34 protein-coding genes and 1 pseudogene (2 of these 35 only partly in view) are annotated in these 57,671 nt (G+C 68.5%); 20 read left to right on the top strand and 15 right to left on the bottom strand.

Annotation, left to right across the window (positions count from 1 at the left end; translation table 11 throughout):
• From SFA35_RS26720 to SFA35_RS12080, 3 genes and pseudogenes are all read left to right on the top strand, one after another.
• Positions 1–9,237 (top strand): annotated as a pseudogene (locus SFA35_RS26720) (amino acid adenylation domain-containing protein) (its annotated part extends 903 nt beyond the left edge of the window); the annotation flags it as partial.
• Positions 9,229–16,365, top strand: coding sequence for an amino acid adenylation domain-containing protein (locus SFA35_RS26725; protein ID WP_414058543.1), 7,137 nt, complete (start codon positions 9,229–9,231; stop codon positions 16,363–16,365). The pseudogene SFA35_RS26720 and the gene SFA35_RS26725, both read left to right, overlap by 9 nt.
• Entirely contained in the window at positions 16,349–17,293 is a 945-nt protein-coding gene (locus SFA35_RS12080) for an alpha/beta hydrolase (RefSeq protein WP_320578630.1), read from the top strand. Before SFA35_RS26725 ends, SFA35_RS12080 begins: the two co-directional genes overlap by 17 nt.
• A gap of 134 nt (positions 17,294–17,427) precedes the next feature.
• Here SFA35_RS12080 and SFA35_RS12085 read toward each other — a convergent pair whose 3' ends face one another.
• From SFA35_RS12085 to SFA35_RS12105, 5 genes are all read right to left on the bottom strand, one after another.
• A complete protein-coding gene (locus SFA35_RS12085) occupies positions 17,428–19,644 on the bottom strand; it encodes a TonB-dependent siderophore receptor (RefSeq protein ID WP_320578632.1) in 2,217 nt (738 codons plus the stop codon).
• Positions 19,645–19,744: 100 nt separating this feature from the next.
• Entirely contained in the window at positions 19,745–20,494 is a 750-nt protein-coding gene (gene fhuF, locus SFA35_RS12090; RefSeq protein WP_320578634.1) for a siderophore-iron reductase FhuF, read from the bottom strand.
• Positions 20,491–22,506: a Fe(3+)-hydroxamate ABC transporter permease FhuB gene (gene fhuB, locus SFA35_RS12095; RefSeq protein ID WP_320578636.1), complete on the bottom strand. Its 2,016-nt coding sequence runs from the start codon at positions 22,504–22,506 to the stop codon at positions 20,491–20,493. The genes fhuF and fhuB overlap by 4 nt, the downstream gene beginning before the upstream one ends.
• Positions 22,499–23,398, bottom strand: a complete 900-nt coding sequence (locus SFA35_RS12100; RefSeq protein WP_320578638.1) for an ABC transporter substrate-binding protein — start codon at positions 23,396–23,398, stop codon at positions 22,499–22,501. The genes fhuB and SFA35_RS12100 overlap by 8 nt, the downstream gene beginning before the upstream one ends.
• Positions 23,395–25,044, bottom strand: coding sequence for a cyclic peptide export ABC transporter (locus SFA35_RS12105; protein ID WP_320578640.1), 1,650 nt, complete (start codon positions 25,042–25,044; stop codon positions 23,395–23,397). The genes SFA35_RS12100 and SFA35_RS12105 overlap by 4 nt, the downstream gene beginning before the upstream one ends.
• A gap of 284 nt (positions 25,045–25,328) precedes the next feature.
• Here SFA35_RS12105 and SFA35_RS12110 point away from each other — a divergent pair, with 284 nt between their 5' ends.
• Both SFA35_RS12110 and SFA35_RS12115 read left to right on the top strand, forming a co-directional pair.
• Entirely contained in the window at positions 25,329–26,666 is a 1,338-nt protein-coding gene (locus SFA35_RS12110) for a lysine N(6)-hydroxylase/L-ornithine N(5)-oxygenase family protein (protein WP_320578641.1), read from the top strand.
• A gap of 11 nt (positions 26,667–26,677) precedes the next feature.
• Positions 26,678–27,943, top strand: coding sequence for a lipase family protein (locus SFA35_RS12115; protein WP_320578643.1), 1,266 nt, complete (start codon positions 26,678–26,680; stop codon positions 27,941–27,943).
• Positions 27,944–28,006: 63 nt separating this feature from the next.
• Here the strand turns inward: SFA35_RS12115 and SFA35_RS12120 are convergent, their stop codons facing one another.
• From SFA35_RS12120 to SFA35_RS12135, 4 genes are all read right to left on the bottom strand, one after another.
• Complete coding sequence (locus tag SFA35_RS12120) at positions 28,007–28,774, bottom strand: ATP-binding cassette domain-containing protein (RefSeq protein WP_320578646.1); 768 nt, start codon at positions 28,772–28,774, stop codon at positions 28,007–28,009.
• Positions 28,775–29,014: 240 nt separating this feature from the next.
• Positions 29,015–29,944, bottom strand: coding sequence for a VOC family protein (locus tag SFA35_RS12125; protein WP_320578648.1), 930 nt, complete (start codon positions 29,942–29,944; stop codon positions 29,015–29,017).
• A 49-nt stretch (positions 29,945–29,993) separates the two neighbouring features.
• On the bottom strand, positions 29,994–31,151 hold the full coding sequence (locus tag SFA35_RS12130) for an alpha/beta hydrolase family protein (RefSeq protein ID WP_320578650.1): 1,158 nt from the start codon (positions 31,149–31,151) through the stop codon (positions 29,994–29,996).
• Between the two features lie 198 nt (positions 31,152–31,349).
• Positions 31,350–32,273 carry a LysR family transcriptional regulator gene (locus SFA35_RS12135; protein ID WP_320578652.1) on the bottom strand — a complete coding sequence of 308 codons (924 nt, stop codon included), beginning with the start codon at positions 32,271–32,273 and terminating at the stop codon, positions 31,350–31,352.
• A gap of 144 nt (positions 32,274–32,417) precedes the next feature.
• On the opposite strand from SFA35_RS12135, the gene SFA35_RS12140 reads away from it, so the two are divergent.
• From SFA35_RS12140 to SFA35_RS12200, 13 genes are all read left to right on the top strand, one after another.
• The gene (locus tag SFA35_RS12140) at positions 32,418–33,542 is read left to right on the top strand and encodes an FAD-dependent oxidoreductase (protein ID WP_320578654.1); all 1,125 of its coding nucleotides are present in this window, start codon (positions 32,418–32,420) and stop codon (positions 33,540–33,542) included.
• 1 nt (position 33,543) lies between these two features.
• Positions 33,544–33,921 (top strand): Rieske (2Fe-2S) protein, encoded by a 378-nt coding sequence (locus SFA35_RS12145; RefSeq protein ID WP_320578657.1) that lies wholly within the window; start codon positions 33,544–33,546, stop codon positions 33,919–33,921.
• 18 nt (positions 33,922–33,939) lie between these two features.
• Positions 33,940–35,337 (top strand): amidohydrolase family protein, encoded by a 1,398-nt coding sequence (locus SFA35_RS12150; protein WP_320578658.1) that lies wholly within the window; start codon positions 33,940–33,942, stop codon positions 35,335–35,337.
• Positions 35,338–35,347: 10 nt separating this feature from the next.
• Entirely contained in the window at positions 35,348–35,785 is a 438-nt protein-coding gene (locus tag SFA35_RS12155) for a GlcG/HbpS family heme-binding protein (RefSeq protein ID WP_320578660.1), read from the top strand.
• A 184-nt stretch (positions 35,786–35,969) separates the two neighbouring features.
• Positions 35,970–37,655: a DUF1302 domain-containing protein gene (locus SFA35_RS12160; RefSeq protein WP_320578662.1), complete on the top strand. Its 1,686-nt coding sequence runs from the start codon at positions 35,970–35,972 to the stop codon at positions 37,653–37,655.
• Positions 37,656–37,672: 17 nt separating this feature from the next.
• The gene (locus SFA35_RS12165; RefSeq protein WP_320578664.1) at positions 37,673–39,064 is read left to right on the top strand and encodes a DUF1329 domain-containing protein; all 1,392 of its coding nucleotides are present in this window, start codon (positions 37,673–37,675) and stop codon (positions 39,062–39,064) included.
• 1 nt (position 39,065) lies between these two features.
• A complete protein-coding gene (locus SFA35_RS12170; RefSeq protein WP_320578666.1) occupies positions 39,066–40,112 on the top strand; it encodes a WD40/YVTN/BNR-like repeat-containing protein in 1,047 nt (348 codons plus the stop codon).
• Between the two features lie 4 nt (positions 40,113–40,116).
• Entirely contained in the window at positions 40,117–42,597 is a 2,481-nt protein-coding gene (locus SFA35_RS12175; RefSeq protein ID WP_320578668.1) for an efflux RND transporter permease subunit, read from the top strand.
• The gene (locus tag SFA35_RS12180) at positions 42,587–43,780 is read left to right on the top strand and encodes an MFS transporter (RefSeq protein WP_320578669.1); all 1,194 of its coding nucleotides are present in this window, start codon (positions 42,587–42,589) and stop codon (positions 43,778–43,780) included. Before SFA35_RS12175 ends, SFA35_RS12180 begins: the two co-directional genes overlap by 11 nt.
• A 13-nt stretch (positions 43,781–43,793) precedes the next feature.
• A complete protein-coding gene (locus SFA35_RS12185) occupies positions 43,794–44,357 on the top strand; it encodes a cupin domain-containing protein (RefSeq protein WP_320578672.1) in 564 nt (187 codons plus the stop codon).
• The gene (locus SFA35_RS12190) at positions 44,354–45,331 is read left to right on the top strand and encodes a fumarylacetoacetate hydrolase family protein (protein WP_320578674.1); all 978 of its coding nucleotides are present in this window, start codon (positions 44,354–44,356) and stop codon (positions 45,329–45,331) included. The genes SFA35_RS12185 and SFA35_RS12190 overlap by 4 nt, the downstream gene beginning before the upstream one ends.
• Positions 45,332–45,340: 9 nt before the next feature.
• Positions 45,341–46,300, top strand: a complete 960-nt coding sequence (locus SFA35_RS12195; RefSeq protein ID WP_320578676.1) for an NAD-dependent epimerase/dehydratase family protein — start codon at positions 45,341–45,343, stop codon at positions 46,298–46,300.
• On the top strand, positions 46,291–47,082 hold the full coding sequence (locus SFA35_RS12200) for a cyclase family protein (protein ID WP_414058517.1): 792 nt from the start codon (positions 46,291–46,293) through the stop codon (positions 47,080–47,082). Before SFA35_RS12195 ends, SFA35_RS12200 begins: the two co-directional genes overlap by 10 nt.
• Here the strand turns inward: SFA35_RS12200 and SFA35_RS12205 are convergent.
• From SFA35_RS12205 to SFA35_RS12225, 5 genes are all read right to left on the bottom strand, one after another.
• Positions 47,072–48,166 (bottom strand): M14 family metallopeptidase, encoded by a 1,095-nt coding sequence (locus SFA35_RS12205; protein WP_320578680.1) that lies wholly within the window; start codon positions 48,164–48,166, stop codon positions 47,072–47,074. The genes SFA35_RS12200 and SFA35_RS12205 overlap by 11 nt on opposite strands.
• Before the next feature lie 99 nt (positions 48,167–48,265).
• Positions 48,266–49,552 (bottom strand): MFS transporter, encoded by a 1,287-nt coding sequence (locus tag SFA35_RS12210; RefSeq protein WP_320578682.1) that lies wholly within the window; start codon positions 49,550–49,552, stop codon positions 48,266–48,268.
• Positions 49,553–49,662: 110 nt separating this feature from the next.
• Positions 49,663–50,568, bottom strand: a complete 906-nt coding sequence (locus SFA35_RS12215; RefSeq protein ID WP_320578684.1) for a LysR family transcriptional regulator — start codon at positions 50,566–50,568, stop codon at positions 49,663–49,665.
• 80 nt (positions 50,569–50,648) lie between these two features.
• Complete coding sequence (locus SFA35_RS12220) at positions 50,649–52,010, bottom strand: DUF1329 domain-containing protein (RefSeq protein WP_320578686.1); 1,362 nt, start codon at positions 52,008–52,010, stop codon at positions 50,649–50,651.
• 86 nt (positions 52,011–52,096) lie between these two features.
• A complete protein-coding gene (locus SFA35_RS12225; protein ID WP_320578688.1) occupies positions 52,097–53,926 on the bottom strand; it encodes a DUF1302 domain-containing protein in 1,830 nt (609 codons plus the stop codon).
• Between the two features lie 353 nt (positions 53,927–54,279).
• Here SFA35_RS12225 and SFA35_RS12230 point away from each other — a divergent pair, with 353 nt between their 5' ends.
• Positions 54,280–55,239 carry a WD40/YVTN/BNR-like repeat-containing protein gene (locus SFA35_RS12230; RefSeq protein WP_320578690.1) on the top strand — a complete coding sequence of 320 codons (960 nt, stop codon included), beginning with the start codon at positions 54,280–54,282 and terminating at the stop codon, positions 55,237–55,239.
• A complete protein-coding gene (locus tag SFA35_RS12235; protein WP_320578691.1) occupies positions 55,236–57,596 on the top strand; it encodes an efflux RND transporter permease subunit in 2,361 nt (786 codons plus the stop codon). The genes SFA35_RS12230 and SFA35_RS12235 overlap by 4 nt, the downstream gene beginning before the upstream one ends.
• 13 nt (positions 57,597–57,609) lie before the next feature.
• Here SFA35_RS12235 and SFA35_RS12240 read toward each other — a convergent pair whose 3' ends face one another.
• On the bottom strand, positions 57,610–57,671 hold the end of the coding sequence (locus SFA35_RS12240; RefSeq protein ID WP_320578693.1) for a type II toxin-antitoxin system YhaV family toxin. It continues 397 nt past the right edge of the window; the window shows 62 of its 459 coding nt (coding positions 398–459); its start codon lies off the right edge, out of view; the stop codon is at positions 57,610–57,612.

Consider the following 57,671-nt stretch of genomic DNA (forward strand, 5'->3'; position numbering starts at 1 on the left):
CTGCAGGCCCAGGCCCATCAGGACTTGCCGTTCGAGCAGTTGCTCGACGGCCTGGGCCTGGAGCGTAGCCTGAGCTACAACCCGCTGTTCCAGGTCATGTTCAATCACCAGCGCCGCGACCTGCGTGCCTTTGATTCGTTGGCGGGCCTGAGCGTCGAACCCCTGCCGCTGGAGAGCCCCTGGGCCAAGTTCGACCTGGGCCTGGACACCCTGGAGGACGCGCAGGGTGGCCTGAGCGCGACCTTCAGCTACGCCACCGACCTGTTCGACCGTGCCCGCATCGAGCAGTGGCGCCAGCACTTCGAGACGCTGCTGGCCGGCATCGTCGCCAACCCGCAGCAAGCCTTGGGCGAGCTGCCGTTGCTCGGCGCTCAGGAGCAGGCGCAGTTGGCGGCCTGGAACCGGCTGGCCCCCGCTGCCCCGCGCGAACCGATGCACACCTGGCTGGAGCGAGTGGCGGCCGAGCAGGGCGACCGCGAGGCGCTGCGCTGCGGCGAGCAGGTCCTCAGCTTTGCCGAGCTGGAGCGCCAGGCCAATCAGCTGGCGCATCATCTGCTGGGCGAAGGCGTCGGCCCGGAAGTGCGGGTGGCTGTGGCGCTGCCGCGCAGCCCGCAGCTGATCGTCGCGCTGCTGGCGGTGCTCAAGGCCGGCGGCGCCTATGTGCCGCTGGACGCGACCTATCCACGCGAACGCCTGGCCTATCTGCTGGACGATTCCGGGGTGGCCTTGCTGCTGACCCACCGCTCGCTGCTCGACAGTCTGCCGGTGCCCAACCATGTGCAGGCGCTGTGCCTGGATGCGCTGGACCTCAACGCCCAGCCGGCCGTGGCGCCGGTGGTGCCGGTGCAGGCGCAGAACCTGGCCTACGTCATCTACACCTCCGGCTCCACTGGCCAGCCCAAGGGCGTGGCCGTGGCCCACGGCCCGCTGAGCATGCACATCGCCGCCATCGGCCAGCGCTACGAGATGAGCGCCGCCGATTGCGAGCTGCACTTCATGTCCTTCGCCTTCGACGGCGCCCACGAGCGCTGGCTGACGGCGCTGGCCCACGGCGGGCGCCTGCTGCTGCGTGACGATCAGCTCTGGACCCCCGAGCAGACCTACCAGGCCATGCACGCCCACGGCGTCACCGTGGCGGCTTTCCCGCCGGTGTACCTGCAGCAGCTGGCCGAGCACGCCGAACGCGAGGGCAATCCGCCGGCCATGCGCATTTACTGCTTCGGCGGTGACGCGGTGCCGGAGGCCAGTTACACGCGGGCGCACCAGGCCCTGCGGCCGCAGTACATCATCAACGGCTACGGCCCGACCGAGACGGTGGTCACGCCGCTGATCTGGAAGGCCGACGCCGCGACGCCGACCGGCGCCCCCTACGCGCCGATCGGCAGCCGTATCGGCCAACGCAGCGCCTGGGTGCTGGACGCCGACCTGAACCCGGTGCCGGTGGGGGTGGCTGGCGAGCTGTACCTGGGCGGGGAAGGGCTGGCGCGGGGTTATCTGAACCGCGCCGGGCTGACCGCCGAGCGCTTCGTCGCCGACCCGTTCGACGCCGCTGGCGGCCGGCTGTATCGCACCGGCGACCTGGTGCGCCAGCGCGCCGACGGCACCCTGGACTACCTGGGCCGGCTTGACCATCAGGTGAAGATTCGGGGTTTTCGCATCGAGCTGGGCGAGATCGAAGCGCGCCTGCAGGCCGAGCCCGAGGTGCGCGAGGCGGTGGTGGTGGCCCGCGAAGGGGCCAGTGGCAAGCGCCTGGTGGCCTATGTGGTCGCCCATCAAGCCGATGCGCAGTTGTGTGAAACCTTGAAGGCACGCCTGCAGGCCAGCCTGCCGGACTACATGGTGCCGGCCCAGTGGCTGCTGCTCGAGCGCCTGCCGGTCACGGCCAACGGCAAGCTGGACCGGCAGAACCTGCCGCAGCCCGAGGCGGTGCAGAGCCAGCGGGCCTACGTGGAGCCGCGCAGCGAAGTGGAGCGGGCCCTGGCCGCCATCTGGCAAGCGGTGCTGAAGGTCGAGCAGGTCGGCCTGCACGATAACTTCTTCGAGCTGGGCGGTGATTCGATCATCGCCATTCAGGTAGTCAGTCGCGCCCGCGCCGCCGGCCTGAGCCTGACCCCCAAGGACCTGTTCCAGCACCAGAGCCTGCAAAGCCTGGCGAGCGCTGCGGGCGAGGCCCGCCCGAGCCTGATCGTCCAGGCCCCGGCTGAGGGGCCGTGCCGGTTGACGCCGATTCAGCAGTGGTTCTTCGAAACCCACGGCCTGCAGCCGCACTGGAACCAGTCGGTGCTGCTGCAGACCGACGGCAGCCTGCAGCCGGCGCACCTGAGCCAGGCCCTCGACGCCTTGCTGCAAGCCCACGATGCCCTGCGCCTGTGCTTTGCCAGCGACGGCAGCGCGCGCTACGCCGCTGCGCGCCCGCTGCCACTGTGGCAACGCCAGGCCGCCGACGCCGAGCAGCTGCTGGCCCATTGCGAGGAGGCTCAACGCAGCCTCGATCCCCAGGCCGGCCCGCTGTTGCGCGCGCTGCTGGTGGCGATGGCCGACGGCACTCAGCGGTTGCTGCTGGTGGTGCACCACCTGGTCATGGACGGCGTGTCCTGGCGCATCCTGCTGGACGACCTCCAACAAGCCTGCGCGCAGTGCGCGGCCGGGCAGACACCGACCTTGGCGGCCCGCACCAGCGCCTTGAGCGCCTGGACCGAGCGCCTGCAAGCCCATGCTCGGCAACCGCACCTGCTCGCCGAAGCGGCGTTCTGGCAGCGCCAGACCCGCACCCGCGAACTGCCGTGCCCGCGTCCGCAAGGGGTATGCATCCAGGCCCAGGCCAGGCGCGTGGTGACCCGCCTGGACCGCGAGCTGACCCGGCGCCTGCTGCAGGACGCCCCGGCGGCCTACCGCACGCAGATCAACGACCTGTTGCTGACCGCCCTGGCGCGCGTGTTGTGCCGCTGGAGCGGCGAGCCCAGCGCGCTGATCCAGCTCGAAGGTCATGGTCGCGAGGCGCTGTTCGACGACATCGACCTGTCGCGCACCCTCGGCTGGTTCACCAGCGCCTACCCGCTGCAGCTGACCCCGGCCGATGACCTCGGTGATTCGATCAAGGCCATCAAGGAGCAGCTACGCGCGGTGCCGCACAAGGGCATCGGCTACGGCCTGCTGCGCTACCTGGGTGACGCTGCGACCCGGGCGCTGCTCGCCGAGCTGCCGGCACCCCAGGTCACCTTCAACTACCTCGGCCAGTTCGACGCCAGCTTTGCCGCCGACGGCGCGATCCGCCCGGCCAGCGAGGCCCGTGGCGCCGAGCAGAGCGCCGACTCGGCGTTGGGCAACTGGCTGTGCATCAACGGCCAGGTCTATGCCGGCGCCTTGAGCCTGGACTGGAGCTTCAGCGCGGCGATGTTCGATGAAGCCGACATGCAGGCCCTGGCCGACGCCTACGGCACGGAATTGAGCGCGCTGGTGGCCCACTGCGCAGCCCCCGAGGCAGGCGCGCTGACCCCCAGCGACGCGCCCTTGACGGGCCTCGACCAGGCGGCGCTGGACGCCCTGCAACTGCCCGTCCGGCAGGTCGAGGCGGTGTACCCGCTGGCCCCGCTGCAGCAGGGCCTGCTGTTTCATGCCCTGTATGCGCCGCACAGCGCTGCCTACGTCAACCAGCTGCGGGTGGACATCGAGGGGCTTGACGTCGACGCCTTCCGCCAGGCCTGGCAGGGCGCGCTGCTGGCCCACGACAGCCTGCGCGCCAGCTTTCTCTGGGACGGCCTGGCCGAGCCGCTGCAAGTCATCGCGCGCCAGCCGCAACTGCCCATGACACTGCTCGACTGGCGTGCACAGGTTGATCCGCAGCAAGCGCTGCAGGCCCTGGCCGAGCGCGAACAGGCCGAGGGCTTCGATCTGGCCCGGGCGCCGCTGCTGCGCCTGACCCTGATACGCCTTGACGCCACGCGCTACCACCTGATTTTCACCTGCCACCACATCCTGCTGGACGGCTGGAGCACCTCGCAGCTGTTCGCCGAGGTGCTGCAGCGCTACGCGGGCCAGACCCCACCGGCGGCCGGGCGCTTCGGCGACTACCTGGCCTGGCTGGGCGGCCGCGATGGGCGCCAGGCCGAGGCGTTCTGGCGCGGGCAACTGCGCCCGCTGACGGCGCCGACCCGCCTGGCTGGCGTGCCATCGTCCGCCGTAGGCCACGGCGAATCGCGTTTGCGCCTGGACCACGCCCAGACCACGCGCCTGCAAGGGTTCGCCCGGGCCCGCAAGGTCACCCTCAACACCCTGGTGCAGGCGGCGTGGCTGCTGCTGTTGCAGCGCCACAGCGGCCAGCAGGCGGTGGCCCTGGGCGTTACTGTGTCCGGGCGGCCGGCGGAGCTGGCCGGGGTGGAGCGTCAGTTGGGCTTGTTCATCAACTCGCTGCCGGTGATCGTCGCGCCGCCGCCGAGCCTGGCGCTGGGCGAACTGTTGCAAGGCCTGCAGGCGCAGAACCTGGCCCTGCGCGAATTCCAGTACACGCCGCTGGCGGACATCCAGCGCTGGGCGGGCCACGCCGGCGAGGCGCTGTTCGACACCCTGCTGGTGTTCGAGAACTACCCGGTGGCCGAGCAGCTGCAGGGTCACTCGGCACTGTCGATGCCCCGCTTCGGAAAGGTCACGGTGCAGGAGCAGACGCACTATCCGCTGACCCTGAGCGTACTGGCGGGCGCAACGATCGACATCGAATTGGCCTACCGGCGCAGCCACTTCAGCGCCGCCCAGGTCGAGCAGTTGAGCCAGCAGCTGGCCGCTCTGCTCGACGCCATGCAGCAGCGGCCCGAGGCGCCGCTGGGTGAGTTCGCCCTGCTGGGTGCAGCCCAACAGCTGGCGCAGTTGAACCCGCAGCCGGCCCTGTTCAACTATCAAGGCAACATTTGCACCCTGATCGAAGCCCAGGCCGCCCGCCGGCCCGAGGCCCTGGCGCTGGCCTGCGGCGCCGAGCAGGTCAGCTACGGGCAGATGAACGAGCGCGCCAACCGCCTCGCGCACAAGCTGCGTGAGCTAGGCGCCGGCCCCGAGGTGCGGGTCGGCCTGGCCATCCGCCGCTCGGTGGACATGGCCATCGCCCTGCTCGCGGTGCTCAAGAGCGGCGCCGCCTACGTGCCGCTGGACCCAAGCTACCCGGCCCAGCGCCTGGCCTACATGGCCGAGGACAGCCGCATCGCGCTGCTGCTCAGCGACGGCCTGCAACTGGACGTGCCGACCCTGGCGCTGCCGCCCTCGGCCGAGTGGTTCGCCGACAGGCCGGCCGGCAATCCTGCGGTGGCCCTGGCGCCGCACAACCTGGCCTACGTGATCTACACCTCGGGTTCGACCGGCCAGCCCAAGGGCGTGCTGATCGACCACCTGGCCCTGGCCGATTTCTGCGCGCTGGCGGTGGACTATTGCGCCCTGAGCGAACAGGACCGGGTGCTGCAGTTTGCTACCTACAGCTTCGACGGCTTCGTCGAGCAGCTGTACCCGGCGCTGTGCGTCGGCGCCGGCGTGGTGATCCGCGACGGCGAGCTGTGGGACAGCGAGCGGCTGTACCGCGAAATCCTCGAACAGGGCATCAGCGTGGCCGACTTGCCCGCCGCCTACTGGCACGTGTTCGTGCAGGACTGCCTGCAGGCCGGGCCACGGGACTACGGGCCGCTGCGCCAGGTGCATGCCGGTGGCGAAGCCATGTCCGTGGAGGGCGTGCGGCTGTGGGCCCAGGCGGGCCTGGGGCAGGTGCGCCTGCTCAACACCTATGGCCCGACCGAAGCGACCGTGGTCTCCACGGTGTATGACTGCGCCGCCGGGGCGGGCGACAGCGTGCCGATCGGCGCGGCCCTGGCCGGGCGCCGCTGCCTGGTACTGGACGCCGAGCTGAACGCGGTGCCGCCGGGGGTGGCCGGCGAGCTGTGCATTGGCGGCCTCGGCCTGGCGCGCGGTTACCACGGGCGCCCGGGGCTCAGTGCCGAGCGCTTTATCGCTGACCCGAGCACCCACGAAGGCGGCCGGCTGTACCGCACCGGCGACCTGGTGCGCTACCGCGCCGACGGCGTCCTGGAGTACCTGGGGCGCATTGATCATCAGCTGAAGATCCGCGGCTTTCGCGTGGAGATCGGCGAGATCGAGGCGCACCTGCTGGCCAGCGGGCGCCTGCGCGAGGTGGTGGTGGTGGCTGTGGGCGAGGCCGGCCGGCAGTCGCTGGTGGCCTATCTGGTGGCCAATGCTCCGCAGGCCGAGCCTGATGAGCTGCGTCAGGTGCTACTGGCCGAGATCGGCGCGGCATTGCCCGACTACATGATTCCGACGCACTGGGTGGTGCTCGACGCCTTGCCGCTCAACCCCAACGGCAAGGTCGACCGCCAGGCCCTGCCGGCGCCGAACCTGCAGCGTGCCGCTGGCGTGGCCCCACGCACGGCGCTGGAGCAGGCGCTGGTGGACATCTGGCAGCCGTTGCTGCGGGTCGAGACGGTGGGGGTCACCGACAACTTCTTCGAGCTAGGCGGCGACTCGATCATCTCTCTGCAGGTGGTCAGCCGCGCGCGCCACGCCGGCATCCTGCTGACCCCCAGGGACCTGTTCCAGAACCCCACGGTGGAACGCCTGGCCCGGGTGGTGCAGCAGGTCGAGGCCGCCGTCGCCGACCATGCCAGGGTCAGCGGCGGCTGCGCCTTGACGCCGATCCAGCAGTGGTTCTTCGACGCGCCCATTGCCCATCGCGACCACTGGAACCAGGCGCTGCTGCTGCAAAGCCGCACACCGCTTGAGCCGCGCCTGCTGGCGGCGGCGCTGGAAGCGCTGGTGCAGCACCATGACGCCTTGCGCCTGAGCTTTGCCGAGGACGGCGCGGCCTGGCACCGCGATGAGCCCGGCGAGCTGTTGCATCAGGCCCAGGCGGCCGATGGCGCCGCCGTGGAACGCCTCTGCGCTGCGGCGCACACCGCGCTGAACCTGCGCCATGGCCCGCTGCTGCGCGCCACCCTGATCGACCTGGCCGACGGCAGCCAGCGCCTGCATCTGGTCATTCACCACCTGGTGGTCGACGGTGTGTCCTGGCGGCTGCTGCTCGAAGACCTGCAATTGGCCTACGAGCAGCAGCAACGCGGCGCGGCCATCCGCCTGCCGGGCAAGTCCAGCTCATACCAGGCCTGGGCCGAGCGCCTGGTGCAGCTGGCGCAGGAGCCGGCGCAGCACGCCGAGCTGGCGTTCTGGCAGGGGCATCTGGCGGCTGCCGAGGCGACCCTGCCCGGGGCCGACAGCCGCGCCAGCCTGGCCGGGAAGCAGGCCGCGCAGGCGTTCACCCGGCTGGATGCCGAGAGCACCCGGCGCCTGCTGCAAGAGGCGCCGGCGGCCTACCGCACCCAGGTCAACGACCTGTTGCTGACGGCCCTGGGCCGCGTGCTGTGCCGCTGGAGCGGTGCTCAAGCCTGCCTGGTCAACCTGGAAGGGCACGGCCGTGAACAATTGTTCGACGACCTCGACCTGTCGCGCAGCGTCGGCTGGTTCACCAGCCAGTACCCGGTGTGCCTGAGCCCGCTGGGCGAACCCGGCGCGGCGATCAAGGCGGTCAAGGAGCAGCTGCGCGCGGTGCCGCGCAAGGGCGTGGGCTATGGCCTGCTGCGCTACCTGGCGCCGCCGGCGGTGCGGGAGGCGATGGCCGCGCTGCCGCCGGCGCGCGTCACCTTCAACTACCTCGGGCAGTTCGACGCCGGCTTCGCCGACGCGCTGCTCGGCCCGGCAGCCGAACACAGCGGCCCGAGCCAGAGTGCCGAGGCGCCGCTGGACAACTGGCTGAGCCTCAACGGCCAGGTGTACCAGGAGCAACTGAGCATCAGCTGGACCTACAGCCGTCAGATGTTCGGCGCCAGCGACATCGAGGCGCTGGCCAGCGCCTTCGCCGACGAGCTGCGGGCGTTGATCGAGCATTGCCGCAGCCCTCTGGTCGCGCGCCTGACCCCCAGCGACGTGGCCTTGGTGCGCATCGACCAGGCGCGTCTGGACAGCCTTGGCGCACCAGGCCTGGACGACCTTTACCCGTTGGCGCCGATGCAGCAGGGCATGCTGTTCCACAGCCTCTATGCCAGCGACAGCCAGGCCTACGTCGACCAGCTGCGGGTGGACATCGACGGCCTCGACCTGGCGCGCTTTCGCGCGGCCTGGCAGGCCAGCCTGCAGGCCCACGACGTGCTGCGCGCCGGCTTCGTCTGGGATGCCGACCAGCCGTTGCAGGCGATCCATCGCCGGCTCGAAGTGCCAATGCAGGTGCTGCACGGGCCCCTGGACCTCGACGCCCTGGCGGCAGCCGAGCATGCCCGCGGCTTCGACCTGGCGCGGCCACCGCTGCTGCGCCTGACCCTGGTGCCCACAGCGGGCGACCGTCATCACCTGATCTACACCAGCCACCATATCCTGCTCGACGGCTGGAGTACGTCGCGCCTGTTCGCCGAGGTCATGCAGCGCTACAGCGGGCAGACGCCGCCGGCGGCCGGGCGTTTCGGCGACTACCTGGCCTGGCTGGCGCAGCGCGATGCCGCCGCCAGCCAGCGCTTCTGGAGCGAACAGCTGCGCCCGCTGGCGGCGCCCACGCGCCTGGCCAGCGCCTTGCCCCGTGGTGCCTGGCCGCCGCTGGACGGCCACGGCGAGCATGCGCAGGCGCTCGACGCCGCCCTCAGCCGGCGCTTGAGCCAGGCGGCCAAGGCCGCCAACCTGACCCTCAACACCGTGGTCCAGGCGGCCTGGCTGTTGCTGCTGCAACGCTGCACCGGGCAACCTGTGGTGGCCATGGGCACCACGGTGTCCGGGCGCCCGGCAGACCTGCCCGGGGTGGAAAGCCAGTTGGGCCTGTTCATCAACAGCCTGCCGGTGATCGCCGAGCCGCGCCCCGAGCTGAGCTGCCGCCAATGGCTGCAGCAGGTGCAGGACCGCAACCTGGGCCTGCGCGAGTTCGAATACACGCCGCTGGCCGACATCCAGCGCTGGGCCGGCCAGGCCGGCGAGGCGTTGTTCGACACCCTGCTGGTGTTCGAAAACTACCCGGTGGCTGCGCAGCTGCAACAGGCAGCCGGGCAGGGGCTGCGCTTCGGCGCGGTGCGCGTCGAAGAGAAAACCCATTACCCCTTGACCCTCAGCGTGCTGGTGGGCGAGTGCATCCACCTGGAGTTCGGCTACCTGCAGCAGCATTTTGCCGCGCCGACCATCGAGTGGCTGGCCAGCCAATTGCAGCGCCTGATGACCCACCTGCTCGAACAGCCTCATGCGCTGCTGGGCGAGCTGGCCCTGCTTGGCGCGGTCGAGCAGCTGAAGCAGCTCAACCCGCAGCCGGCCCTGTTCAACTATCAAGGCAACATTTGCACCCTGATCGAAGCCCAGGCCGCACGCCGGCCCGAGGCCCTGGCGCTGGCTTGCGGCGCCGAGCAGGTCAGCTACGGGCAGATGAACGAGCGCGCCAACCGCCTCGCGCACAAGCTGCGTGAGCTAGGCGCCGGCCCCGAGGTGCGGGTCGGCCTGGCCATCCGCCGCTCGGTGGACATGGCCATCGCCCTGCTTGCGGTGCTCAAGAGCGGCGCCGCCTACGTGCCGCTGGACCCGAGCTACCCGGCCCAGCGCCTGGCCTACATGGCCGAAGACAGCCGCATCGCGCTGCTGCTCAGCGACGGCCTGCAACTGGACGTGCCGACCCTGGCGCTGCCACCCTCGGCCGAGTGGTTCGCCGACAGGCCGGCCGGCAATCCTGGGGTGGCCCTGGCGCCGCACAACCTGGCTTACGTGATCTACACCTCGGGTTCGACCGGCCAGCCCAAGGGCGTGCTGATCGACCACCTGGCCCTGGCCGATTTCTGCGCGCTGGCGGTGGACTATTGCGCCCTGAGCGAACAGGACCGGGTGCTGCAGTTTGCCACCTACAGTTTTGACGGCTTCGTCGAGCAGCTGTACCCGGCGCTGTGCGTCGGCGCCGGCGTGGTGATCCGCGACGGCGAGCTGTGGGACAGCGAGCGGCTGTACCGCGAAATCCTCGAACAGGGCATCAACGTGGCCGACCTGCCCGCCGCCTACTGGCACGTGTTCGTGCAGGACTGCCTGCAGGCCGGGCCACGGGACTACGGGTCGTTGCGCCAGGTGCATGCCGGTGGCGAAGCCATGTCCGTGGAGGGCGTGCGGCTGTGGGCCCAGGCGGGCCTGGGGCAGGTGCGCCTGCTCAACACCTATGGCCCGACCGAAGCGACCGTGGTCTCCACGGTGTATGACTGCGCCGCCGGGGCGGGCGACAGCGTGCCGATCGGCGCGGCCCTGGCCGGGCGCCGCTGCCTGGTGCTGGACGGTCAGCTGAACCCGGTGCCGCCGGGGGTGGCCGGGGAGCTGTGCGTCGGCGGCCTCGGCCTGGCGCGCGGTTACCACGGGCGCCCGGGGCTCAGTGCCGAGCGCTTCATCGCAGACCCGAGCAGCCGCGAGGGCGGCCGGCTGTACCGCACCGGCGACCTGGTGCGCTACCGCGCCGACGGTGTGCTGGAATACCTTGGGCGCATCGATCATCAGCTGAAGATCCGCGGCTTTCGCGTGGAGATCGGCGAGATCGAGGCGCAGATCCTCGCCCAGAGCCAGGTGCGCGAAACCCTGGTCATGGCTCGCGAAGAAGGCCAGGTTCGCCTGCTGGTGGCCTACCTGGTACCCGCCGTGGCCGGCGCTGACCCGCTGGCGCTGCGCAACGCCGTGCAGAGCCATCTGCAACAGGAACTGCCGGACTACATGGTGCCCAGTCACCTGGTGGTGCTCGACGCCTTGCCGCTCAACCCCAACGGCAAGGTCGACCGCCAGGCCCTGCCGGCGCCGAGCCTGCAGCGTGCCGCTGGCGTGGCCCCGCGCACGGCGCTGGAGCAGACGCTGGTGGACATCTGGCAGCCGTTGCTGCGAGTCGAAGCGGTGGGCGTCACCGACAATTTCTTCGAGCTGGGCGGCGACTCGATCATCTCCCTGCAGGTGGTCAGCCGCGCGCGCCGCGCCGGCATCCTGCTGACGCCCAAGGACCTGTTCCAGCACCAGACCGTGGAGAAACTCGCCCGCGTCGCCGGCGCTGTGCCGAGCCTTGGCGCGGATCAGGGGCCGGTCACGGGCGGCTGCCGGCTGACGCCGATCCAGCGCTGGTTCTTCGAGGAGCCGATCGCCAACCGCGACCACTGGAACCAGGCGCTGCTGCTGCACGCCCGGGCGCCATTGCAGGCGGCGTGGCTCGAGCGCGCGTTGCAGGCAATCGTCGAGCAGCATGATGCCTTGCGCCTGAGCTTTGCCGAAGGCGCCGAGGCGCGCCACCTGGCCCAGGTGCCCAGCGGTTTTGCACAGGCCCAGGCGGCCGATGCCCAGGCCTTGGCGCGAATCTGTGCCCAGGCCCAGGCCAGCCTCAACCTGGCCAAGGGCGAGCTGCTGCGTGCCACCCTGGTCGACATGGCCGACGGCAGCCAGCGGCTGCACCTGGTGATTCACCACCTGGTGGTGGACGGTGTGTCGTGGCGGATCCTGCTTGACGACCTGCAGTTGGCCTACGAGCAACAGCAGCGCGGCGAGGCGCTGCGCCTGCCGGCCAAGTCCACGTCGTATCAGGCGTGGGCCGAGCAGCTGCACGAATATGCCCGCAGCCCGGCGCTGGCGGCCGAGTTCGATTACTGGCAACAGCAACTGGCGCAGACTTCAGTCGACCTGCCATGCGATGGCGACGGCGAGGCAGCCGTGGTTGTGGTCCAAACCCGGCTCGACGCCGCGCTGACCGAACGTCTGCTCAAGCAGGCGCCGGCGGCCTATCGCACCCAGGTCAACGAGTTGCTGCTGACGGCCCTGGCGCGGGTATTGTGCGCCTGGACTGCCACTCCAACGGCGCTGGTGCAACTGGAAGGCCACGGCCGCGAAGACCTCGGCGCGGGCCTGGACCTGTCGCGCAGCGTCGGCTGGTTCACCAGCCTGTATCCGCTGCAGCTGACGCCTGGCGCGGGCCTCGACGGAGCGATCAAGGCGGTCAAGGAACAGCTGCGCCGCGTGCCTGGCAAAGGCCTGGGCTACGGCGTGCTGCGCTACCTCGGCGCGCCTGAGCGACAAGCCGCCATGGCCGCCCTGGCGCAGCCTCGGGTCACCTTCAATTACCTTGGCCAGCTCGATGCCAGCGCCGATGCCCAGGCCCTGCTGCGCCTGGCCGACGAGAGCGCCGGCGCGAGCCAAGGCGCCGATGCGCCGCTGGGCAACTGGCTGAACATCGACGGCCAGGTGCAGGGCGGCCAGCTGGGCATGACCTGGGTGTTCGACCGCCAGCGCTTCCAGCCCTCCACCATCGAGGGGCTGGCCGCAGCATTCAACCAGCAGTTGCAGGCGATCGTCGAGCACTGCGCCAGCGCCAGCGGCTGCACCCCCTCGGACTTCCCGCTGGCCGGTCTCGACCAGCTCCAGCTCGACGCGCTGCTGGCGGACCAGGCCGCGGTCGAAGACATCTACCCACTGTCGCCCATGCAGCAAGGCATGTTGTTCCATGCCCTGGACACGCCGCAGTCGGGGCAATACGTCAACCAGCTCAGCGTCGCGGTCAGCGGCCTGGACCCGCAACGGTTGCGCGCGGCCTGGCAGGCAGCAGTGGACCGCCACGCGATCCTGCGCAGTTGCTTCGTCTGGCAGGGCGAGGCGCCCTTGCAGCTGGTGGTGCGCCAGCTGGCGGCGGCGGTGCAGGTCATCGATGGCCGGCACTGGAGTGCCAGCCAGCTGCAAGGCTTCGAACGCGAGCAGCGTGAGGAGGGCTTTGACCTGGGCCGCCTGCCGCTGCAGCGGGTGATGCTGGTGCAACGTGGCGCGCAGGACTGGCAGTTGATCTGGACCAGCCACCACATCCTGCTCGACGGCTGGAGCAGCGCGCGCCTGCTCGGCGAGGTGCTCGGCGCCTATGAGCAGCCGCAGGCCTTGCCGGCAGCGCCGAGCTACCGCGACTACATCAGCTGGCTGGGACGTCAGGACGACGCCGCCGACGAGCGCTTCTGGCGCGAGCGCCTGGCGCAGCTGCAAGCCCCGACGCTGCTGGCCGAGGTCATCCCCAGCCGCGACCCGCAGCCTGGCCACGGCGCCGTGCACACCCGCCTGAGCGAGGCGCAGACAGCGCAGTTGCAAGCCTTTGCCCAGGCCCAGCGCATCACCATGAACACCCTGGTGCAAGGTGCCTGGCTGCTGTTGTTACAACGCTACAGTGGGCAGGACAGCGTCGCCTTCGGCAGCACCGTGGCCGGGCGCCCGGCGGACCTGGCGCAGGCCGAGGACATGCTCGGCCTGTTCATCAACACCCTGCCGGTGATCCAGCGCCCCCAGGCGCAGGCTGCGGTGGGTCCATGGCTGCGCGAAGTGCAGGAGGCCAACCTGGCCCTGCGCGAGCACGAGCACACGCCGCTGTACCGCGTGCAGCGCTGGGCCGGGCAGAGCGGCCAGGCCTTGTTCGACTCGATCATCGTGTTCGAGAACTACCCCCTGGGCGAGGCGCTGGACCGCGCCGGCGAAGGCTCGCTGCGTTTCGGCGCCAGCGAGTCGGTGGACGTCACCTCGTTTGCCATGGACCTGGCCGTGTCCGTCGGCCGCTGCCTGGAAATCGAATACCTGTACCGTCGCGATTGCCTGGACGGCGCTGCATGCGAGACCTTGCGCGGGCATTTCGAAACCTTGCTGCTGGCGATGGCCGCCGACCCGTTCCGGGCCCTGGGCGACCTGCCGATGCTCGGCGCCGAAGAACAGCAGCGCCTGCAACAATGCAACCAGCTGGCCCCGGCTGCCCCGCGCGAACCGATGCACAGCTGGCTGGCGCGGGTGGCGGCCGAGCAGGGCGACCGCGAGGCGCTGCGCTGCGGCGAGCAGGTCCTCAGCTTTGCCGCGCTGGAGCGCCAGGCCAATCAGCTGGCGCATCATCTGCTGGGCGAAGGCGTCGGTCCGGAAGTGCGGGTGGCGGTGGCGCTGCCGCGCAGCCCGCAGCTGATCGTCGCGCTGCTGGCGGTGCTCAAGGCCGGCGGCGCCTATGTGCCGCTGGACGCGACCTATCCGCGCGAACGCCTGGCCTATCTGTTGGACGATTCCGGGGTGGCCTTGCTGCTGACCCACAGCTCGCTGCTCGACAGTCTGCCGGTGCCCAACCATGTGCAGGCGCTGTGCCTGGATGCGCTGGACCTCAACGCCCAGCCGGCCGTGGCGCCGGTGGTGCCGGTGCAGGCGCAGAACCTGGCCTACGTCATCTACACCTCCGGCTCCACCGGCCAGCCCAAGGGCGTGGCCGTGGCCCACGGCCCGCTGAGCATGCACATCGCCGCCATCGGCCAGCGCTACGAGATGAGCGCCGCCGATTGCGAGCTGCACTTCATGTCCTTCGCCTTCGACGGCGCCCACGAGCGCTGGCTGACGGCGCTGGCCCACGGCGGGCGCCTGCTGCTGCGTGACGATCAGCTCTGGACCCCCGAGCAGACCTACCAGGCCATGCATGCCCACGGCGTCACCGTGGCGGCGTTCCCGCCGGTGTACCTGCAGCAGCTGGCCGAGCACGCCGAACGCGAGGGCAACCCGCCGGCGATGCGCATCTACTGCTTCGGCGGCGATGCGGTGCCGGAGGCCAGTTACACGCGGGCGCACCAGGCCCTGCGGCCGCAGTACATCATCAACGGCTATGGCCCGACCGAGACCGTGGTCACGCCGCTGATCTGGAAGGCCGACGCCGCGACGCCGACCGGCGCTCCCTACGCGCCGATCGGCAGCCGTATCGGCCAGCGCAGCGCCTGGGTGCTGGACGCCGACCTGAACCCGGTGCCGGTGGGGGTGGCTGGCGAGCTGTACCTGGGCGGGGAAGGGCTGGCGCGAGGTTATCTGAACCGCGCCGGGCTGACCGCCGAGCGCTTCGTCGCCGACCCGTTCGACGCCGCTGGCGGCCGGCTGTATCGCACCGGCGACCTGGTGCGCCAGCGCGCCGACGGCACCCTGGACTACCTGGGCCGGCTTGACCATCAGGTGAAGATCCGGGGTTTTCGCATCGAGCTGGGCGAGATCGAAGCGCGCCTGCAGGCCGAGCCCGAGGTGCGCGAGGCGGTGGTGGTGGCCCGCGAAGGGGCCAGTGGCAAGCGCCTGGTGGCCTATGTCGTTGCCCATCAAGCCGATGCGGACTTGTGTGAAACCTTGAAGGCACGCCTGCAGGCCAGCCTGCCGGACTACATGGTGCCGGCCCAGTGGCTGCGGCTCGAGCGCCTGCCGGTCACGGCCAACGGCAAGCTGGACCGGCAGAACCTGCCGCAGCCCGAGGCAGTGCAGAGCCAGCGGGCCTACGTGGAGCCGCGCAGCGAAGTGGAGCGGGCCCTGGCCGCCATCTGGCAGGCGGTGCTCAAGGTCGAGCAGGTCGGCCTGCACGATAACTTCTTCGAGCTGGGCGGTGATTCGATCCTCAGCCTGCAAGTGGTGGGCAAGGCCCGCGCCCTGAAGAAGCTGGGCCTGAACCTGAAGTTGCGCGACCTGATCCAGCGGCCGACCATCGCCGAGCTGACCGGCACCGCGCCGACCTCGCCGCGCTCGTCGCTGCTGGCCCTGAACTCCGAGGTGGCCCAGGTGGCGCCGCTGTTCTGCGTGCACGCGGGCTACGGCACGGTGTTCGACTATGAACCGTTGGCGCGCCGCCTGGACGGGCAGCGGCAGGTCATTGCCATCCAGGCGCGCAAGCTGCTGGACCCCAGCTGGGATGATCAGTCGTTGCCGGCCATGGCCGCCGACTACGTGCGGATGATCCGGGCTCGCCAGCCCGAAGGGCCTTACCACTTGCTCGGCTGGTCGCTGGGCAGCACCCTGGCGACGCTGATGGCTGCGGCGCTGGAGCAGGACGGCGAGGAAGTGGCGTTTCTCGGCCTGGCCGACCCCTTCGTGCCGGCGCCCTGGGTGCGTGAAGCGCCGCTGCCGGACTGGCGCGCAGACCTCGCCGGCTTTGCCAGCGTGCTGTTGCCGGAGGGCCCGGCCTTGCCGGCGCTGCCGCCGACTGAAAGCGCCGCCAACGTACTCGCCGCGCTGCACGCCGCGTTGGTGGCCGGCGGCTCGAACGCCGAGGGCCGCTATGCCGCATTGGGCGCCGAAGAGATGGCCCAGGTGTTTGCCGTGGCCCGTCAACTCAAGCGCCTGTCCCGCGAGCTGGACCGCTGCCCGGCGGTGCAGGCGGCTGCGACCTGCTGGTGGGTCGCCGAGCGCGACGATGACCGCGACCTGCTCGCCGAGCAATTGCAGCAACCCGGCCTGCGCGGCTGCCTGCTGCCGGGCGGCCACTTCGATGTGCCGCACGCGGCCAAGTTTCTCGACACCCTTGAACACGCCCTGGAGTTGTGCAATGCCGTTGAACCCTGAAATCGCCGCTTACCTGCAACTGGTCGAGGCCGGCCGTGAGCAGCGCACGCCCATGCACCAGATGACCGCCGAGCAGGCGCGGGCCGAATTTGATCGCTCGGCCGCCCAGTTCACGCTCGAGGGCGCGCCGCTGGCGCGGGTGGAAAGCCACTGGATCAGCGCTCGCGACGGCGCGCAGCTGCAAGCGCGGCTGTACAGCGCCCAGGTCGGCGCGACCGGGCAGCCGGCGTTGCTGTACCTGCATGGCGGCGGTTACGTAGTGGGCAGCCTCGATTCCCACGACAGCCTGTGCCGCGGCCTGGCCGAAGCGGGCGGCTACGCGGTGCTCGCCGTGGCCTACCGCCGTGCCCCCGAGCAGCGCTTTCCGGTGGCCTGCAACGATGCCCTCGACGCCTGGCACTGGCTCACCCGCCAAGCCCCGGCCCTGGGCCTGGACCCCCAGCGCCTGGCCGTCGGCGGCGACAGTGTCGGCGCCAGCCTGGCCACGGTGCTCGCCCGCGAACTGGCACTGGCCCAGGCGCCATTGCAACCGCGGCTGCAGGTGTTGATCTACCCGGTCACCGACGCCACTGCACAGACCCCGTCATTGCAGCGCTACGCCGAAGGCCACCTGCTGGAAAGCGCCACCCTGGAGTGGTTCTACCAGCAGTACGCCCGCCAGCCAGCAGACCGCCACGACCCACGTTTTTCACCGCTGCTGGGCGCCGTCCCGGCCAACAGTGCGCCCGCCCTGGTGCTGCTGGCCGAGTGCGACCCGCTGCACGACGAAGGCCTGGCCTACGTCGCGCACCTGCGCGAGGCGGGGGTGGCGGTGCAACTGCATGACTATGAAGGCATGACCCATGACTTCATGCGCATGGGGTTGATCGTGGAAGAGGCCGATGACGCGCTGCAGGTGATCGGCGAGGCGCTGGCGACGGTTTTCTAGGTTCATGCCACCGGCCTTGCGGCCTCTCGGGGGCTGCGCCCCCTCCCACATCGGGTTGCGGTGGCGGTTTCAGCGCCCATGAAAAAGCCCGAGCCGGGGTCACCGGCTCGGGCTTTTTCATGGGCAGGGCTCGATCAGAAATCGTAGCCCAGGGTGGCGATCACGTTGCGGCGGTTGCCGTAGAACACCGAGTCCTCGTAGAAGCCAGGTTCGAAGTAGTGCTTGTCGAACAGGTTGGTGGCGGTCACCGAGAGCTTGGTGCCGGTCAGGCCCAGCTTGCCCAGGTCGTAGCGAACGGTCGCGTCGGTGAGGAAGTACTGCGGGGTGGTCAGGGTGTTCTGCTGGTTCTGCGAGGAGCCGATGTAACGCTCGCCGGCGCCGATGCCCAGGCCGTCCAGCGGGCCGTTACGGAAGCTGTAGTCGAGCCACAGGGCCGCAGTGTTGCGCGGGATGTCGCGCGGGGTGTTGCCCTGGTAGGTGTTGTCCTTGGTGATCTGGGCGTGGGTGTAGGCGTAGGAGGCGATCACGTTGAGGTTTTCGTTGAGGCTGGCCTTGCCTTCCAGTTCCAGGCCCTTGGACTCGACCTCGCCGGTCTGCACCGAATAGCCGGTGTTCACCGGGTCGACGGTGGTGACGTTGCGCTGGGTCAGGTCGAATGCCGACAGGGTGACCGAGGCGTTGTAGCCCTCTGGCTGATATTTCACGCCCACTTCGTACTGCTTGCCGGTGGTGGGCTTGAACAGCTTGTTGTTGATGTCGGTGTCGGGGTTGGGCTGGAACGAGGTGCTGTAGCTGGCGTACGGGGTGATGCCGTTGTCGAACAGGTAGGCCAGGCCGATGCGGCCGGTGAACTTGTGGTCGTTCTGGGTACCGCTGGTCGCACTGACCGCGTCTTCTTCGTGGTCGCGGGCATAGTCCTGGCGGCCGCCGATGGTCAGCGCCCAGCGGTCGAGCTTCATCTGGTCCTGCACGTAGACGCCAACCTGCTGCATCTTCGAGTCGGTGTCGCGTTGCAGCGTGTCGAACCACACCGGGGCGCCGCCGTGCACCGGGTCGTACAGGTCGATGTTGTTGAAGGCGTCTTCAGGGTCGCCATTGCGCCGGGTTTCCTCGGCTTTGTAGTGCGAGTAGTCGATGCCGGTGATCAGGGTGTGACGGATCGCGCCGGTGTTGAAGCTGCCCTGGATGTTGTTGTCCATCAGGAATGTGTTGCTGCTCTTGGGCCGGTATTGCAGGCCGATGTCCTGGGTGCGGCCGTCGTCGTTGAGCACCACGTCCGGGCCGCTGGAAAGAAAGCCCACCACCGAGTGCATGTAGCGCAGGTTCTGCTGGAATTTCCAGCCGTTGTCGAATTCATGCTCGTAGATAGAGCCGATCGAGGTGGTCTCGACGTGGTAGTAACTGCCCAGCCAGCCCAGGTTGGTGTCGGAATTGATGTGCCCGTAGGGGCTGCTCTTGACCGTGCCTATGGCAGGAAAGCTCTGCTCCGAGCCGCCGGTGACGGTCTTGTTGTAGGACGCCAGCACGGTGAGGCTGTCGCTGTCGGTGGGTTTCCAGGTGATCGACGGGGCGATGTAGGTGCGATCGTCCGGCGAGTGGCTGACCTGGGTGCCGCTGTCGCGGCGCAGCATGACGATACGGCCGGTGAGGCTGCCGTCGTCGGTGAGGCGGTCGTTGAGGTCGATGCCGTACTGCTGGCGGCCGTAGCTGCCGACCTGGTATTCGATGTGGTGGATCGGCTCGTCCTGGGGACGCTTGCTGGTCATGTTGACCACGCCGCCCGGGGCCATCTGCCCGTAGAGCACCGAGGCCGGGCCCTTGACCACGTCGATGCGCTCCAGGCCGAAGGTTTCGAAGTTGGTGTCGTACTGGTTGAAGCCGGTGCGCAGGCCGTCCTGGTAGATGCCGAACAGGTTGAAGGCCCGAAAGCCGCGCAGGAAGATGTCCGGCGCGCCCTGGCCACCGGCGTAGTCGATGGCGCGGATGCCGGGGGTGTAGGCCACGGCGCTGTTGAAGTCCTGGACGCCGCGCTGGTCCATCTCGTCGCGGGTGATCACCGAGATGGTCTGCGGGATTTCGTTGATCGGGGTGTCGGTCTTGGTGCCGGTGGTGGTGCGCTTGGCAACGTAGCCCTTGACCGGGCCGTCGCCGGTCTCGACTTCGCGGTCGGCGTTGATCTCGATGTTGTCGAGGGTCAGGCCGGCATCGGCGGTCTTGCCGTCGGTGCTGGCGGCGGCCATGACCAGCCCGGGCGAGCCGGCAAGCACCAGGCCGACGCCGGCCACTTGCATCGGGCGGCGCAGGCGCTGGGCCAGAATCGAAAGGGTAGAGGGAAAAGCCGAGACCGCCATAACCGTTTATCCTTAACAGAGGTAGTAGTGCGAGTGATTCGCAATTGTAATTGTATTGTCGGGAACTTACCGAGGAATTATTTCCTCTGATACAAATTTTTCACCTGCGCCTCGGGGCCTTGAGCAGGGGACAGTCCACGCAATGCGGTAACGGCTCCAGGCAATAGCGCAGGCAGCACACCCGGCGCCAGCCTTGGCCGTCCAGCTGCTGGGGGAACTGGTAGGCACGTTGCACGGGGTTGAGCCAGCCATCGGGGTAGGCGGGCTGGCTAAACAGTTGCAAGGCTTGCTGCAGGCTGGCCAATGGCAGCCCGAGGCGCTCGGCCAGAAGGCGCATCGCCCAGGCCAGGTAGGCCGCAACGTTGCCCCACAAGGCTCGCGCCGAGAGCCGGGCATGGCGCGCCAGCTGCTCGACGAAGGGCTGCAGGTTGCCGTGCAGCAGCGCCTGGCAGCGGCCGTAGAGGTCGCTGCCGGCGGGTAGCCGTTGGCTGGCTGCGCCGAGCAGCAGGGTAGAGACGCTGCCGTCTTCATCCAGCCGCAGGGCGACGTTGTCCAGCGCCAGCGGCAGCTGCCGGTCGAGCAGCAGGCAGGCCAGCAGCGCGCCGGGCAACAGGGCTTCCAGATAGCTCTTGGACCAGTGCGAGAGCAGGGCGCGACGGTCGGCGCCGGGGTACTCGCGGGCATGGCCGGCGACGATGGTATCCAGGGTCGCCGGGGCCCACAGCTGCTGGCCACGGATGGCCGCCTGGCCCTGATCGAGGGCCAGCGATTGCAGTGGCGCCAGCTGCGCCGCCGCGAAGCGTCGGTCGAGTTCGGCGAGGACTGCCGCCGTCGACGCGCCGCCGCTCACGCCGCGTTCCTGCGCAGCAGCCACATGAAATACGGGCAGCCGATGGCCGTGGCGACCAGCCCGGCCGGGATCTGGAAGGGGTAGATCAGGTTGCGCCCCAGCCAGTCGGCCAGCACCATCAACAGCGCGCCGATCAGTACCGCGCCGGCCAACTGGGGTCCGGGTCGGCGCAAGCCGAGCAGGCGCGCCATGTGCGGCGCCATCAGACCGACGAAGCTCAAAGGCCCGACCACCAGGGTGGCGGCCGCGCTGAGCAGGGCGATCAACAGCAGCAGTGCAGTGCGCGCCGGCCGCACCGCCAGCCCCAGCGCCTGGGCCTGGGGGGCGCCCAGCTGGAGCAGGCCCAGCCAGCGCAGCGACAGCGGCAGACACGCCAGCAGCACGGCCATGCTCGCCAGGGCGAACAGCGCCTCGTGGCCGGAGACCTGATAGGTCGAGCCCGCCAGCCAGGCCAGCAGCCCGCCCATGCGCGGATCACCCACGGCCATCAGCACCGCCACCAGCACGCCGAACAGCGTGCTCAGGGCGATCCCGGCGAGGATCAGGCGTTCGGCTGCCAGCGCCGAGCGCCGCTCCAGGGCCAGCAAGCCGAGCAGCACCGCCATGGCCCCCAGGGCGCCGGCCAGCAGTTGCTCGCTGCGGGTCGCGGCGCTGACGACAAAGGCCAGCACCACCACGCCGAAGGCGGCTCCGGAGCTGACGCCGATGATTTCCGGGCTGGCCATGGGGTTGTGGGTCAGGCGCTGGACCAGGCAGCCGGCGCCCGCCAGCATGGCGCCGGCGGCCAGCGCGGCAGCGATGCGCGGCGCGCGCAGGGCCTGCAGGGAAGCCTCGAGGCTCACATGCCAGCCGTCGGGCCCCTGGCCCAGTGTCAGCGCGCCGAGCACGGCCAGCAGCAGGGCCAGCAGGCAGCCGAGCAGCAACAGGTTGCCCTGCAGGGCACTGAGCGCATGCTTGAGGCCCGCGGGTGCAGCGTTGGGGCCGCCGGGACGCAGGCGCGGCAGCAGCCAGACCAGCAGCGGCACGCCGAGCAGGGCGGTGGCGGTGCCGGTGGGCACCTCGTGGTAGCCGGCGGGAATGCGCACCACCAGGCTGTCGGCCAGCCACAGCAGGGCGGCGCCGAGCAGCGTGGCCCAGAGCATGCGGGGCACGAAGCGCCGCGCGCCCATCAGCCGCGCCAGGTTGGGCGCGGCCAGGCCGATGAAGCCGATCACCCCGACGCTGGCCACGGTGATCGCCGCCAGGCCGACGCAGAGCACCAGCGCCACCGCGCGCAGTGCGCCCGGCGAGCCGCCAAGGCTGCGGGCGTTGTCGTCGTTGAGTTCGAACAGGCTCAGCGCCCGCGACAGCGGGCGGATCAGCGCGACGAAGATCAGCAGCGCGGGTAACAGCAGCAGCACTGCCGACCAGTCGTTCTGGCCCAGGTTGCCGCTGCTCCACATGAACATGCCGCGCAAGAAGCTGTGGTTGAACAGGATCAGCACGTTGGCGAAGGCGTCGCAGCACAGGCTCACCACCAGCCCCGCGAGGATCAACGCCAGGGGCGAGAAGCCGCGCCCGGCGGCCAGGCCGAACACCAGCCCGGCCGCCAGCAGCGCGCCGATCAGCGCCGGCCAGACCGGACCGTGCAACATCAGCGCCGGCGCATGGAGCGTGGCGGCGGTCACCGCCAATTGCGCGCCGGCGCTAATGCCCAGGGTGGTCGGCTCGGCCAGCGGGTTGCGCAGGACCTGCTGCAGCACGCAGCCGACCAGGCCCAGCGCCGCGCCACAGAGCAGCGCCACCGCCAGGCGTGGCAGCGAGCTGTAATGCACGATCAGCTGGCGCATGTCGTGGGTATCGGGGGCCCAGAGCGTGGCCCCCAGGGGCGCGCCGCCCAGCTGCTGGCGCAGCGTGGCCAGGCTCAGCAGCAACGCCAGCAGGGCGAGCAGGCCGACCACCCAGGCCACCAGCGGCACCCGCAGGCGGTCGCGTTGCCCAGGATAGCGGTCGCTCAAGGGACGTTCAGCCATGCTCGGCCTGCATCAGGTGGGATGACAGAAGCTCGGCGAAGCTCACCGCCGAAGGCATGGCGCCGTAGAACAGCACTTCCGGCAGCTTGATCGCCTGCTGCCGGCGTACGCTGGGCAGGTTGCGCCACAGCGGGTTGTCGGCCAGGCGCTGCTCCAGCCCGGGGGTGGCATTGAAGTACACCAGGCGCGCCTCGGGTTGCTCGGCCAGCTGTTCGAAGCCGATGGTGGCAAAGCCCCAGCCATTGGTCTGGCCCACCCAGGCATTGCGCTGCCCCAGGCGTTGCAACACGTCATCGAACAGGCTGTTGCGGCCAAAGACCATGGCCCGGCGCTCGTCGATCACGCTGATGACCTGCAGAGCGGCCGGCGCAAGCGCCAGGCAGCGCTGGCGGGCCTCGGCCAGGCTCGCCCAGGCGTGCGCCAGGTAGCGCTGCGCCGCCTCGCTGCGGCCGATGCGGTGGGCCACTGCGAGGGTCAGGCGCGCGACCTGCTCGCAGGGGCTGCCCTGGTCATCGGTCTCGAACACCTCGCTGGCGGCGATGCTCGCCAGCCGGTCCTGCAGCACCGCCTGGTCGCTGCCGAGCAGGATCAGCTCGGGCTGCAGCTCCTGCAGCAATTCAAGATTGGGCTCCGAGCGCAGGCCCAGTTCCAGCACGCTGGCGGGCAGTTGCGGTTCGCGCACGCTGCTGCGGTACAGCGCGTTCTCCGCCGTCGCCGCCGGGGTCAGGCCGAGCGCCAGCAGGGTCTGCACCAGGCCCCAGTCCAGCGCCGCCACCTGGCTCAGCGGGGCCTGGGCGGCGCTGGCCTGGGCGCGCGGCAACAGCAGCAGGGCGGCCAGGCCGATCAGGCAACGGCGCCGCACCTGGCACACCTGCCCGGGCGCTCGGTTCATGCCGGCGCGAACTCGCTGACCCGTTGCCCGGCCGCCAGGCGCAGCAGCTGGTCGGCGCAGTCGAAATAGCGATCGTCGTGGGAGATGACGATGATGGTCTTGCCCAGCGCCTTGAGGCTGGGCAGCAGGTCGGCGTAGAAGATGCCGCGAAAGGTCGGGTCCTGGTCGGCGGCCCACTCGTCGAACACCAGCACCGGGCGGCCTTCGGTCCAGGCCTGCAGCAGCGCCAGGCGCTTGCGTTGGCCGGTAGAGAGGTCGGTGGTGGAAAAGTTGTTGTCCTTGAGGCTGACCTTGTGGCCAATCTCCAGGCGCTCGAGGTACTGGACCGCGTCCTCGGGCACGCTGTCGCCGTCCTGGATCAGGTCATCGAACAGGAAATAGTCGGAAAAGATGGTGGTGAACAGCTGCCGGTAGTCATCGCGGTTCTGCGCGCTCACCGGCTCGCCGTTGAGCAGCACCTGCCCTTGTTGCGGCTCGTACAGGCCCAGCAACAGCTTGATCAGGGTGGTCTTGCCACAGCCGTTCTCGCCGACGATGAAGAGAATTTCGCCCGGGCGGATGCTCAGGTCCAGGGGGCCGACGGCGAAGGGTGGGTTGCCGTCCACGGCCGGGTAGGCGTAGCGCACCCCGCGCAGCTCCAGCGAATGCAGCGGCGCCGGGGGCTGCTTGGGTTCATCGTCAAGCAGATGGGGTTCGGGCGAGGCGAACTGGGCGGACAGCTCGGCGATCCGGCGGAACGCCACCTGGGCTCGGCTGACCACCGGCAGGTTGCCGATCACGCTTTCCAGCGGCCCTTTCATGTACAGCAGCACCAAAATGAAGCCGCTCAAGGTGGCCTTGTCGGTGCTCGGCCACAGGCTCTGGAAGAACAGCGCAACGCCGATGACGATGAAGAACAGGGTCGAGCCGAAGCCCTTGGCGATGACGAACAGGTTGATCGAGCTGATCTGGATGGCGCAGATGCGCTCGATGGTGGCCTGCATCTTGCGGTTGTACAGGCGCAGCCGGCGCGGGCGGTTGATGCGCAGTTCCTTGGCGCCTTCGGCGATGGCGCGGTAATGCTTCTGCAGTTCGTCCTCGTGCTCGCGGGCGTCGAAGAAACCGTTGATGCCACGGTTGCGCGCCAGGTACTGGATGATGCTGCCGATAATGATGGCCACCGCCGTGGTGAGGAACATGGTCCATGACAGCCACGCCATGTAGCCCAGGCAGCCGAAGGTCACGCTCAGCGAGACCGCCAGGGGCGAGAAAGCGAAGGCGAAGTCGCTGATGGTGTCCACGTCATGGGTCAGCACCGGGATCAGGCGGTGGCTGCGGTAGCGCTCCAGCTGCTCGATGGGCGCTGAAAGAATCCGCGTGCCGAGGTCCTTGCGCAGGCGCGCGATGACGTGCTGGCCGACATGGTTGGTGCCGATGTCGGAGAGGATCGAGCCCAGCAGCGCCAGGGCGCACAGCGCGGCGAACGCCAGCAGCAGGGTGCGCGAGGTGTCCCCGTCAGCGTGCAGGCTGTGGTTGATGGTGGCCAGCAGCGCGGTGATGCCCAGCCCCCCGAGCACGCCCAGCACGATCGACACGCAGAGGATCAGGCGAAAGGGCCGCAGCAACTGCAACAGCGCGCCGAGCGAGCTTCTTGGTGGAGTCTGCATCAATCATTCCTTCACTGGACAAGAGCGTACGAGGCGGCCCGCGCGGTTTGCAGGCGCTGCGTCGTGTGTCCTTGTAAACGACTGGCGTGGCAACGGATTTAGTCGCGGCGCCGCTGGGTTGCAATGGTAACGAGAATTTCTAGTATTCGCATTATTTACCCTTCAGCGCTAAATCTGCCTCACTGCGTCTCGTCACCCTTGTGAATTTGGCCATGAACCTGGACTGCCAAGGGAGCGGGTCGGCCAAACCCCTTAATGGCTTGTTACATCAAGAGGTGTGCGAGATGACACAACCGATGAGCGTCGCTTCGGCGGCATATGACCTGCTGGGCATCGGCTTCGGCCCGTCCAACCTGGCCTTGGCGATAGCCCTGGAAGAGTTCGGCCAGCAGCGTGGCCAGCCGCTGCGCTCATTGTTCATCGACCGCCAGGCCGACTACCGCTGGCACGGCAACACCCTGGTGGCGCAGAGCGAATTGCAGATTTCCTTCCTCAAGGACCTGGTGACCCTGCGCAACCCCACCAGCCCCTTCAGCTTCGTCAATTACCTGCAATCCCAAGGCCGCCTGGCCGACTTCATCAACCTGGGTACCTTCTATCCCTGCCGCATGGAGTACAACGACTACCTGCGCTGGGTGGCCGGGCATTTCAAAGAGCAGAGCCGCTACGGCGAGCAGGTGTTGCGCGTCGAGCCGGTGCTCAACGGCGGGCGACCGATCGAGCGCCTGCAGGTCATCTCGCGCGACGCCGAGGGCCGTGAACATGCACGCCAGACCCACGCGCTGGCCTTGAGCACGGGCGGCACGCCAAAGATCCCGGCGGTGTTCCAGGGCCTGCGTGACCACCCGCGGGTGTTCCACCATGCCCAATACCTGCAGAGCATGGCCGGCCTGCCGTGTGGCCAGGGCCAGGCGATGCGCATCGCCGTGGTCGGCGGCGGGCAGAGCGCCGCCGAGGCGTTCATCGACCTCAATGACAGCTACCCCTCGGCCCAGGTCGACCTGATCCTGCGCGCGGCGGTGCTCAAGCCGGCCGACGACAGCCCGTTCGTCAACGAGATTTTTTCGCCGGAGTACACCGACCTGGTGTTCAACCAGCCCGAGGCCGAGCGCGACCGGCTGATCAACGAGTACCACAACACCAACTATTCGGTGGTGGACCTGGACCTGATCGAACGCATCTACGGCATCTTCTACCGCCAGAAGGTCTCACGGCAGATGCGCCACGGCTTCCTGTGCCGCCGGCGCATCGAGGCCGCCCGCGCCGACAATGGCCAGATCGAGCTGCGCCTGAACGACAACGCCACCGGCGCCGTCGAGAGCCATCGCTACGACGCGGTGATCCTCGCCACCGGCTACGAGCGCTCCTCGCACAAGCAATTGCTCGAGCCCCTGAGCGAGTACCTCGGCGACTTCGTTGCCGGGCGCGATTACCGCCTGGCCGCCGACCCGCGGTTGCAGGCGCCGATCTTCCTCCAGGGTTTCTGCCAGGCCAGCCACGGTTTGAGTGATACCCTGTTGTCGGTGCTCCCGGCCCGCGCCGGCGAGATCGCCGAAGCCTTGTTCCAGTTGCCGCAGACCCGCCGCGCCAAGTCCCTCGCCGCCGTGGCCGTGGGCGTCTGATGGGAGCGTGCATGTCTGATCGAAGGTGTTTTCGCGGCGTCAGGTGGTCGCTGACCTGGCTGTTCTGCCTGCTGCCCGCCTGGGCTCAGGCGGCGCAGCCGGGCGAGGTGATCGACAGCCAGGTGTTGAAAACCTTCAGTGCGCAGGCCATGAACGCAGGCCTGGGTGACCAGCGCAGCTACATCGGTGCGGCGCGCTGCGATGTGCAACTGGTGGACCTGACCTACGCCACCCGCGGGGTGCATGGCGAGCCGGCGACGGCCTCGGCCATGCTGCTGTTGCCCGAGGGCGAACACTGCGCCGGGCCATACCCCTTGCTCGGCTGGGCACGCGGCACCGATACCCAGCGCAGTTCGGAGCAGGCCCAGGCACTGCTGGCCAGCGGCGACAGCGCCTTGCTGGCGTTCTTCGCCGCCCAGGGCTACGCCGTGGTGGCCACGGACTATCTGGGGCTGGGACGCTCGGATTATCGCTTTCATCCCTACCTGCACGCCGACTCCGAAGCCAGCGCGATCATCGATTCGATGCGCGCGGCCCGGCACCTGAGTGCAACCCTTGGCCATCCGTTGTCGGGCAAGGTGCTGCTGGCCGGTTATTCCCAGGGCGGGCATGCGGCGATGGCGGCGCAGCGGGCGATGGAGCGCGACGACGCCGGCGAATTCGACCTGGTCGCCAGCGCGCCGATGTCCGGGCCCTATGCCCTGTCGCAGACCTTCCGCGACAGCTGGTCCGGGACCACCGCGGCCGGCGCCAATGCCCTGGCACCGTACCTGCTGGCCTACGCGCTGGCGGGCATGCAGGGGGTGTACGGCGACATCTACCAGCACCCCGACCAGGTGTTCCGCCCGCCCTGGGCCGCGTTGCTGGACAGCGATTTCCCTGGCCCGGCCAATCTCTTCGACCTGCTCCATCGCCAGGCCTTGCCGGCGGTCACGCAGATCGAGCAACTGCGCCAACCGGCCTTCACCCGGGCGTTTATCGACGACCCGCAGAACCCGTTCCGCCAGGCCCTGGCGCGCAACGACCTGCTGGACTGGACGCCACGCACGCCGACCCTGCTGTGCGGTTCGCAACGCGACGGCGTGGTGGCCTACGCCAACAGCCAGGCCGCCGCAGCCGCATTCACCGCGCGGCATGCCCCGGTCAAGCTGCTGGATGTCAGCGCCCAGATCCCGGCCGACGTCGACGGCGTGCACGTGCACACCAGCGCGACCGCCTACCTGTGCCTGGGCGCGGTGCGCACGCAGCTGTTCGAACCGGCGCTGGGATTGCGCTGATTGCGAGCAGTGCGGGCGGGGCACAGGCCGGTTTGATCTTGGTAGGAAACCCCAGATCGCAGTCTAGAAATGAAAACTCAGCGGGCTGCCATCCACCGGATGCGGCAGTACGCCCATGGCGATGCCGTAGATGGCTTGCAGGGTAGGGCTGTCGATGATCTCGGCCGGGGCGCCCTGGGTCAGCAGGCGGCCGCTGTGCAGCGCCACCAGATGATCGCAATAACGGCCGGCCATGTTGATCTCGTGCAGCACCACGATCACCCCCAGCCCCAACTCATGACTGAGCTGGCGCACCAGCGCGAGCACCTCGACCTGGTGGGCGATGTCCAGTGCCGAAGTCGGCTCGTCGAGCAGCAGGTAGCGACTGTTCTGCGCCAGCAGCATGGCCAGCCAGACGCGCTGGCGCTCGCCGCCGGACAACTCGTCGACCCGCTGCCCGGCATAGCCGGACGTGGCGGTCAGCTCCAGGGCGCGATCGACCTGGGCGTGGTCCTCGCGGCCGAAGCGGCCAAAGGCCCCGTGCCAAGGATAGCGCCCCAGCCCCACCAGTTCGCGTACGGTCAGCTCGTCGGCCGGCGGCGGGTTCTGCGGCAGGTAGGCGACCTGGCGGGCAAAGTCCCGCGCACTCCAGCGCTGCAGCGGTACGCCGTCCAGGTGCAGCTGGCCGCTGCTGGGGGCGTGCTGGCGCGCCAGCAGCTTGATCAATGTCGACTTGCCCGACCCGTTGTGGCCGATCAGGCCGGTGATGCGCCCGTGCTGCAGTTGCAGGTCCAGGGGCTGCAGGAGCTGGCGTTCGGCAACGCTGAAGGTCACGGCTTGAAGGTCGAACATAGGCATCCGGATTGAGCGGGGGATGGGCGATCCTAATGCTTATGATTCTTATTGTCACCTCTCGGGGCGTTGCCCTCCCACAGGGCAGGCCTGCGCCCCTGTATCGGCGATCTTTACCTGACATTACACATCCTTGACAGTGAGGCCGGGCGCACGAGGCGGCATGGCCCGGTAGAGCGCGAGGGCAAATGCCAGGGGCCGGCACAGCGCCCCTGAGCCTTGCGGTCTGACGCCTGCGCCTTACTCCGGCTTGCCCCCCGGCATCCATTTCTCCCGGTGCTCAAACAGAAAATACTGCGAGGTATCGGCCGTCGACGGCGCCACTCGTGGCGCCCAGCTGTCGTCGTGCAGGTCCATGTCGGCGTCGTACTCCACGTGGCAGCCCAGCGGGCTGTTGAAGTACCAGAACCAGTTGGAACCCAGCTGGTGGCGGCCCGGGCCCCAGAACGACTCATAGCCCTTTTCGACGAAGCGGGTGCCGGCGAGCATCACTTCGGTCGGCCCGGCCATGTGGAAGGTGAAGTGCTCGATGCCCTTCATGAACGGCGGGGTCTGGATGAAGAACAGGGTGTGGTGGTCCAGGGTGCCGGCCGGGCGCAGGAACGGGCCGGTGCCGATGAAGCGGTCGGTGCAGACGAAGCCCAGTCGGGTGTAGAAGGCCTCGGCGCGGTCGGCGTCGGGGACGAAGTACACCACGTGGGACAGGCTGCGGGGCAGGGCCGCCATCTCGTGGCTGGCACCCAGGCTGTTGACCCGCCGTTGCACGCTGGAGCCCGGCGCGTTGCTGATTTCGCCGGGCAGCGCCAGTGGCCGGCGCTGGCTGATGCGAAAGCCCAGGGCAAAGCCCATGTCGTCGACGGCATGCAGCACGCCATCGTCACTGCGCGTGACCTCGCGGTCCTTGCGCAACTCGTCTTCGATGGCGCGCAGCGTGGCTTCGTCGGCCACGCCGTAGACGGTTTCGCGCAGGCTGCTGGCGGTGTCCATGGCGGCGGGCAGGTGGGCGTCGTCGCGGCGGCGGATCAGCACGCCGGTGCCATCCAGCGCTTCCAGGTAGCCGCCCTGGGCGCCAACGTCGAGCGGCTTGAGGCCGTAGTCGATCAGGTACTGCACGCAGGCGGCAACGTCGTCGACGCCGAATACCAGGTATTCCGGTCCGATAATGTTCATGTTGAGGTTCTCGTGGAAGGCGTTCGGGTGAAGGGGCTGTGAACGGCATTCAGGCCGTGCGGCCGCCCAGGGTTTCAGCGACCCAGTCGGCGATGTAGTGCCCGGCGTTGATGCTGTTGTCGAAGCTGGAGTGCTGCACGCCGCCCTCGCGCGCGGTGAAGATCTTCAGCTCGCGCTGCGGGCTGTTGACCAGCTGCTCGTAGGTGCGCTCGGCCCACTTGAGCGGAATCTGGCTGTCCTGCTCGCCGTGGGTCACCAGGAAGGGCACCTTGATGCGGTCGAGGATGCCGTCCAGATGCACCTGCTCGGCCAGGGTCATGAACCCCTCGATGTCCTTGGCGCCCCAGACCCAGCACACGTGCTTCCAGTAGTGCGGCACCGGCAGGTTGCCTTCGTTGGCCAGCCGGCGCTTCTGCACGTCGCGCCAGTCGTGGTTGGCGCCCCACACCACGCCGCAGGCGAAACGCGGCTCGAAAGCCACCGCGCGCGGGCAGTAGTAGCCACCCAGGGACACACCTTCCAGGCCGATGCGGCGCGGGTCGATGTCGTCACGCTGCTCCAGCCAGTCGACCACGGGGCTGGCCCAGTGCTCGCTGTCGTGGCGGGCGGTGAGGTTGTGCAGGCGCAGCGCCTCGCCGGTGCCCGGCTGGTCGATGACCAGCGACGCCACGCCGCGCCGCGCCAGCCAGGCCGGCAGGCCGACGCGGTATTTCATCTCCTTGGTGGAGTCCAGTCCGTTGACCTGGACCAGGATCGGCGCCCGACCCTGCACGCCTTCGGCGCGGGTGTAGAGGCCCGACAGCACGGTGCCCTCATAGGGGATTTCGACCCGCTCGCAGTTCTCGCCCGAGAGCCGCAGGCCGCGGGCGAAGGTGCCGAGAAAGCGCTGGTAGAGCGCCTCGCGTGCCGGGGCGCCGTGGGCCTGGAGGCGCTCGCAGGTGATGTAGTACGTGGCGGCGCGGTTGTATTTTTCGCCCGCCGAGAGCAAGCGGCCGCGTGCTTCGTCTTCCTCGGCCAGGCCGCAGAGCTTGTCGGCCATTTGCGACCAGGTTTCGCGAAAGGCCTGGGTGCCGGCGGCATCCGGATGGCGGGCGCTTTCCTGCAGAGGCGCGCACATCTCCTCGATTTCGCCGATGCGCGCGCCCATCTCGATGGCGAGGTCCACGGAGAGGTTCCAGACGTAATTGGTGGGGAAGTAGCGGAACATGATTGTTATTGTCCTTTTGACGATTGCGGGGCGCGGCACAGCCGGCACCCACCTGTGGGCCAGCAGGCCGCTCGGTGTGCCACGGGCCGAAACTCGCACGCCGGCCGCAGATCGACAAATTGCAAGTACCGATGCCAGCCATCGCGGTTCGCGATGGCTGGGCGGTGAGGCAGCGCGCTGATGGCGCTGCACGGGGCGTCAGGCCAGGGCGGGGTTGCTGAAGGTCTGCACGGTTTCCAGCAGCTTGGCGCGCAGCCAGATCAGCATCGCATCGCCATCCAGGCTGCGGTGCCAGGCCATGTATTCGCGCATCACCGGCAACTTCACCGGCGGCGCCAGCAGGCGCAGCGGCAGCAGTTGCGCGTAGAGCGCGGCCAGGCGGCTGTGCATCGTGGCAATGCGCTCGGTGCCGATCAGCAGGTGCGGGATGGTGTTGAAGTCGTGGGTGATCACCTCCAGCCGCCGCTGGCAGCCGTACTGGTGCATGAACCACTGTTCGATGGCAGGGGTGCGGCTGCGGCCGAAAGCAGCCGCCACATGCCCCAGCTGCAGGTAGTTCTCCAGGGTGAAGGGCTCGCTGACGCTGCTGTTGCCTTGCCACACCACGCACACGTGCTGCTCCTCGAACAACAGCTGCGAAGGATGCTCGGTGTTGATGTGCTGCTCAGGGGCGATCATCAGGTCGATCTCGCCGCGCATGAGCATCTCGACAGCGGTTTCCCCGGGGCTCATCAGTTCGAAGGTGACGTTCGCCGCTTCCGCGCCAATGCGGTGGATGACCTCGGCGAACAGCACGTTGATCAGGTAATCCGAGGCCATGATGCGAAAGTGGCGCTTGCTGGTCGCGACGTCGAACACCGGCTTGGCGGCGATCGAGGTCTGGATCTTGAGCAGCACTTCGCGCACCGGGATCTGCAGGTCCTTGCCCAGCAGGGTGGGGGTCATGCTGCGCCCGACCTGGACCAGCAATTCGTCTTCGAAGTAGGTGCGCAGCCGGCGCAGGATGCCGCTCAGGGCGGACTGGGTCATGTGCAGGCGCACGGCGGCGCGGGTGATGTTCTGCTCTTCGAGCAGCACATCGAGAGCCACCAGCAGGTTGAGATCCAGATGGTTGAAGCGCATGAGGTCGGGCTCTTTGTTGTATTTATTTTTGAAATACTTTCCATGGCAACTCCCGATTAGTCAACGCCAGCGTTCCTGCCTATTGTCGGCCCCAGCTGCAACCTGTGAACGACGGCAACGACAACAAAAACAAGGGAACGCCTCATGAGCGAAGTCAACAAGGTGCTGGTGGTGGGCGGTGGCATCGGCGGGTTGTGCGCCGCCATTGCCCTGCGACGCGAGGGTGTGGCGGTGGACCTGGTGGAGATCAAGTCCGACTGGACGGTGTACGGCGTCGGCATCATCCAGCAGAGCAATGTGGTGCGCGAAATGGCCCGCCTGGGCGTGCTCGACCGCTACCTGGATGCCGCCTACAGCTTCGAGGACGTAGGCATCTACGACCTCGAAGGCAACCCTTTGGCGCGCATCCCCGGCCAGCGCCTGGCCGGTCCGCAGTACCCGGCCAACGTCGGTATCTCGCGCCTGGCGCTGCACCAGGTGCTGAGCGGCAGCGCCATCGAACTGGGTGCGCAGATTCGCCTGGGGCTGACCGTCGAGAGCCTGGAGCAGGACGACGAGGGCGTCGACGTCCTGTTCAGCGATGCCAGCCGCGGGCGCTACGACCTGGTGGTGGGTGCCGACGGCGTCTATTCGAAGATCCGCAGCCTGCTGTTCGGCGACAAGTATCGGCCGCGCTTCACCGGCCAGGCGGTGTGGCGCTACAACTTCCCGCGCGACCCGTCCATCGACCACCTGGCCAGCTACATGGGGCCTGCCGGCAATGCCGGGCTGGTGCCGCTCTCCGACACGCTCATGTACATGTTCTCCACCTCCCACGAGCCGGACAACCCCTGGTACCCGCCCGAGCAGCTGGCGCCGTTGATGCGCCAACGCATCGCCAACATCGGCGGCCTGGTCGGCAGCCTGCGCGAGCAGATCACCGACAGCCGCCAGGTGGTCTACAAGCCCATGGAAGTGGTGTTCGTCGACGAGCCCTGGTTCAAGGGCCGGGTCCTGCTCATCGGCGACGCTGCCCACGCGACCACGCCGCACCTGGGGCAGGGCGCCGGCATGGCCATCGAAGACGCGCTGGTGCTGAGCATGGAGCTGGTGGCCGGCGGCAGCCTGGAACAGAAGCTCGGCCGTTTCATGCAGCGACGCTTCGAGCGCTGCAAGTTCATCAGCGAAAAGTCGGTGCTGGCGGGCGATCGGGAAATGGCCCGTGACGCCAGCTTCGATCGCATCGGCCTGACCCGGCAGATGCTGCACCTCACCGCCGAGCCCATTTGACGTGAGCCGCCAGCCGCGCCCGGGCGCGCTGTACCTGTGCCCCGCCGACAGCCTGGACGAGGGCCGCGCGCGCGGCTTCGACCCGTACGGCGAGGGCCGCGACACCGTACTGGTGGCGCGCTGGCAGGGCCGCCTGCACGCCTGGCTCAACCGCTGCCCGCACCTGGACGTCGCCATGCAATACCGCAAGGACCGCTTCATGTCTGGCGATGGCCAGCACATCGTCTGCTTCGCCCACGGGGCGCTGTTCCGGCCCGACTCCGGGCTCTGCGTGCTCGGCCCGTGCCTGGGCCAGTCGCTGCAGGGCCGCGAGCTGGTGATCGACGACGACAGCGCGGTGTGGCTGGTGAACGTCCCGCAAGCGGCCTGCACCCTATAACTGAGAGAGGATCGCGCCATGTCACGCACCCAATCCCTACAGACCCATGCCCCACGTATGCATGTCAACTGCAACACCCTGTTCACCGGCCTGGAGGACAGCACCCGGCAGGGCCAGCGCCTGGTGATCGAGAACGGCGTCTTCACCTACGTCGGCCCGCAGGCGAGCGCGCCGCTACCGGCCGCCGAGGATCAAGTGATCGACGCCAGCGCGCATTTCGTCATGCCAGGGCTGGTGGACGTGCACACCCACCTGGTGTTCGGCAACGCCAAGAGCGAGGAGGACATCGACCTGCACGTCTCGCCCGAGTTTCGTGCGCTGCGCGGGCTGTTCTTCACCCAGCACGTGCTGGCGGCCGGCTACACCTCGGTGGTAGTGCCCGGTGATGCCGGCCAATGCAGCATCTCGGTGCGCAACGCGATCAATGCCGGCTTGTTCACCGGGCCGCGCATCGCCGCCAGCAGCAACGTCATTGCCAACCGCCAGAGCCTCAACGACTGGTTTCCCAGCTGGGTCGGCACGCCGGAGTATTTCAGCGGCCGGCTGTGCGCGACCCGCGACGAGCAGCTCGCGGAAATCCGCCGCCAGGCCAAGGACGGCGTCGACCTGATGAAGATTGCCATGGACGGCCCGCACTTTCGGCCCAACGGCGAGCACATCGCCGCCTTCACCGAAGACGAAACCCGCTTCATGGTCGACGAGATTCACCGCCTGGGCAAAAAGGTCGCGGTGCACGCCTATGGCCGCGAAGCGGTGTTCTACGCCGCCAAGGCCGGGGTCGACGTGATCTTCCACGGTTTTTTCATGGACGACGCCTGCATCGAGGCCATCCTGCAGTCGGGCAGCCACGTGGCGCCGACCCTGACCATGCTGGCCAACAACACCGAGTTCGCCGAACCCTACGAAGCCTCGACCAAGTCCGGCTATGCCGCCATGCAGCGACGGGTGATCGACGCCGGCTGCCGCAACCTGCGCCGGGCCTTCGAGGCCGGCGTGCCGTTCATGACCGGCAGCGACAGCGGCTTTGCCATCACCCCTTATGGCGAATGGCACGCCCGCGAGATCGAGATTCTGGTCGACTGGCTCGGCCTGACTCCCGCCCAGGCCCTGCGCGCGGCCACCTCGGTGTCGGCGAAGATGATGCCCGGCCCGCAGCCGGTCGGGGCCCTGGAAGTGGGCCGGCGGGCCGACTTCATCTTTGTCGACGGCTCGCCGCTGGACAACGTCGGGATCCTGCAGGAGCGCTCGCGCCTGGCCGGGGTGTACCTGGGCGGGCGGCGCATCGAGGCCCAGGTGCCGGGCTACGACCCCAACCGGGTCAGCGATTTCAACACGGTGAAGTGGTCGGAGCTGCACACCCGCCAGCGCGCCATCGACCTGGGCAAGCGCGCGCCATCTGCCCTGAAACCCCATTGAGGAGCCTGCCATGACTCGATTGACCCTGGCCGTGGCCGACCGCATGGTCGACGCGGCGCTGCTCGAAGGTACGCGCCTGCAATTGCAGCCGCTGTGCGTTGCAGTGCTCGACGCCGGCGGCCACCTGCTGGCGCTCAAGCGCGACGAGCGCGCCAGCCTGCTGCGCCCGCAGATCGCCAATGGCAAGGCCAGCTCGGTGCTGGGCATGGGCCTGGGCGGCCGCGAGCTGGCGCGCCGCGCCGAACGCATGCCGGCGTTTTTCAACGCCTTGAGCGACCTGGCCGCCGGCAACATGGTGCCAGTGGCCGGCGGCGTGTTGATACGCGCCGAGCACGGTGAGGTGCTGGGCGCCATCGGCATCAGCGGCGACACCTCGGACAACGACGAGCGCTGCGCCCTGGCCGCCGTAGAGGCGTGCGGCCTGCTCGGCGACGGCGGCGGCAGCTGACCGCGCAGCCATCGCCCCGGGACGTTGCCGGCCGCACAGGTATCGAGCTTTGCAATACATCGCATCTCAAGAGTCGATTAGTCAAAGCCCCCTGAGCAGCTGAATCTGTAGCCGGCAGCGCCTGATGGCACCAGGCACGCAAAGACCTCAGTCCTACCGATAAAAACAAGAAGAGGGATAGTTGATGGCCACTCGCAAAGAAGCGACCGGATTGCCGCGCCCGCAGTTTCACCCCCAGCCACTGGTCTGGGCCCTGGCCGCACTGTGCGGCAGCGCGCCGCTGGCCCAGGCGTTCGATTTCGACACCGGCAACCCCGACCTGCGCACGCGCTGGGACAACACCGTCAAATACAGCTCCGCCTGGCGCACCAGGAGCCAGTCCGGGCAGCTGACCGAGGGCAGCAGCGCGCTCAACGTCGACGACGGCGACCGCAACTTCGACAAGGGCCTGATCTCCAGCCGCCTGGACCTGCTCTCCGAATTCGACATCAGCTACAAGGACTTCGGCGCGCGCCTGAGCGGCGCGGCCTGGTACGACGATGTCTACAACCAGAAGAACGACAACGACTCGCCGGCCACCGTCAACAGCTACTCGGTGAAATACGACCATTTCACCGATGATACCCGCAAGCTCCATGGCCGCCAGGGCGAACTGCTCGACGCTTTCGTCTACGGCAAGGGCGAGCTCGGCGACGTACCGGTGTCCGGGCGCATCGGCCAGTACGCCATGCAGTGGGGCGAGAGCCTGTTCTACGGCGCCAACGGCATCGCCGGCGGCATGGCGCCGATCGACGTGGTCAAAGCGGTGTCGGTGCCCAACACCCAGTTCAAGGAGCTGATCCGGCCGGTCAAGCAACTGTCCGGGCAGCTGCAGCTGACGCCTGATGTCTCGGTGGGTGCCTACTACCAGCTGGAGTGGGAGGCCAACCGGTTGCCCGGCGCCGGCAGCTATTTTTCCTCCTTCGACGCCATCGGCGACGGCAGCGAGCGGCTGTTCATCGGCTCGCCGCTGTTCCCCGGAGCCCAGCCGCTGGCGTTCTACCACGGCCAGGACAAGGACGCCAAGGACACCGGCCAGGGCGGCCTGCAGGTCAAATGGCGTACCGAGGATTACGACTTCGGCCTGTACGCCATCCGCTTCCACGACAAGAGCCCGCAGCTGGTCACCACCTCCGATTTCGCTCACCTCAATGCCTTGACCGGGTATGCCGGCGAATACAGCTGGGTCTACCCGCAAGGCATCACGGCGCTGGGGGCGAGCTTCTCGACCACGGTGGAGAGCTTCAACATCGCCGGTGAATTGTCGACTCGCTGGGACCAGCCCCTGGCCTCGACCAACCAGCGCACGCTGGTGGCGGGCGAGGGCCTGTCCAACGATGCCGACGACGCGGTGTACGCCACCGGCCGCACGCTGCACGCCAACCTCTCGTGGCTGGCGACCTTGAGCCCGAACGTTTTTGCCCGCGAGACCAGCTTTCTCGGCGAGTTCGCCTGGAACCGCACCCTGAGCGTGACCCACAACCCCTCGGCCGTGGACCCCAATGCCGACCGCGATGCCTGGAGCTTTCGCACCGTCTACGAACCCATGTACCGCCAGGCGTTCTCCGGCATGGACATCAGCGTGCCGCTGGGCCTGAGCTTCACCCATGGCGCCTCCGAAGCGCTGGGCACGGCGTTCGGCAGCAATCGCGGCGGCGACATGAACATCGGCGTCAAGGGCAACTACCTCAATACCTGGAACCTGGGCCTGACCTACACCCATTACTACGGGCCTGCCAGCACCTTTCTCGATGCCAGCAACAACTACAGCTTCGAACAATCGCTCAAGGACCGGGATTTCGTGGCCTTCAGCGTCAGCCGAACCTTTTGAACCGGGGACCCACTGCCATGAACGCGCCTGAATACCTGAGCTTTCGCCTGCCTCTGACCATCCTCGGCACCGCACTGACCGCGGCCCTGTTGCTGGCCCCGCTGTTGACCACGGAGTCTGCGCTGGCGGCCGACGCCGCCGACCTCAAGACCACGCTCACGCCCATGGGCGCCGAGCGCGCCGGCAATGCCGACGGCAGCATCCCGGCCTGGACCGGCGGCCTGACCAAGGCTGACCCTGCTTTCAAGGATGGCGGCAAGCGCGGTGATCCGTTCGCCGCCGAGAAGCCGCTGTTCAGCATCACCGCGAAGAACCTCGGCCAGTACGCCGACAAGGTTACGCCGGGCATCCAGGCGATGCTGAAAAAGTACCCCGACACCTACCGCCTGGACGTCTACCCGACCCATCGCACCGCAGCGGCGCCCGCTTCGGTGTACGACGCCACCTTCGCCAATGCCAGCCGCACCCGCCTGGTCGACAGCTCCGCAGGGCCGATTCCCCAGGGGGGCGAGGGCGGCGTGCCCTTTCCGCTGGCCAAGGACGGCACCCAGGCCATCTGGAACCACCTGATGCGCTGGCGCGGGGCCTCGTGGCATGCCGACTTCACCCAATACCTGACCACCAGCGACGGCAAGCATGTGCTGACCAACGATTCGCGCGCCGACTACCAGATGCCCTGGTACCTCGCCGACAGCTCGAACAAGAGCGATGGCACCTTCTGGAGCACCCGCATGATCAACGACGGTCCGCCCCTGCGTGCTGGCGAGGCGATCACCGGCCGCGAGAACGTCAACGCCGAAAACACCGGGGTGTGGACCTACCTGCCAGGCCAGCGCCGCGTGCGCCGCTTGCCCAATGCCTGCTGCGACACGCCGACCCCGGCCACTGCTGGTGTCATGAGCTTCGATGAGCTCTACGTGTTCAACGGCCGGGTCGACCGTTTCGACTGGAAGCTGGTGGGCAAGAAGGAAATGTACATTCCCTACAACGCCAACAAGGTCTTCACCGCCGCCAGCCCCACGGACCTGCTCGGCGAGCATCACCTGAACCCCGATGTGCTGCGCTGGGAGCTGCACCGCGTATGGGTGGTGGAGGCGACCCTGAAGGCCGGCAAGCGCCATGTCATGCCACGCAGCACCTATTACCTGGATGAAGACACCTGGGCCGCCGTGCTCGGCGAGCGCTACGACGCGCAGAACCAGCTGGCCAAGGTGCTCTGGACCACCCCGGTGGTGCTGCCCGATTTGCCCGGCGTGGTGACCGTCACCAACGGCTTCTACGATCTGCTCTCCGGCACCTGGTTCACCGGCGACATCTTCGCCGGCAAGAACGAGCAGTACCGGGTCATGCAGGCCTACAAGGACTCGGTGTTCACCCCCGATGCCCTGGCCGGCGAAGGGGTACGCTGACATGGGGCGCAGCGCATGGCTGGCCTTGTGTTTGACGCTGTCGAGCGCGCCGCTGCTGGCCGCGCCCGCCGCGGACGTGCTGGCCCAGCCCGCGGTGCAGTCGCCCCAGGCCCTGCACGCGGTGTTGCAGGCGATTGCCCGCAGCGGCGAGCGCCTGGTGGCCGTCGGCGAGCGCGGTAGCGTGCTGCTGTCCGACGACAATGGCGCCAGCTGGCGCCAGGTGGCGGTGCCGGTGAGCAGCACCCTGACCGCCGTGCAGTTCGTCGACGGCCAGGGCTGGGCCGTCGGCCACGCCGGCGCGGTGCTGCACAGCCGCGACAACGGCGAGCATTGGCAGCTGCAACTGGACGGCCGACGCATGGCCGCACTGGAGCTGGCGGCCGCCCAGGCGGGGCAGGACGAGCGTCGCCTGGCCGCTGCCCGCCAGGCGGTCAGCGATGGCGCCGACAAGCCGTTGCTGGCCTTGAGTTTCAGCAGTGCGAATCGGGGCCTGGTGGTGGGTGCCTATGGCCTGGCCATGGCCACCGAGGACGGCGGCGCCCACTGGCAGTCCCTCGCCGGGAGGCTGCCCAACCCCCAGGGCCTGCACCTGTACGCCGTGGTGCAGGAGGGCGCGCGGGTCTATATCGCCGGCGAGCAGGGCCTGTTCCTGCGTTCGCTGGACGCCGGCGAGCACTTCGAGGCCGTGAGCACCGGCTATGAGGGCAGCTATTTCAGCCTCGCCCTGGCCGCCGACGGCAGCCTGGTGCTAGGCGGCTTGCGTGGCAAGTTGCTGCGCTCCACCGACCAGGGCCAGCGCTTCAGCATGCTGGACAACCCCGTGCCGGTCTCGATCAACGCCCTGCAGCCCTCGGCTGCCGGCCTGTGGGTGGTCAACCAGGCGGGCGGGCTGCTGCAGGCGTCCGCCGACCTGGCGCACCTGACGCCCATGGCCCTGCCGCCCGGGCCGCCGCTGACGGCGGTGATCCAGGCAGCGGACGGCGCCCTGGTGGGCGTCGGTTTCGCCGGACCGGTGCGCCTGCGCACGCCCATCAACGCTGCGGAGTAACGCTATGCATGTCGAACGTGAACCCGGTGCCGTGCCCGTCAGTGGCCGGCTGGCCGATTTCGATCAGCGCTCAGGCTCGCTGCTCGAGCGCGCGCTGTTCAACCATCGGCGCACCGTGCTGCTGCTGTGCCTGCTGATGACCCTGCTGATGGGGTGGCAGGCCACGCGCCTGCAGCTCAATGCCAGCTTCGAGAAGATGATCCCCACCGGGCACCCCTTCATCGCCAACTACCTGGCTCATCGCCAGGAGCTGTCCGGGCTCGGCAATGCCCTGCGCATTGCCGTGATCAACACCCACGGCAGCATTTACGACGCCCATTACCTGCAGACGCTGCAGCGCCTCAACGATGCGGTCTATCTGCTGCCGGGTGTCGACCGCGCCTACATGCGCTCGCTATGGACCCCGGCCACCCGCTGGGTGGGCGTGACCGAAGACGGCCTGGAAGGCGGCCCGGTGATCCCCGACGGCTACGACGGCCAGGCCGCCAGCCTCGAGGCGCTGCGGCGCAACATCGAGCGCTCCAACGAGATCGGTCAGCTGGTGGCCTTCGATCAGCAATCGAGCATCCTCTATGTGCCGTTGCTGGCGACCACGCCGGACGGCCAGCCGCTGGACTACAGCGCACTGTCCAGCCAGCTGGAAGCCTTGCGCAGCCAGTACCAGGACCCGGCCATCGAGATCCGCATCACCGGCTTTGCCAAGGTCATCGGCGACCTGATCCAGGGCCTGCGGCAGATTCTGCTGTTCTTCGCCGCCGCCATCGCCATCACCGCCATCGTGCTGTACGGCTACACCCGCTGCCTGCGCAGCACCCTGCTGGTGATGAGCTGTTCGCTGGTGGCGGTGGTCTGGCAGCTGGGCCTGCTGCCGCTGCTGGGGTTCGAGCTGGACCCCTATTCGGTGCTGGTGCCGTTCCTGATCTTCGCCATCGGCATGAGCCACGGCGCGCAGAAAATGAACGGCATCATGCAGGACATCGGCCGTGGCACGCACCGCCTGGTGGCAGCACGCTTGACCTTCCGCCGGCTGTTCCTCGCCGGGCTGACCGCCTTGCTCTGTGACGCGGTGGGCTTTGCCGTGCTGATGATGATCAAGATCCAGGTCATCCAGGACCTCGCGCTGATCGCCAGCATCGGCGTGGCGGTGCTGATCTTCACCAACCTGATCCTGCTGCCGGTGCTGCTGTCCTACCTGGGGGTCAGCCCGCAGGCGGCCCGGCGCAGCCTGCGCGGCGAGCAGGCCGAGGCGGCGGGGCAGGCGCGGCACCCGGCCTGGCGCTTTCTCGACCTGTTCACCCAGCCACGCTGGGCGGCACTGTGCGTGGCGATGGCCGGGCTGCTGGCGGTGGGCGGCTACCTGGTCAGCCAGCACCTCAAGGTCGGCGACCTCGACGCCGGGGCGCCGGAGCTGCGCGCCGACTCGCGCTACAACCAGGACAACGCCTACCTGACCCGGCACTATGGCGCCAGCAGCGACGTGTTCGCGGTGATGGTCAAGACGCCGCCCGGCACCTGCTCCAACTACGCGACACTGCAGCGCGTGGACAACCTTGACTGGCAGCTGCGCAGCCTGCCCGGGGTCGATTCGACCAACTCCCTGGCGCTGCTCAACCGCCGGGTGCTGGTGGGGCTGTCCGAAGGCAACCCCAAGTGGTACGAGCTGCTGAACAATCAGGCGACCCTCAACATGGTCACCGCCGGCGCGCCGCGTGGCCTGTACAACGAGGACTGCAGCCTGCTGACGCTGTATGCCTACCTCACCGACCACAAGGCCGACACCCTGGAGCGGGTGGTCGCCAACGTGCAGGCGTTCGCCCGCGACAACGACAGCGAGCAGGCGCAGTTTCTCCTCGCCGCCGGCAGCTCGGGCATCGAGGCGGCGACCAATATCGTGGTCAAGCAGGCCAGCCATGAAATGCTCTGGTGGGTCTACGGCGCGGTCTGCCTGCTGTGCCTGGTGACCTTTCGTAGCTGGCGCGCGGTGCTCTGCGCAGTGCTGCCGCTGATGCTCACCTCGATGCTGTGCGAGGCGCTGATGGTCGCGCTCGGCATCGGCGTCAAGGTCGCGACCCTGCCGGTGATCGCCCTGGGCGTGGGCATCGGCGTGGACTATGCCTTGTATGTGATGAGCATCGTGCTGGCCGAAATGCGCCGTGGCTCGAGCCTGTCCCAGGCCTACTACCGCGCCCTGCAATTCACCGGCAAGGTGGTGATGCTGACCGGCATCACCCTGGCCATCGGCGTCGGCACCTGGGTGTTTTCGCCCATCAAGTTCCAGGCGGACATGGGCATCCTGCTGGCCTTCATGTTCATCTGGAACATGGTCGGCGCCCTGATGCTGCTGCCGGCACTGGCGTATTTCCTCCTGCCTGGGCAGCGGCCCGTGGCCCAGGCGCCGGTGCCGGTCGCGTCAGTGGCGCAACCGCCGCAGCACGCAGCGGTGTTCAAGCGGCGTGCCGCGTTGGAGGTGCGTCATGGTCTCTGAACACGCCCAGGCGGGCGGGCGCCAGTCGGCGTTGCTGTTGCTCGGCAGTTGCCTGCCGGTGCTCGGCGCGGTGCTGTTGGCGCCGGTGCTGCCGCGCATGCAGGCGCACTTCGCCGACAGCCCCGGGGCCAGCGTGCTGGTGCCGGTGGCGCTGACCCTGCCGGCCCTGGTGATCGCGCTCCTGGCGCCTCTGGCCGGGTGGATCGCCGATCGCATCGGGCGCAAGCCGTTGCTGCTGCTGGCGATGCTGGTATACGCCCTGTGCGGGACCCTGCCGCTGTGGCTCGATTCGCTGCCTGCCATCGTCCTCAGCCGTGCCGGGATCGGCGTGGCGGAAGCGGCGATCATGACCTGCTGCACCACGCTGATGGGCGACTACTACAGCGGCGCACGGCGCGAACGGCTGTTCGCCCTGCAGATGGTCGTCACCTCGCTCTCGGCCGCACTGTTCATGGCCGTCGGCGGCCTGCTGGGCGAGAGCAGCTGGCGCACGCCTTTCGGGTTGTATGCCCTGGGGCTGCTGTTCCTGCCCTTGATGGCGCGCTGGCTCTGGGAGCCATCGGTACGCCAGGCGGCCCGGCCGCAGCCAGCCGCCATGCCCTGGCGCCGGCTGCTGGCGCTGCTGGGCCTGGCGCTGCTGGCCGGCTTGAGCCTGTTCATCGTGCCGGTGCAGGCCGGCTACCTGCTCGACCTGCTGGGGGTCGATGGGCCGCAGCAGATCGGCATGACCATGGGCGGCAACCAGCTGGGCGTAGTGCTCGGTGCCTTGAGCTTTCGCTGGATCGGCCGCGCGCGGCCAGGTTGGCTCTTGCTGCTGGCGTTCGCCCTGGCCGGCAGCGGCGGCCTGCTGATGGCCGGCGCCGCCAGCCATGCCGGGGTGTCCCTGGCGGTGTTCATCAACGGCCTGGGCATTGGCCTGATGTTGCCGACGCTGATCACGCGAATCATGGCGCTGGTGGATTTCAGCCAGCGCGGGCGCGCCAGCGGCCTGTTCACGGCGGCGATTTTCGCCGGCGAGTTCGCCAGCCCGCTGGTCGTACTGAGCCTCACCGCAGGCGTCAGCTCGGCCTTGCCCACCGCCCTGGCGCTGATCGGTGCACTGCAATGGCTGGTGGCCCTGGGCTGCCTGCGCCTGCCCAACCTCGTCGTCGGCCCTGGCACCCGCCTGGGCGACGGTCACTGACAAGGACTCTTTCATGCATTCACTGCCTGGCTTCAAACGCGTCGTCACCGGCCACTCGGCCCAGGGCCGCAGCCTGATCGTACACCGCGCCGCGGCGCCCAATACCTTCGCCTTGCAGGCGGTACCGGGCACGCTGTTTCACGAAATCTGGAACACCGATGCCAGCCCGGCGCCGATCGACAACGGCGCGGACCCCACCGCCCGTGCCCTGTGCCTGAGCCCGGCGGCGCTGGGCAGCCTAATTCGTGTGGTGGACATTCCGCCCGACAGCGTGCAGAACCACATCAGCGCCGAAGACGCTGCGGCTGCCTTCGCCGAGATCGGCCAGGCCCAGGCCGGCACCGGCCATGCCGATTCCCGGCACAAGCTGATGCACCGCACCGAGACCGTCGACTACGGCATCGTCACCGAGGGCGAGGTGTGGCTGGTGCTGGACGATGACGAGGTGCAGCTGGGCCGCGGCGACATCGTCGTGCAGCGCGGCACCAACCACGCCTGGAGCAACCGCACCGAGCAGATGGCGCGCATGGTCTTCATCCTCCTCGACGGCCGCTTCGCCGCGCAGGTGCAGCCATGAAGCTGGCGACGCTGCGCGACGGCAGCCGCGACGGTCAACTGCTAGTGGTCTCGCGCGACCTCGCTCGCGCGCTGCCGGCGCCCATCACCACCCTGCAGGCGGCCCTGGACGACTGGCCGCAGGCCGAGCCCCGCTTGCGCGAATGCTTCGACGCCCTGCAGGCCGGCACGGCCGCCGGCAGCTTTGCCTTCGACCCGCAGCAGGCCATGGCGCCGCTGCCTCGGGCCTATCAGTGGTGCGACGGCTCGGCCTTTCTCAACCACGGCACGCTGATGCAGCGGGCCTTCAACCTGGCGCCCATCGAAGGGGTCGAGCACACCCCGTTGATGTATCAAGGCGCGGGCGATGATTTTCTCGGACCCTGCGAGGACATCCGCCTGCCCAGCGCCGCCCAGGGCATCGATTTCGAGGGCGAGTTCGCCGTGGTGGTCGACGACGTGCCGCTGGGCTGTTCGGCGCAGCAGGCCCTGGGGCACATCAAGCTGCTGGTGCAGGTCAACGACGTCAGCCTGCGCGCACTGGCGCCGCGGGAAATGCGCACCGGCTTCGGCTTTCTCCAGGCCAAGCCCTCGTCGGCCTTCGCCCCGGTGGCGGTGACCCCGGACGAACTCGGGCCGGCCTGGCGCGACGGGCGCGTGCACCTGGCTTTGCATATCCAGCGCAACGGCCAGTGGTTCGGCCACCCCGACGGTGGTGAGATGAATTTCGGCTTTGGCGAGCTGATCGCTCACGCCGCGCTGACCCGGCGCCTGGGGGCCGGCACCCTGGTGGGCTCGGGCACGGTGTCCAATGCCCAGCGCAGCGCCGGTTCGGCCTGCATCGCCGAGCGCCGCGCCATCGAGACCCTCGACCACGGCGCGCCGCGCACCGAGTTCCTGCAGTTCGGCGAGCGGCTGCGCATGGAAGTGTTCGGCGCCGACCGGCAATCGCTGTTCGGCGCCATCGATCAACGCGTGGTGCAGGCCAATGGCTAAGGGGCGCCCATGCGAGTATTGATCACCGGCGCCAACGGCTTCGTCGGCCGCCAGCTGGTCCAGCAGCTGCTGGAGCAGGGGCAGTTGCGCGACCGCCCGATCACGGCGCTGCTGTTGCTGGACACCCGCTTCGACGAGCTGCCCGCAGACCCGCGCCTGCGCCTGCATGTCGGCAGTCTCGGCGAGCCTGCACTGCTGCGCCGGGTGCTGGCCGACGGCATCGACGTGGTGTTTCATCTGGTCAGCGTGCCGGGTGGCCAGGCGGAGCAGGATTACCCGCTGGGCTACCAGGTCAACCTGATCGCCAGCCTGGAGCTGCTCGACCAACTGCGCCAGCAGGCGCGCCCGCCGGTGCTCGTCTATGCCAGCAGCGTGGCGGTGTACGGCGCCGACCTGCCGCTGCGCATGAACGAGGCCGCGCCGCCCCGACCCCAACTGTCCTACGGCGCGCACAAGCTGATGGTCGAGACGCTGCTCTGCGACCTGGCCCGGCGCGCGGACGTCGACGGCCGCGCCCTGCGCCTGCCCGGCATCGTCGCCCGACCGCGCCAGGCCAATGGCCTGCGCTCGGCGTTCATGAGCGACCTGCTGCATGCCTATGCCGCTGGCCAGTCCTACACCTGCCCGGTGGATGAGCAGGCCACCGCCTGGTGGATGTCGGCGCGCTGCTGCGTCAATAACCTGATCCATGCCGCCGAGTTGCGCGGGCTGGCGGCCGACACCGAGCGGGTCTGGCAGCTGCCGGTGCTGCAGCTGTCCATGGCGCAGGTCCTCGACGCGCTGGCCAACCGCTTCGGTGACGCGGCGCGGGCGGCGATCGGATTTGCCCCCGACGCGCAGCTGCAAACCCTGTTCGCCAGCCTGCCGCCCCTGCGCACCCCGCGCGCCCGCGCCCAAGGTTTCTGCCATGACGGCAGCGCCGCGAACCTGGTGCGCAATGCCCTCGAACCTGTAAGGAGATGCCTGTGACTTCAAGCCAACGTCGCCTGGTCGACCTCTCGGTGACCCTCGACAATAACCCCTACACCGATCCGCCGCCGCTGCTGCCGCGCATCGACTACATGGACCACCAACAGGGCTGGCCGGAAATGGCCGCCATGTTCCCCGGCCTGGCGCTGGCGCAGATGCCGGGGCAGGAGGCCTGGGCAGCCGAGCGCCTGCAGATCACCACCCACAGCGGCACCCACATGGACGCACCCTGGCATTACGCATCCACCACCGACGGCGGCCAGCCGGCCTGGGGCATCGACGAGATGCCGCTGGAGTGGTGCCTGCAGGCCGGGGTCAAACTCGACTTCCGCCAGTTGCCTGACGGTCACGTGGTCAGCGCGCAAGAGGTCGAGGCCGAGTTGCAGCGCATCGGCCACGCGTTGCAGCCGCTGGACATCGTGCTGGTCAACACCCGCGCCGGCGCCTTGTTCGGCCAGCCCGGCTATCTGGAGGCGGGGGTCGGCATGGGCCGCGAGGCCACCCTGTACCTGCTCGAGCGCGGGGTGCGGGTGGTCGGCACCGATGCCTGGAGCTGGGACGCACCCTTCAAGTACACCCGCGAGCGCTTCGCGCAAAGCGGCGATGCCTCGCTCATCTGGGAAGGGCACAAGGCTGGCCGCGACATCGGTTACGGGCAGATGGAAAAGCTCGCCAACCTGGAGCAACTGCCCGCCCACGGTTTTCAGGTGTCGTGCTTCCCGTACAAGATCAAGCGCGCCTCGGCGGGGTTCGTGCGCGCGGTGGCGATTTTCATGGAGTGAGGTCCGCGTGGCTCAGCCCCTTCAGGGTCTGCCAGCAAACCTCGCGCGACTGTTGCAGCACCTGGCGCTGCCACGGCTCGGTTTGCACATAGAACGCCCGGCGGATCTGCTGCTTGATCTGCGCGTGCTGTTGCGCGCCGGTGCGTGGATGGCGCTGCAGCCATTGCTCGGCGCGCAGGGCCTGGAGCACTTCGGGGCCGGGCAGGGTGCCATATTCCAGGGTCAGGCCGTTGTATTGCGCCTGGGGGCATTCCTCCATCACCGCCAGGTCCAGGGTGCCGCGCAGGTGCGCCGAAGTGGAGCTGCCGTCGAAGCTGTTGGTCACCTGCGGGCCCCACCAGGCCTTGGCCCGGGCCAGGTCCTCGGCGCTGCCGGCGCCCTTGTAGATGCGCTCGCCGACGCCCTGGGAGCCGAGGCCCGTGTGCACATCGATCCAGCCGATGCGCTGGCACTGCCGGGCATGCTCGCGCAGCACCTGGCGCAGCTGCCGGTTGCTCCAGGTGGGCTCAGTGCCGCTGAAGAACAGGCCGTCCGGGTGGCTCTGCTGGCCGCTGGAAATGGCCGATTGCAGGGTTTTGCGGCCCTTGCGCGCGGCGAACCAGAGCAGCTGCAGCAGGTTCCAGCGCGACGGTGGCCACTGCTCCGGCAGCAGCAGGTCGGCGATCGCGGCGTAGCCGGGGTTGGCGATGGGGGGCTGGCTGAAGTCGAGAAAGTTGCGGTTCAGGTCGACGTTTTCGTGGGTGACCCGGCGCAGCCAGGAAAAGCCATAGGGGTTGAGTGCGTGCAGGTAGAGCACGGCCAGGTCTGGCCGGGCACTGCTGGCGGCCCAGTCGTCGCTGGCGAGCAGGTCCAGCTGCACCGCCGAGCCGCAGAAACCCTCGATGCCGTGGCAGCCGCTGCTGACCACCAGCAGGTTGCGCGCCGTCGCCGGGCCGACTCGGCACACGTCCAGCGCCAGGGCTTCGCCGTCACGGCCGGGCAGGGGATGCAGGTGCGATTGCACGGGGTAGCCGCGTTGCCCGCAGGCGTCGAGAAACTGCTGTCGCGCCTGGGCGTAGCTGTCGCTGAAAACGGAAAGGTTCATAGCTGTCCTGAAGGTCGTGGGCGGCAGGCGCGCGCACAGCCGCCCCGCAGGGCCGCGCGCCATGAATAAAGGAAAAGGAGTGGAGCGCCAGGGCGAAGGTCAGCGGCTCCAGCGGGCCTGCAGCTGTTGCCGGGTGCTGCCCGGGGTGATCAGGTACAGCCCGAGGACGGCGCCGATCAGCGCCGTCAGGCCGATGCCCTGCAGCGCCACTTCAAAGCCTCGGGCAATGTCGTCGTGCCAGAAGGTGATCAGGCGCCCGACGGCCCAGGGTGCGAGCACGCCGGCCAGGGTCATGCAGCCGACATGGATGGCCAGCATCGCGCCGCGCTGGCGCAACGGGGCGATGTGCGAGGTGATGGTCATGCCAAAGGCGAACACGCCGTTGAGCAGGACGCTGCCCAGCACGTAGCAGGTCAGTTTCGGCAGCAGGCCCGCAGCGCCGGCCACCGCCAGCCCGCACAGGGCCAGGCCACCGAGCATGCAGCAGGCCATCGGCGGCAGCACCAGGCTGCGCTGCAGGTTGTGGCCACGCTTGAGCAGGCGCTGGGACAGGGCCGACAGCAGCAGGTTGACCAGGATGATGCAGGAGGTAGCGCCCAGCAGCACGTAGCCGGCCTGCATCGCGCTCAGCCCCAGGCCTTTTTGCAGGTACACCGCCGACCAGCTGAACGACAGCGCGTTGGGCAGGTAGGCGACGAAGCACATCAGCGAGATCCAGACAAAGGTGCGGTTGAGCAGCAGGTGGCGGTACGGCACATGGCCGACGCCGCCGCTGTCGGCGAGGCTTGCGCCCTCGCGGCCTTCGGCGCCCCAGCGCCACCAGGCGAGCATCCACACCAGGCTCAGGGCCGCCAGCAGCAGGTAGGCGGTGCGCCAGCCGAAATGGCTGATGCTCAAGGGCAGGGCGATGGCGCCGAGCAATCCGCCGAGCATGATCGACACCTGGATCAGCGAGGCCGGCAGCACCTGGCGGTCGGCACCGTACCATTTGAAGCTGGCGTGCTGGGTGACGGCGGTGCCCGGGCCGCAGGCGGCGCCCAGCAGCAGGCGGCTGGCAGTCAGCGCGCCCAGGCCGCTGGCGCAGACCACCAGCAATTGCGCGCTGGTCCACAGCAGCGCCATCAGGCCGAGGATCCTGCGCGTGGCAAGGCGGTTGGCGAGAAAACCGACCAGTGTGCCGGACAGCGAATAGAGAAAGAAGAACGCGCTGCCGACAAAGCCGAACTGCTCGGCGCTCAGGTGCAGCTCGTCGATGATCTGCGTGCCGGCGAAGGCGAAGATGGTCTTGTCCAGCACACTGATGACCATCACGGCCATCAGCAGGGCGATCACCAGGCGGCGGCGCCCGGCGGGCGCGGCGGCCGGCGGTGGAGCGGGATGACTCATGGGGTGTCCTTGTGCGTCTGGCTGAAGTGGAGCCAGCATGCCGCACCCCCGGGCGCCTGGATAATCACCTCTGCACATGCTTATCAGGGCTGGTTATCAAGGCGGCCCGGTCAGGCGGTGACCGCGTGGGGGCTCTTGTAGATGTACACCAGTTCGTCGGCCAGGGCCTTGGCCTCGCGGGTCATCAGCTCCTGGTCGCGGCACACCAGGGAGATGTTCATCGGCGGCACGCGCTCGCCGATGTCGAGCACGTGCAGGCCATCCATGAAGTTCTGCGTGCGCTCGAGAATGCGCTGCGACCAGTAGCTGACGGCGTCGCTGGTGGTCGCCAGCTCCGAGAACAGCACCACCGAGGCGCACTCGATGACGTTGTCCGGCGGGGCGATGCCATGCTCTTCGAACATGATGCCGACCTTGGACTGCTCCAGCGAATCCTGCAGCAGCCAGTCGAGCTGGCCCAGCTGCGCCAGCGAGGTGGCGCCGGCCATGGGGTGGCCCTTGCGCACCGCCAGCACGCCGGGCTGCTCGAACAGTTCGACCCAGTGAAAGCCGTCGGTGCTGCGGGTGGCGGGCAACGAGGTGAGGGCCATGTCCAGCAGCCCCTCGCGCAAGCCCTCCATGAGTTTGGAGGGGCGCAGCTCGTGGATCTGGATGTGCACCTTTGGGTAACGCTTGCGGTAACGGTTCAGGCTGGTGACGAACTGCGGGCCTGGGGTCACCGGGGACACGCCGATGGACAACTTGCCGTCCATGACGCCTTTGAGGGTTTCGATTTCTTCACGGGCGCGGCGCACTTCCTCGAGAATCAGCCGGGCCCGGCGAACCAGGCGTTCGCCGTATTCGGTGGCGGTGATGCCGCGGTTGGAGCGCAGCAGCAGCGGCACGCCAAGCTCGGCCTCCAGTTCCTTGATGCCCTTGGACAGGGCCGGCTGGGAGATGTGCAGCAGCCGCGACGCCTCCTGGATGCTGCCGCTCTCGCAGATGGAGAGCAAGGCCCGCAGTTGATGCAGCTTCATGAGAACTCACTGGACTTCAGGGATGTTCTTGAATTCAAAGCAAAAAGCGGGCCTTTCTTGACGCAGGGCGGGCGCGGCCGTCAGCGAATCCCGGTGACCCGCAACGCCGACGGGGTGAAGTCGTTGCCGCTCATGGGCAGGTTGAAGTGGTAGGCGTTCTTTTCTTCGTTGTGCAGCGAGTTGACCGCGTAGCGCCCGGACAGCAGGTCGTAGTGCACCTCGGCGGCAAAGGAGGGCACCTTAACGTCGTAGAAGAAATTGGCGTGGCCTTCGGCGACTCGCCACAGGGTGCCGCGTCCGTCATAGGCCTCGGTCTCGGCGCCTTGCCAGCTGTCTTCGTCGATGTAGATGTCGCGCCGCGAGTAGATGTGCCGCTCGCCGGGCTTGAGGGTGGCGGTCAGGTGCCAGACGCGGTGCAGCTCGTAGCGGGTCAGGTCCTGGTTGATATGGCCGGGCTTGACGATGTCGCTGTACTTGTAGGCGGGCGACTCCAGGCGGTAGCTGTTGTAGGGGATGTACAGCTCCTGCTTGCCCACCAGTTTCCAGTCGAAGCGGTCGGGCGCGCCGTTGAACAGATCGAAGTCGTCGTAGGTGCGCAGGCCTTCGGCCGCCGGGCTGTCGTAGGCGATCTGGGGCGCGCGACGCACGCGGCGCTGGCCGGCGTTGTAGAGCCAGGCCTCGCGGGGCTCCTTGATCTGGTCGACGGTTTCATGCACCAGCAGCACGCCGCCGGCCATGCGCGCCGGCGAGAGGAACTCCTCGCGGTACAGGCTGAGGATGTTGCTCATGGCCTTGGGGTCGTAGTCGCTGAGGCCGGTCGGGTAGGCCAGTTCCTGTTTGAGCACGTTGGGCGTGAAGTCGCCGTTGGCCTGGGGCGAAGCCTGCATCACGATGCGCTTGAGGGTGTCGCCGCGGTAGCGGCCGATCAGGTTCCAGATGACTTCCAGGCCATCCTTGGGGATCGGGAAAGGCACGGCGCCGGGGTGGTACTGGGCCAGGCCGTTGCCGCCGGCGATCAGCTGGGTGTCGGTGGCGTTCAGGCGCGTGGCCGCCAGGCTCTTGTCCGGCAGGCCGACGGTGCGGTGGCTGGGATAGACCGGGATGCGGTAGCTGTCGGGGTAGCGGGCGAACAGCGCCAGCTGGCCGGCGGTCAGCTTGTCCTTGTACTGCGCGGCGGTGCTGGCGGTGATGACGAACAGCGGCTTTTCGCTGGCGAAGGGGTCGGCCAGAAAGCCGTTTTCATCGGCCTTGCCGGCGTTGGTCGGCAGGCCGCCGGTCCAGGCCGGGATGCTGCCGTCGGCGTTGCCGGCCTTCTGCGCGCCGACCGGGGTCAGGTCGGCGCCCAGGCGCGCGGCCTGGTCGGCGGGCACCGCCGCCTGGGCCTGGCTGGCCAGCAGGCACAGGGTGAGGCTGGCCAGTGTCAGGGTGTGTGGATGTTTCATGGTGGACCTCTGTCAGGGTCGAGCGGGTTGTGCTCGAGCGGGTTCTTGTGGATCGCCGGCGTCTTGACCAAAGATGGGCAGGCGGCCTAGAAGCTCATGCCGACGCTCAAGGCAACGAAATCGCGGTCGGTGGTGGTGTTGTAGTCACCGCCGAAGAAGTTGGTGTAACTCAGGCTCGCGGTGTATTTGCTCAGGTAGTCGGCATCCACCCCCAGGCTGACCGCCTTGCTGCCCTCGGTGAAGCTGGGGCCGTTGCCGCGCACGTCGTGGGAGAAAGTCAGGTTGGGCTTGAGGTTGACCCCGGCGAATACGTCGCTGTATTCCTCCACCGCCCGCAGGCGGTAACCCCACGAGATCGGTGTGTAGTAGCCCTTGCTGTTGCATTCGCCCGGGTTGGCTGAGTTCAGCGCCTTGCAGATGGCGTTGCCGGACAGCCCGCCCAGCAGCAGGGCGGTGCCGGCGTCGGCCAGCGAGCCGTTGCCGTAGACACTGCTGCGGCCAAACCGCAGGTCCGAACCGTCGGTGGCGCCCAGCCCGCTGATGTAGCCCACGCCCGCCTCGGCCACCAGGTTCAGGCGATCGCCGCCCAGTACGTGGTCGAAGGTGCGCACGGCGGTGGTCTGCGCCTGGGTGTAGGGCATGCGCTTGTAGCCCTGGATGGTCGAGCCATAGCTGGAGCTGGCCCAGCCGGTGCTGAACACCGGCAGCCCGGCATTGACCAGCGGGCTGGTGGCCGCCGAACCGAGCACGGCGGCGTTGGAGACGTCGCTGGCGTTGAGCGACATCGGCATGTTGGGCCGGTAGCTCAGCTCGCCGGACAGCGCGGTGGCGCCGACATTGGTGGCGAAGCTCAGGCCATAGAGGCGGATGTCCTCGGGGTAGGTCAGATAATAGCGCGCGCTGCTGACGCCGCCGGCACCGCGCAGGCCGCCGACCGGATCGGCCAGCGCGCCCTTGCCGACCACCCAGTTGAACTCCGGGTTGCGCGCGTGATAGTTGAGCGCGTAGAGGCCGAACTCGGTGTCGTTGAGCTGAGGTACGGTCCAGCGCAGGGCCACGCCGAACTGCCCGCTGTTGCGCGCGTCGTTGTCGCTCAGGCGCGGCACGTAGCCGTAGCTGCTGGCGCTGCGGTCGAAGTCGCTGCCGTTGATGGTCATGCCTTCGGTGCAGCCCTTGGCCGCCACGTCGCTGCCGAAATAGGTGCCGCAGTTGTCCAGCTCGGTCTTCTCCCAGCTCAGCTGATAGAAGCCTTCGAGCGACAGATTGCTGCTGACCCCCTGGTTGAAATACAGCATGTTGACCGGGATCAGGCCTTCCTTGACCTCCGAACCGGGACGGCGCAGCGCCGAGACGTCGAGCGGGTTGATGCTGTTGATCGAGTTGCCGATGAAGGTGCTCTCGCCCCAGCTGACCACCTGCTTGCCGGCGCGCACGCTGCCCGGCAAATCGGCGATGGTGTAGTTGTGGTAGATGAAGGCGTCGAGGATCTCCGCGCCCGAGGAGCGGGCGGCGGTGTCGCGGCCGCTGTCGTCCACGTCGTACAGGTGCTGGTGGCCGTTCTCCAGGGCGAAGTCATACCAGTACTTGGCGCGCACGAACACGCCGGTGTCCTGGTATTTGAGCTCAAGGTCGTGCACGCCCTTGAAGATCTCGGAGAACGCCTGGCCCTTGTGAAAGTTCAGGCGCCCATCGTCGCTGGTGCGCGAGGATGCGGTGCCGCCGTTGGCCACACCGATGAACTTCTTGTCGGCGTTGCTGGTGCCGATGCTCGTGCCGATCGACAGGGTCGAATCGAAACGGCCGGTGATTTCCCCAATGTCGAAGTCTGCGGCGTGGGCCGGCATTGCGCTGGCAGCCGCTACGGCCATCGCCAGGGCGTGGGGATACATAGTCCTCGTACCTTTCGTATTGTTCATGCTGCTCTGCGCCCATACCCGCTATGTCAAAGACCCGGGGCCTTGGCCCCGCTGGCTGCTGATGTCGGTAGCCGAGATCAGGTCTGGCGCATGGTAGGGAGCCAGGGGCGTTCTGCCTTCCAGCAAATTCTTATGCCTATAGCCAAAGGTGAACTGGCCGTGGGGCAGGCGCCATCCGGGGGCGCCTTGCCTCTTCCCGGTGCGCGCGACTGGCTGGCTATTCCCCCCGGGTATAGCCATGAAAACTAACGTGATGCGCGAAATCGAACGCTCCCTAGAATGCCCCCAGGCCCGCTTTGCCAAGGGGCGCATAGTCAACGGCAGTGGGAGTGGATGTGGTGGCAAGGCAGGCGATGGGGGCGGTAAGGGCGGTGGCCTGCGGGCTGTTGCTGGCGGCAGGGGCGGGCACGCAGGCAGCCGAGGCGAGGCCGGCGGCCCTGCTGCTGACGGATGTAGGCAGTGCCGGGGCGCGGCAGGTGGCGGTCGGCGATCGCGGGCAGATACTGCTCTCCGATGATCAGGGTCGGCACTGGCAGGCCGCGCGAACGCCCGGCGGGCCGTTGTTGACGGCGGTGTATTTCGTCGACGACCGGCACGGCTGGGCCGTGGGCCACGACGCCCGGATTCTCGCCAGCGCCGACGGCGGCGCCAGCTGGACCCTGCAGTTCCAGGACCCGGGCCGTCAGGCGCCCTTGCTCGGCCTGTGGTTCGCCGACCCGGATCACGGCCTGGCGGTGGGTGCCTATGGCCTGCTGCTGGCCACCGACGATGGCGGTGCGCACTGGCAGGACGTCAGCGCGCGGCTGGACAACCCCGAGCAACTGCACCTCAACGCGATTACCGCGGTGCGCGGCGCCGGGCTGATGATCGTCGGCGAACAAGGGGTGATGTTCCGCTCCGCCGACGCCGGCCAGACCTGGCAGCGCCTGCAGGGCCCCTACAGTGGCTCGTGGTTCGGCGCCATCGCCACGGGGCAGGCGTCGACCCTGCTGGTGTATGGGCTGCGCGGGCACCTGTACCGCTCCAGCGACTTTGGCGCGAGCTGGCAGGCCTGCGCCTTGCCCGGCGACACCGCGCCGCTGGACGCCGGCCTGGCCGGCGCCACGCGCCTGCCCGACGGCTCGTTGGTGCTGGTCGGCAGCGGCGGGGCGGTGCTGCGCAGCCTCGACGACGGGCGCAGTTTCAGCCGGGTGCAGCGGCCCGACCGGCGCGATCTCGCCGCCGTCGTGGCGTTGCCCGAGGGCCTGCTGCTGGTGGGCCAAGGCGGCGCGCACCGCGCCGCCAACAGCGGCCTTGAGGAGCCACAGCCATGATCAGCCAGCAACCCATTGCCGCGAAACCCACGCGCCTTGAACAACTCATCTTCAACCATCGCCCCCTGGTCATCGCGCTGTGCCTGCTGCTCAGCCTGGTGCTGGGCTGGCAGGCCAGCCTGATTCGCCCGGCCACCAGCTTCGAGAAGATGATCCCGCTGCAGCATCCGTTCATCCAGCGCATGCTCGAGCATCGCCAGGACCTGGCCAACCTGGGCAACACCGTGCGCATCTCGGTGCAGGCGCTGCACGGCGATATCTTCGACCCGGCCTACATGGACACCCTGCACCGGATCAATGACGAAGCCTTCTACCTGCCGGGCGTCGACCGCGCGGGCCTCAAGTCACTGTGGAGCCCCAGCGTGCGCTGGACCGAGGTCACCGAGGAGGGGTTCGCCGGCGGCGAAGTCATCCCGCAGAGCTACGACGGCTCGGCGCCAAGCCTGGAGCAGCTGCGCAGCAACGTGCTGCGCTCCGGCCAGGTCGGGCGCCTGGTGGCCAATGATTTCAAGTCGAGCATCGTCGAGATCCCGTTGCTGGAGGCCTACCCGGACCCGGCCACCCCCGGCAAGCTGATCGCGCTGGACTACCAGCAATTCTCGCACCTGCTCGAAGCGCACATCCGCGAGCCGTTCCAGGCGCAGAACCCCAACGTGCAGGTGCACATCGTCGGCTTCGCCAAGAAGGTCGGCGACCTGATCGACGGCCTGGCCATGGTCGTGGTGTTCTTTGCCGTGGCCTTCGTCATCACCCTGGTGCTGCTGTACGCCTTTACCCGCTGCGTGCGCAGCACCCTGGCGGTGTTGAGCACTACCCTGGTGGCCATCGTCTGGCAGCTGGGCCTGATGCACGCACTGGGCTTTGGCCTTGACCCCTATTCGATGCTGGTGCCGTTCCTGATCTTCGCCATCGGCATCTCCCACGGCGTGCAGAAGATCAACGGCATCGCCTTGCAGTCCGGCGACGCCGACAGCGCCCTCACCGCCGCGCGGCGTACCTTCCGCCAGCTGTTTCTACCCGGGATGATCGCCATCCTGGCCGACGCCGTGGGCTTCATCACCCTGCTGATCATCGACATCGGCGTGATCCGCGAACTGGCCATCGGCGCCTCGATCGGCGTGGCGGTCATCGTGCTGACCAACCTGGTCCTGCTGCCGGTGGCGATTTCCTACGTCGGCATCAGCCCGGCGGCGGTGCGCCGCAGCCGCCAGGACGCGGTGCGCGAGCATCCGTTCTGGCGCCTGCTGGCCAACTTCGCCAAGCCACGGGTGGCGCGCCTGTCGCTGGGCCTGGCGCTGCTCGCTCTCGGCGCCGGCCTGTGGTACGGCCACAACCTGAAAGTCGGCGATCTCGATCAGGGCGCGCCAGAGCTGCGCGCCGACTCGCGCTACAACCGCGACAACCAGTTTCTCGTCGAGCACTACAGCAGCAGCGCCGACGTACTGGTGGTGATGGTCAAGACAGCGCCCGAGGGCTGCTCGCGCTACGACACCCTGAGCGCCATGGACGAGCTCATGTGGCAGCTGGACAACACCGCCGGGGTGCAGTCGACACTGTCGCTGGTCAGCGTGGCCAAACAAGTGATCAAGGGCATGAACGAGGGCAGCCTGAAATGGCAGACCCTGTCGCGCAACCGCGAGGTCCTCAACAGCGCCACCGTGCACGCCGACGGCCTGTACAACGGGGACTGTTCGCTGACGCCGCTGCTGGTCTACCTCAACGACCACAAGGCCGAGACCCTCGACCGCGCCGTGGCCGTGGTGCGCCAGTTCGCCGCCAGCCATGACCGCGACGGCCTGGAATTTCAGCTGGCGGCGGGCAATGCCGGCATCGAGGCGGCCACCAACGAGGTGGTCCGCCAGGCCGACCTGCGCATCCTCCTGCTGGTCTATGCCTGTGTCGCGCTGATGTGCCTGGTCATCTTCCGCTCCTGGGCCGCGACCCTGTGCATCGTCCTGCCGCTGGTGCTGACCTCGGTGCTGGGCAACGCGCTTATGGCGTTCATGGGCATCGGCGTCAAGGTCGCCACCTTGCCGGTGGTGGCATTGGGCGTGGGCATCGGCGTGGATTACGGCATCTATATCTACAGCCGCCTGGCCAGCTTCCTGCAGGCCGGCCTGCCGTTGCAGGAAGCCTATTACCAGACTTTGAAGTCCACCGGCCGCGCCGTGCTGTTCACCGGCCTGTGCCTGGCCATCGGCGTGTGCACCTGGATCTTCTCGGCGATCAAGTTCCAGGCCGACATGGGCCTGATGCTGACCTTCATGTTGCTGTGGAACATGCTCGGGGCGCTGTGGCTGCTGCCGGCACTGGCGGTGTATGTGCTGAGGCGGCGTGGGGTGGTGGGGGTGGGGTGAGGGCGGTTCGAGCTCAGCTCAGATTGTTGTCGCGCTGCGCTGATGCGATCAAGGCATCCCAGTCATCGGGTGGGT

The organism is Pseudomonas sp. HR96 (assembly GCF_034059295.1).
Taxonomy (GTDB): domain Bacteria; phylum Pseudomonadota; class Gammaproteobacteria; order Pseudomonadales; family Pseudomonadaceae; genus Aquipseudomonas.

Excerpts from the sequence above, each read along its gene's own strand:
- SFA35_RS26725 (WP_414058543.1), top strand. The coding sequence starts at position 9,229 with ATGACCCACCTGCTCGAACAGCCTCATGCGCTGCTGGGCGAGCTGGCC.
- SFA35_RS12220 (WP_320578686.1), bottom strand. The coding sequence starts at position 52,010 with ATGAAACATCCACACACCCTGACACTGGCCAGCCTCACCCTGTGCCTG.
- SFA35_RS12080 (WP_320578630.1), top strand. The coding sequence starts at position 16,349 with ATGCCGTTGAACCCTGAAATCGCCGCTTACCTGCAACTGGTCGAGGCC.
- SFA35_RS12225 (WP_320578688.1), bottom strand. The coding sequence starts at position 53,926 with ATGAACAATACGAAAGGTACGAGGACTATGTATCCCCACGCCCTGGCG.
- SFA35_RS12155 (WP_320578660.1), top strand. The coding sequence starts at position 35,348 with ATGACTCGATTGACCCTGGCCGTGGCCGACCGCATGGTCGACGCGGCG.
- SFA35_RS12200 (WP_414058517.1), top strand. The coding sequence starts at position 46,291 with ATGCCTGTGACTTCAAGCCAACGTCGCCTGGTCGACCTCTCGGTGACC.
- SFA35_RS12120 (WP_320578646.1), bottom strand. The coding sequence starts at position 28,774 with ATGTTCGACCTTCAAGCCGTGACCTTCAGCGTTGCCGAACGCCAGCTC.
- SFA35_RS12140 (WP_320578654.1), top strand. The coding sequence starts at position 32,418 with ATGAGCGAAGTCAACAAGGTGCTGGTGGTGGGCGGTGGCATCGGCGGG.
- SFA35_RS12150 (WP_320578658.1), top strand. The coding sequence starts at position 33,940 with ATGTCACGCACCCAATCCCTACAGACCCATGCCCCACGTATGCATGTC.
- SFA35_RS12190 (WP_320578674.1), top strand. The coding sequence starts at position 44,354 with ATGAAGCTGGCGACGCTGCGCGACGGCAGCCGCGACGGTCAACTGCTA.
- SFA35_RS12170 (WP_320578666.1), top strand. The coding sequence starts at position 39,066 with ATGGGGCGCAGCGCATGGCTGGCCTTGTGTTTGACGCTGTCGAGCGCG.
- SFA35_RS12180 (WP_320578669.1), top strand. The coding sequence starts at position 42,587 with ATGGTCTCTGAACACGCCCAGGCGGGCGGGCGCCAGTCGGCGTTGCTG.
- SFA35_RS12110 (WP_320578641.1), top strand. The coding sequence starts at position 25,329 with ATGACACAACCGATGAGCGTCGCTTCGGCGGCATATGACCTGCTGGGC.
- SFA35_RS12195 (WP_320578676.1), top strand. The coding sequence starts at position 45,341 with ATGCGAGTATTGATCACCGGCGCCAACGGCTTCGTCGGCCGCCAGCTG.
- SFA35_RS12125 (WP_320578648.1), bottom strand. The coding sequence starts at position 29,944 with ATGAACATTATCGGACCGGAATACCTGGTATTCGGCGTCGACGACGTT.
- SFA35_RS12130 (WP_320578650.1), bottom strand. The coding sequence starts at position 31,151 with ATGTTCCGCTACTTCCCCACCAATTACGTCTGGAACCTCTCCGTGGAC.
- SFA35_RS12165 (WP_320578664.1), top strand. The coding sequence starts at position 37,673 with ATGAACGCGCCTGAATACCTGAGCTTTCGCCTGCCTCTGACCATCCTC.
- SFA35_RS12235 (WP_320578691.1), top strand. The coding sequence starts at position 55,236 with ATGATCAGCCAGCAACCCATTGCCGCGAAACCCACGCGCCTTGAACAA.
- SFA35_RS12100 (WP_320578638.1), bottom strand. The coding sequence starts at position 23,398 with ATGAACCGAGCGCCCGGGCAGGTGTGCCAGGTGCGGCGCCGTTGCCTG.
- SFA35_RS12105 (WP_320578640.1), bottom strand. The coding sequence starts at position 25,044 with ATGCAGACTCCACCAAGAAGCTCGCTCGGCGCGCTGTTGCAGTTGCTG.
- SFA35_RS12115 (WP_320578643.1), top strand. The coding sequence starts at position 26,678 with ATGTCTGATCGAAGGTGTTTTCGCGGCGTCAGGTGGTCGCTGACCTGG.
- SFA35_RS12185 (WP_320578672.1), top strand. The coding sequence starts at position 43,794 with ATGCATTCACTGCCTGGCTTCAAACGCGTCGTCACCGGCCACTCGGCC.
- SFA35_RS12085 (WP_320578632.1), bottom strand. The coding sequence starts at position 19,644 with ATGGCGGTCTCGGCTTTTCCCTCTACCCTTTCGATTCTGGCCCAGCGC.
- SFA35_RS12215 (WP_320578684.1), bottom strand. The coding sequence starts at position 50,568 with ATGAAGCTGCATCAACTGCGGGCCTTGCTCTCCATCTGCGAGAGCGGC.
- SFA35_RS12175 (WP_320578668.1), top strand. The coding sequence starts at position 40,117 with ATGCATGTCGAACGTGAACCCGGTGCCGTGCCCGTCAGTGGCCGGCTG.
- SFA35_RS12135 (WP_320578652.1), bottom strand. The coding sequence starts at position 32,273 with ATGCGCTTCAACCATCTGGATCTCAACCTGCTGGTGGCTCTCGATGTG.
- SFA35_RS12210 (WP_320578682.1), bottom strand. The coding sequence starts at position 49,552 with ATGAGTCATCCCGCTCCACCGCCGGCCGCCGCGCCCGCCGGGCGCCGC.
- SFA35_RS12160 (WP_320578662.1), top strand. The coding sequence starts at position 35,970 with ATGGCCACTCGCAAAGAAGCGACCGGATTGCCGCGCCCGCAGTTTCAC.
- SFA35_RS12205 (WP_320578680.1), bottom strand. The coding sequence starts at position 48,166 with ATGAACCTTTCCGTTTTCAGCGACAGCTACGCCCAGGCGCGACAGCAG.
- fhuB (WP_320578636.1), bottom strand. The coding sequence starts at position 22,506 with ATGGCTGAACGTCCCTTGAGCGACCGCTATCCTGGGCAACGCGACCGC.
- SFA35_RS12230 (WP_320578690.1), top strand. The coding sequence starts at position 54,280 with ATGGGGGCGGTAAGGGCGGTGGCCTGCGGGCTGTTGCTGGCGGCAGGG.